General features: G+C 36.3%; 53 protein-coding genes (1 of these 53 running past the window's edge). 47 read left to right on the top strand and 6 right to left on the bottom strand.

The features are described 5' to 3' along the window. Both BJ095_RS12550 and BJ095_RS12545 read left to right on the top strand, forming a co-directional pair. On the top strand, nt 1-150 hold the 3' portion of the coding sequence (locus BJ095_RS12550) for an ATP-binding protein (RefSeq protein ID WP_107933591.1). 534 nt of this gene lie to the left of the window's left edge; the window shows 150 of its 684 coding nt (coding positions 535-684); its start codon lies off the left edge, out of view; the stop codon is at nt 148-150. Between the two features lie 939 nt (nt 151-1089). Continuing rightward, nucleotides 1090-2088, top strand: coding sequence for a replication-relaxation family protein (locus BJ095_RS12545; protein WP_146223217.1), 999 nt, complete (start codon nt 1090-1092; stop codon nt 2086-2088). Between the two features lie 363 nt (nt 2089-2451). Here BJ095_RS12545 and BJ095_RS12540 read toward each other — a convergent pair whose 3' ends face one another. Beyond that, nucleotides 2452-2820: a helix-turn-helix domain-containing protein gene (locus tag BJ095_RS12540; protein WP_107933587.1), complete on the bottom strand. Its 369-nt coding sequence runs from the start codon at nt 2818-2820 to the stop codon at nt 2452-2454. A 124-nt stretch (nt 2821-2944) separates the two neighbouring features. Between BJ095_RS12540 and BJ095_RS12535 the strand changes: the two genes are divergently transcribed. From BJ095_RS12535 to BJ095_RS12515, 5 genes are all read left to right on the top strand, one after another. Further along, nucleotides 2945-3241 (top strand): hypothetical protein, encoded by a 297-nt coding sequence (locus BJ095_RS12535; protein ID WP_107933585.1) that lies wholly within the window; start codon nt 2945-2947, stop codon nt 3239-3241. A 10-nt stretch (nt 3242-3251) separates the two neighbouring features. Beyond that, a complete protein-coding gene (locus BJ095_RS12530; RefSeq protein ID WP_107933583.1) occupies nt 3252-3518 on the top strand; it encodes a hypothetical protein in 267 nt (88 codons plus the stop codon). 66 nt (nt 3519-3584) lie between these two features. Further along, nucleotides 3585-3917 (top strand): hypothetical protein, encoded by a 333-nt coding sequence (locus BJ095_RS12525; protein WP_235867660.1) that lies wholly within the window; start codon nt 3585-3587, stop codon nt 3915-3917. Between the two features lie 182 nt (nt 3918-4099). Then, entirely contained in the window at nt 4100-5704 is a 1605-nt protein-coding gene (locus tag BJ095_RS12520) for a hypothetical protein (RefSeq protein ID WP_235867659.1), read from the top strand. A gap of 57 nt (nt 5705-5761) precedes the next feature. Next, a complete protein-coding gene (locus BJ095_RS12515) occupies nt 5762-5971 on the top strand; it encodes a hypothetical protein (RefSeq protein WP_235867658.1) in 210 nt (69 codons plus the stop codon). A 1029-nt stretch (nt 5972-7000) separates the two neighbouring features. Here BJ095_RS12515 and BJ095_RS12510 read toward each other — a convergent pair. Further along, nucleotides 7001-9976 (bottom strand): AAA domain-containing protein, encoded by a 2976-nt coding sequence (locus BJ095_RS12510; protein ID WP_107933580.1) that lies wholly within the window; start codon nt 9974-9976, stop codon nt 7001-7003. A 433-nt stretch (nt 9977-10409) separates the two neighbouring features. On the opposite strand from BJ095_RS12510, the gene BJ095_RS12500 reads away from it, so the two are divergent. The 19 genes from BJ095_RS12500 (at nt 10410) to BJ095_RS12410 (ending at nt 32704) form a co-directional block, all read left to right on the top strand. After that, a complete protein-coding gene (locus BJ095_RS12500) occupies nt 10410-11447 on the top strand; it encodes a phospholipase D family protein (protein ID WP_107933576.1) in 1038 nt (345 codons plus the stop codon). Nucleotides 11448-11589: 142 nt separating this feature from the next. Continuing rightward, complete coding sequence (locus BJ095_RS12495; protein ID WP_107933574.1) at nt 11590-12363, top strand: hypothetical protein; 774 nt, start codon at nt 11590-11592, stop codon at nt 12361-12363. A gap of 220 nt (nt 12364-12583) precedes the next feature. Then, nucleotides 12584-13249, top strand: a complete 666-nt coding sequence (locus BJ095_RS12490) for a hypothetical protein (protein WP_107933572.1) — start codon at nt 12584-12586, stop codon at nt 13247-13249. A gap of 25 nt (nt 13250-13274) precedes the next feature. Then, nucleotides 13275-13673, top strand: a complete 399-nt coding sequence (locus BJ095_RS12485) for a hypothetical protein (RefSeq protein WP_107933571.1) — start codon at nt 13275-13277, stop codon at nt 13671-13673. A 22-nt stretch (nt 13674-13695) separates the two neighbouring features. After that, a complete protein-coding gene (locus BJ095_RS12480) occupies nt 13696-14067 on the top strand; it encodes a protein-export chaperone SecB (RefSeq protein WP_107933569.1) in 372 nt (123 codons plus the stop codon). 1477 nt (nt 14068-15544) lie between these two features. After that, entirely contained in the window at nt 15545-16465 is a 921-nt protein-coding gene (locus tag BJ095_RS12475) for a sugar-binding transcriptional regulator (RefSeq protein ID WP_181418062.1), read from the top strand. Then, nucleotides 16452-17486: a galactitol-1-phosphate 5-dehydrogenase gene (locus BJ095_RS12470; protein WP_181418061.1), complete on the top strand. Its 1035-nt coding sequence runs from the start codon at nt 16452-16454 to the stop codon at nt 17484-17486. Before BJ095_RS12475 ends, BJ095_RS12470 begins: the two co-directional genes overlap by 14 nt. Nucleotides 17487-17490: 4 nt before the next feature. Then, complete coding sequence (locus BJ095_RS12465) at nt 17491-19032, top strand: FGGY-family carbohydrate kinase (protein ID WP_107933564.1); 1542 nt, start codon at nt 17491-17493, stop codon at nt 19030-19032. After that, a complete protein-coding gene (locus tag BJ095_RS12460) occupies nt 19016-20500 on the top strand; it encodes a sugar ABC transporter ATP-binding protein (RefSeq protein ID WP_107933562.1) in 1485 nt (494 codons plus the stop codon). The genes BJ095_RS12465 and BJ095_RS12460 overlap by 17 nt, the downstream gene beginning before the upstream one ends. Before the next feature lie 23 nt (nt 20501-20523). Next, on the top strand, nt 20524-21504 hold the full coding sequence (locus tag BJ095_RS12455; protein ID WP_235867657.1) for an ABC transporter permease: 981 nt from the start codon (nt 20524-20526) through the stop codon (nt 21502-21504). 11 nt (nt 21505-21515) lie between these two features. Continuing rightward, nucleotides 21516-22508: a substrate-binding domain-containing protein gene (locus BJ095_RS12450; RefSeq protein ID WP_107933560.1), complete on the top strand. Its 993-nt coding sequence runs from the start codon at nt 21516-21518 to the stop codon at nt 22506-22508. Further along, on the top strand, nt 22492-23211 hold the full coding sequence (deoC, locus tag BJ095_RS12445) for a deoxyribose-phosphate aldolase (RefSeq protein ID WP_328588998.1): 720 nt from the start codon (nt 22492-22494) through the stop codon (nt 23209-23211). The genes BJ095_RS12450 and deoC overlap by 17 nt, the downstream gene beginning before the upstream one ends. A 996-nt stretch (nt 23212-24207) precedes the next feature. Further along, nucleotides 24208-25596, top strand: a complete 1389-nt coding sequence (locus tag BJ095_RS12440) for an FAD-binding oxidoreductase (RefSeq protein ID WP_107933556.1) — start codon at nt 24208-24210, stop codon at nt 25594-25596. Between the two features lie 412 nt (nt 25597-26008). Then, the gene (locus BJ095_RS12435; RefSeq protein WP_107933554.1) at nt 26009-27652 is read left to right on the top strand and encodes a helix-turn-helix domain-containing protein; all 1644 of its coding nucleotides are present in this window, start codon (nt 26009-26011) and stop codon (nt 27650-27652) included. Between the two features lie 82 nt (nt 27653-27734). Continuing rightward, nucleotides 27735-29186 (top strand): aldehyde dehydrogenase family protein, encoded by a 1452-nt coding sequence (locus BJ095_RS12430; RefSeq protein WP_107933552.1) that lies wholly within the window; start codon nt 27735-27737, stop codon nt 29184-29186. 14 nt (nt 29187-29200) lie between these two features. After that, a complete protein-coding gene (locus tag BJ095_RS12425) occupies nt 29201-30082 on the top strand; it encodes an NAD(P)-dependent oxidoreductase (protein WP_107933550.1) in 882 nt (293 codons plus the stop codon). Between the two features lie 42 nt (nt 30083-30124). After that, nucleotides 30125-31318, top strand: coding sequence for a M20 family metallopeptidase (locus BJ095_RS12420; RefSeq protein WP_107933548.1), 1194 nt, complete (start codon nt 30125-30127; stop codon nt 31316-31318). Between the two features lie 36 nt (nt 31319-31354). Beyond that, complete coding sequence (locus BJ095_RS12415) at nt 31355-32245, top strand: DUF3100 domain-containing protein (protein WP_107933546.1); 891 nt, start codon at nt 31355-31357, stop codon at nt 32243-32245. A gap of 3 nt (nt 32246-32248) precedes the next feature. Beyond that, complete coding sequence (locus BJ095_RS12410; RefSeq protein ID WP_107933544.1) at nt 32249-32704, top strand: hypothetical protein; 456 nt, start codon at nt 32249-32251, stop codon at nt 32702-32704. Between the two features lie 144 nt (nt 32705-32848). Here BJ095_RS12410 and bioB read toward each other — a convergent pair whose 3' ends face one another. Then, a complete protein-coding gene (bioB, locus tag BJ095_RS12405) occupies nt 32849-33844 on the bottom strand; it encodes a biotin synthase BioB (protein WP_107933543.1) in 996 nt (331 codons plus the stop codon). A gap of 3 nt (nt 33845-33847) precedes the next feature. Continuing rightward, a complete protein-coding gene (locus BJ095_RS12400; protein ID WP_408056962.1) occupies nt 33848-34462 on the bottom strand; it encodes a biotin transporter BioY in 615 nt (204 codons plus the stop codon). Between the two features lie 325 nt (nt 34463-34787). Here BJ095_RS12400 and BJ095_RS12395 point away from each other — a divergent pair, with 325 nt between their 5' ends. From BJ095_RS12395 to BJ095_RS12380, 4 genes are all read left to right on the top strand, one after another. Continuing rightward, complete coding sequence (locus BJ095_RS12395; protein WP_107933541.1) at nt 34788-36197, top strand: OmpA family protein; 1410 nt, start codon at nt 34788-34790, stop codon at nt 36195-36197. 209 nt (nt 36198-36406) lie between these two features. Continuing rightward, on the top strand, nt 36407-37468 hold the full coding sequence (locus BJ095_RS12390; protein ID WP_107933539.1) for an iron-siderophore ABC transporter substrate-binding protein: 1062 nt from the start codon (nt 36407-36409) through the stop codon (nt 37466-37468). A gap of 238 nt (nt 37469-37706) precedes the next feature. Continuing rightward, nucleotides 37707-38162: a hypothetical protein gene (locus BJ095_RS12385; RefSeq protein WP_107933538.1), complete on the top strand. Its 456-nt coding sequence runs from the start codon at nt 37707-37709 to the stop codon at nt 38160-38162. Beyond that, nucleotides 38155-38742 carry an excalibur calcium-binding domain-containing protein gene (locus BJ095_RS12380; protein WP_107933536.1) on the top strand — a complete coding sequence of 196 codons (588 nt, stop codon included), beginning with the start codon at nt 38155-38157 and terminating at the stop codon, nt 38740-38742. The genes BJ095_RS12385 and BJ095_RS12380 overlap by 8 nt, the downstream gene beginning before the upstream one ends. Nucleotides 38743-38862: 120 nt before the next feature. Here BJ095_RS12380 and BJ095_RS12375 read toward each other — a convergent pair whose 3' ends face one another. Beyond that, the gene (locus BJ095_RS12375; RefSeq protein ID WP_107933534.1) at nt 38863-39624 is read right to left on the bottom strand and encodes an IclR family transcriptional regulator; all 762 of its coding nucleotides are present in this window, start codon (nt 39622-39624) and stop codon (nt 38863-38865) included. Nucleotides 39625-39861: 237 nt separating this feature from the next. Here BJ095_RS12375 and kduI point away from each other — a divergent pair, with 237 nt between their 5' ends. The 14 genes from kduI (at nt 39862) to BJ095_RS12305 (ending at nt 52805) form a co-directional block, all read left to right on the top strand. Next, nucleotides 39862-40692 carry a 5-dehydro-4-deoxy-D-glucuronate isomerase gene (kduI, locus tag BJ095_RS12370; RefSeq protein WP_107933532.1) on the top strand — a complete coding sequence of 277 codons (831 nt, stop codon included), beginning with the start codon at nt 39862-39864 and terminating at the stop codon, nt 40690-40692. Nucleotides 40693-40713: 21 nt separating this feature from the next. Then, nucleotides 40714-41670 (top strand): C-terminal binding protein, encoded by a 957-nt coding sequence (locus BJ095_RS12365; protein ID WP_107933531.1) that lies wholly within the window; start codon nt 40714-40716, stop codon nt 41668-41670. Between the two features lie 28 nt (nt 41671-41698). After that, on the top strand, nt 41699-42733 hold the full coding sequence (locus BJ095_RS12360; protein ID WP_107933529.1) for a TRAP transporter substrate-binding protein: 1035 nt from the start codon (nt 41699-41701) through the stop codon (nt 42731-42733). A gap of 14 nt (nt 42734-42747) precedes the next feature. Further along, nucleotides 42748-43233, top strand: coding sequence for a TRAP transporter small permease (locus BJ095_RS12355; protein ID WP_107933527.1), 486 nt, complete (start codon nt 42748-42750; stop codon nt 43231-43233). A gap of 23 nt (nt 43234-43256) precedes the next feature. Further along, a complete protein-coding gene (locus tag BJ095_RS12350; RefSeq protein ID WP_107933525.1) occupies nt 43257-44564 on the top strand; it encodes a TRAP transporter large permease in 1308 nt (435 codons plus the stop codon). A 91-nt stretch (nt 44565-44655) separates the two neighbouring features. Continuing rightward, a complete protein-coding gene (locus BJ095_RS12345) occupies nt 44656-45657 on the top strand; it encodes a zinc-dependent alcohol dehydrogenase (protein ID WP_107933523.1) in 1002 nt (333 codons plus the stop codon). A gap of 10 nt (nt 45658-45667) precedes the next feature. After that, a complete protein-coding gene (locus tag BJ095_RS12340) occupies nt 45668-46423 on the top strand; it encodes an SDR family NAD(P)-dependent oxidoreductase (RefSeq protein ID WP_107933521.1) in 756 nt (251 codons plus the stop codon). 65 nt (nt 46424-46488) lie between these two features. Further along, nucleotides 46489-47253 carry a 2-dehydro-3-deoxy-D-gluconate 5-dehydrogenase KduD gene (gene kduD, locus BJ095_RS12335; RefSeq protein ID WP_107933519.1) on the top strand — a complete coding sequence of 255 codons (765 nt, stop codon included), beginning with the start codon at nt 46489-46491 and terminating at the stop codon, nt 47251-47253. A 24-nt stretch (nt 47254-47277) separates the two neighbouring features. After that, the gene (locus tag BJ095_RS12330) at nt 47278-48225 is read left to right on the top strand and encodes a sugar kinase (protein ID WP_107933518.1); all 948 of its coding nucleotides are present in this window, start codon (nt 47278-47280) and stop codon (nt 48223-48225) included. A gap of 12 nt (nt 48226-48237) precedes the next feature. After that, complete coding sequence (locus tag BJ095_RS12325; RefSeq protein ID WP_107933516.1) at nt 48238-48852, top strand: bifunctional 4-hydroxy-2-oxoglutarate aldolase/2-dehydro-3-deoxy-phosphogluconate aldolase; 615 nt, start codon at nt 48238-48240, stop codon at nt 48850-48852. A 366-nt stretch (nt 48853-49218) separates the two neighbouring features. Beyond that, on the top strand, nt 49219-50526 hold the full coding sequence (locus BJ095_RS12320) for an aspartate aminotransferase family protein (protein ID WP_107933514.1): 1308 nt from the start codon (nt 49219-49221) through the stop codon (nt 50524-50526). Between the two features lie 26 nt (nt 50527-50552). After that, entirely contained in the window at nt 50553-51368 is an 816-nt protein-coding gene (locus BJ095_RS12315; RefSeq protein ID WP_107933512.1) for an ABC transporter substrate-binding protein, read from the top strand. A 71-nt stretch (nt 51369-51439) separates the two neighbouring features. Continuing rightward, nucleotides 51440-52096: an amino acid ABC transporter permease gene (locus BJ095_RS12310; RefSeq protein ID WP_107933510.1), complete on the top strand. Its 657-nt coding sequence runs from the start codon at nt 51440-51442 to the stop codon at nt 52094-52096. Next, a complete protein-coding gene (locus tag BJ095_RS12305; protein ID WP_107933509.1) occupies nt 52089-52805 on the top strand; it encodes an amino acid ABC transporter ATP-binding protein in 717 nt (238 codons plus the stop codon). The genes BJ095_RS12310 and BJ095_RS12305 overlap by 8 nt, the downstream gene beginning before the upstream one ends. A 102-nt stretch (nt 52806-52907) precedes the next feature. Here BJ095_RS12305 and BJ095_RS12300 read toward each other — a convergent pair whose 3' ends face one another. Beyond that, on the bottom strand, nt 52908-53615 hold the full coding sequence (locus BJ095_RS12300; RefSeq protein WP_107933507.1) for a response regulator transcription factor: 708 nt from the start codon (nt 53613-53615) through the stop codon (nt 52908-52910). Nucleotides 53616-53870: 255 nt separating this feature from the next. Between BJ095_RS12300 and BJ095_RS12295 the strand changes: the two genes are divergently transcribed. The 3 genes from BJ095_RS12295 to BJ095_RS12285 all read left to right on the top strand — a co-directional run bounded on the left by BJ095_RS12295 (nt 53871) and on the right by BJ095_RS12285 (nt 57552). After that, on the top strand, nt 53871-55496 hold the full coding sequence (locus tag BJ095_RS12295; RefSeq protein ID WP_107933505.1) for a flavin-containing monooxygenase: 1626 nt from the start codon (nt 53871-53873) through the stop codon (nt 55494-55496). 78 nt (nt 55497-55574) lie between these two features. Further along, on the top strand, nt 55575-56531 hold the full coding sequence (locus BJ095_RS12290; protein WP_107933503.1) for an alpha/beta hydrolase: 957 nt from the start codon (nt 55575-55577) through the stop codon (nt 56529-56531). Between the two features lie 196 nt (nt 56532-56727). Further along, a complete protein-coding gene (locus tag BJ095_RS12285; protein ID WP_107933501.1) occupies nt 56728-57552 on the top strand; it encodes an aldo/keto reductase in 825 nt (274 codons plus the stop codon). Nucleotides 57553-57671: the final 119 nt, after the last annotated feature.

Raw genomic sequence — 57671 nt, 5'->3', positions numbered from 1 at the left:
GAGGAATTGTCGGGTAAATATCCGGCAGGAAGAATTCAGAGCAGAATCGAAAAAATAACTTTTCCTCTAGCAATGCCGGAGGAAAGCGTTCGTTCTATTTTAGCAGCAGAAGAGAATGAAGGCGTGTTTAAAAAAATATTCGGTGTTTAGATAAAAAGCAATGAACAAGATCAATCTGGTTAGGTTGATCTTATTTTTTACAGAGATACGAATATGGGGATTTTAGTTTAAATCGTTGTAACAATGAGAGCAACCGTAAATTAAATAAGAAAGCCAATTCTTGAGAGGAACTGATATTGGTAACCCATAATAGTGTCTATTTCATGTATTGGTTACCATGACTGGTTACCTTTATTGAGTACCATAACCATAAATGATAGTTTATTAAGATTTAAGTGGCATATAAATGGATTATTTTTTGAATTCTAGCTAGGACTTATGTTTGAAAATGATTTGGTAACGAATGATGGTAACTATATAAAATGCCATTATATCAACGATTTGCGATATATTTATTCACAGTATCTTTATCTGGTAACCATTGAATGTTACTAATAGCCGTGATAAACACTTTTCTTGATGGCAATTCCGGATACGGGAACAATCAATATAGTTCAAAGTACTTCGTTTTTATGATTTTAAATTATCGCCATATAAACACAATTCAATAGCTCTATATTAGAGTTTTCGAGCATTTAATTGGACATTCTTAACCATGATGTAGCCCTTCAGTTTTATTATGGTATTTTACTAGAAATATAGAGAATCCCCGATATAATGCTTAATGAAAAGTAGTTAGTTAAATCCATTTGGAGCTTTGCTCTACTGAATTATCTATATATACCAAGCTGATATGGTTTCCTATCTAATTTTATGAGGTCGATTTTAATCTAAGTAATATATTTTAATTGATCCGAAATAATAGGCTTTCAAATAGAGGAAACTCTATTACTATCGAAAAGGCTGTTACTCAGGTTTATTTATTCCGTGGTAATAGACTCTAACAGCAATAACTATAGAAGAGGTTAGGTGCTAATTGTTTTCTCACAGAAATTTTTAAAACTAAAATGGAAGGGAGTTTGTAAAAGATTGGACGATGTTAGTGTAATTAAAGGGAAAGGGAGATACCGGCTGGAAGTTAAAACTTCTGAAATCTTATTATTAGAATATCTAGAACGTCATCGATTGCTTACGATGGCACAACTATATAAGTATTTTACTCAGTTCTTGGGAGAAGAGATTAAAGAATACTCATTTAAAAATCGATTAAGAAGACTGGAGGAATTTAAATTAGTTCGTTCTTCTAGTTTTGCAGAAGGTTTCGATGGGGAACGTTTTAAGTGTTTTTCAATTGGTACTGGTGGAATCAATTTATTAATTGAAAATGGACTTTTGTATGAAGATTACAATAAGAATCAAATATATCAACTATTAGAAAAGAAGAATAAACTTCATTTCTTATATACGCAAGAGGTAGTTCTGAGTATTATGTGTACCACTAAACAAAGATTATCATTGCCGCAATATAACTATTACAGTCAAACTAAATTATATAGCTCGTTATCACCGTCTCATGTTCCTTATGAAATGTGGATTGAGAAGGCAAGTAAGCCCGTAGCTATGTTTAACAAGGGAGCAGCACACGCTAGAGTAGCACAATTTGTTAATAACAATCAACATTATAAAAAAAGCACTGGTGATTGGGTAACAATAATTCGCCCGGACTGGATATTAAAGAGGGAAATAGATAATCTAGGACAAAAAACAAGATATCTAAACATCGAATTAGATACCGGTACGGAGCCATTGGAACAACTAGAGGATAAGGTTTGGAGATACTGTATACTGGCTGAGCAGGATTCAGACAGTAAACACGGAGTTCTATTTGTTCTTCCTGACGAAAGCTTTTCCAAAAGGACTAAATATGGCGATAGAAGTCAGCGCATATCAAACATCCGTAACAAGATATTTAATGATCCTTTAATGGCTGATAGGCTTAGACGAGTAAAATTATCAGTAGGTGTGGTATCGTTAAAAAATGCTGGGGCTGTTGCAACTAATTTTTTGGTGCCGGAATTATTTAAATAATAGTAGACTATTAAGCAAAGATGCAGATCTAAAATTTCTAAAAACTTGATTATAGATGTTTTAGTAAATTTATCCCCCTTTAGAGGGGGAAATCATTTGATTTTGGAAATACAAATGTGATTATTCTAACAATCTTCAGTACAAAAGTAACTAAAGCATTTGGAAAAACGAATATAGGAGAATCAGGGAATGAATAAATATGGAGATACCCTAAATTCCTTAAAGTCGAGTAACGATGAGAGAATAAGTTTAATCTCGACATGAAATAAGTTGACTTGTAAAACGAAAAGACCTAAATCATGGATAGAGAAAAAATCCATGACTTAGGTCTTTTTAGTTAAATTATCTACTTACAGGATGATACTATTCCTTGCTACTGGAAAATAAAAAAATATACAAAGCTCTTTTTTGTTCAAATGTCATCTTTGAAACTATTTCTCCGATTTTACGTTCAATTTCTTTGTTTGCATCCACAGATCCCTCGAAATCTAAAGCTGAGGAAGTTTGGTGATATATACTATCCCTTTCAAGTATTTGAAAAAATTGACTCCTAGAAATCCCAAATTCATGACATATAGCTTCCAATAGTGAAAACGATACCTCTTGTCTTCCTGATTCAATCTTAGATAAGGAAGGCTGGGATATTTTAATTTTTTTTGCAAAGTCAACCATTGTCATATTGTTCTTTTTTCTAAGTTCCTTGATTAGTCTTCCAATTAATAAATCACTCATATTTCAACCCTCTATATATCATTATTAGTAATCGTATCGTTATTGCATTTTACAATCAATATATATCATGATATATTCTAATTAAGAATTTATTCATATAAAGAATAATTAGAGGTGATATTTAATGATTGATGGATTTCAAAAAGTAGTGAACAAGTTAATTGAAGAAAGGCTTGAACAGATTATTACAAGTGAAGAGTATGTTATGTATTCAGAACTGCTGCATAGGGATTTGGATGAGAAGCTTTCCCAATTTGGAAAGTTTGACGATGAGGCAAAAAGAATCGAATTCATCGACGACATTAAAGGAAACATCTTTGATCAAGTACATATCCAAACAAAATTAGCATATAGGACAGCTTTTAATGATGCCCTTGTATTTGCAATAAATACCTTGGTCAATCCACAGAAAATGTTTTAGGAGGGGGCGTGTGGAATATTCGAAGCAATTAGGATTTATTCAAGTCGAGCTACATAGAATTACCAAAATAAATGAAGATCCCCGTGCAGATATATCTGAAAAGCTTCTAACAGATTTAATAACTCTTCTGGCAAAGTATGAAATTGTGACTGACCATTTTATTTTTGATTTTTCCAGCAGTGAGAAATGTGAGCAGCGAGATATTTTGCACTTAGCTTTGATAAAAGCAGGAATGCGAATCGAAAAGGAAAATCAACTGTTACAAGAAAATGTGTAATAGAAAATTAAGTGTCTTTTAAAATCAACCAGTAAAAGCGAGTGCAAAGTATATAATTCTTTAATAATGAAAATGAAATACAACATGAAGGGGACAAGCTATATGCAAATATATTCAGGGAAATTAGTAATTGATCTGGCAACAATTGTTGAAAGCGATGAAGAAAAAGTCATGAAAATTAATGCACATGAAGCATTATCTTCAGAATTGATGCAGGAACTGAGAGTGATACTGGGGGCTGCTGGGTATTTGGCTGGAAGTGTAGGAGCAACGCTGGAGAAAGTGGAAGATGTCAACACGAACGATTATTCAATGATTAAATCATATGTAAAGCAATCCAAGAAAGATGTACATCGAGTATATAACAAAGCTAACAGAGCAACTTTTAGAATTGAGTAATAGGAATTAATAATAATCTAAATGATTTATGGGCTATGCATGCAATTCTGGTAATGCAACTATGAGGTTATCTTACTAATATCGAGATAACCTTTTTATTTCGATGATATTAAAACATATCAATAAATGTGAGAGAAGAATTCAATTCAATTGTATCTATAAGAGAAGGGATGTGGTTTTGAGTGGGGACATATATTCGCCTATCGGTGCTTCCTGAAGAGATTTCACAAGAAGATTGGAAAAGTGTTTACAAAGAAACAGTGATATTAATGCAAGCTTATGATTTTGCAGAATTAAAAGAAAAAAATTTATTTGACACTCAGATCCCTGTATATGTTAAATCCAAAGAACACGAAGAGCCTTCTCGATATTGGGAAACATGTGGAGATTTAGGCAGTAAGAAATTTGCAGAAACTTTCATCCTTTACTCAGATATTAAAATGTATAGGGATGCTGCACCATCTACTTATAATGAAACAGATATTTTAATGAATAGCGAAAGCTCAGTTGTCGTTTTTGATTCTAAGACTCAAGGATACCCTTACCATCTTAATATATTAGCCATTGCTATGCTTATTGAGAGTCGTTTTCCCAAGTTTGCTAGTGTAAGTGGAGATATAGATTATCTGCAGTGTATAAAAGCAAAAGAATGGGCAGACACTCATCTCTCAACCCCAATAAAGTTACCGTTACGTGTTGATCCACAGCAGTTGCTTAAACGATTTTTTCCTAAAAGTGAACGTGAAAAGATAGAATTGATTGAAAGATGGACAATTGCAGATCAGGAAAAAATTATGGAGATAGTTTATAAGAACTCTGATAAAGAAACTTTCCATAATTGGATTAAGGAAAAATTAGTTAAGTACTCTTCCCCAACACAGATTGGAGCTGTTAAGCTCTTGGTCTATTATTTGAATTTAGTTAAGGAACCAGATAGTTTGTTTTTTATGGCTTGCAAGGAAGAAGGGGGACCGAAGTACAACCCTGAAGAAATGTTAAGGGCAATTGCTCTTACTTGGGTAAGTATTCCACCAGAAAAATATGATTTTTTAAAATCCTTTCGTAAAATTGAAGGTCATCCAACTATTGTTGAAAGAAAATTTGGAATGATGGTAATGGATATCAAGTTTCCGGGACGTGAAATTAGAACCTATATCCCTTTAACCGAGGTTGTGGAAAAGTTAACCTCTTATTTTCCAGATTGGGAGAAAAAAGCGAGACTTCTATTACAACAGGAAAATAGTAGGATAGAAGAAGAACTTCTGGAATTCTATAAGAGTATTGCTCCTATGTTGGCTCTAAATAACAAGAAGGAAAGCGAAGGCAGTTATTTGGATAATGAGGATGCTTTTCTTTATTTTGATAATCATTCGGTTTTGCTGACCGAAAAGCAGGATTTCCATTTAAAAACAGTAGCATTTAGCATTGAAAAATTTTTAAGGAAAAACCCAGAGATTAAAGAAGGACTTTATAGCTATGAAATTGAATCGATGAAGCTAATACTCGGAGAGATGCTTACTGAAAAGTTTCAGATGTATCTTACAGAAGATGCTTGGCTAAGGCTTGAAGGAGTTCTAGAAGAAGAGTTTATTATAACGCTACTTGCAAAGCTAATACTCGATGACTTTTATAATTTTAAAAGAAAAACTGACAACTATAAGCTGTTAAGGGGCATGTTTGAAAACAAGCTAATTACTGAAAAAATAACAAATTACAGGAACGACCCCGAAGTAATAACATATATTCAGGAAATGATTGATAAGGAAAAGAATACTAATAGAGATTGAGGGATGCAAATGAAGCTTCTTATGTGCCTTGAATGTAATGATATATTTAATCTAGACATGTCAGAAAAGAGTTGCAGATGTGGAAGAAGTAAAGGGAAATATATAAATCATCAGCTTGCTGAATATACGGGAAAGTCTGCGGTACCTCTTGGCTTTTCTAACCCATCAATTATACAAGCAATTAAAGATCAACCGAATGAAGGAATGGGTAAGGAGTTTACTGCTTTTATTATCCCTAAGAACTGTGAGACTTTTTTTAGAAAGTGATGTGTAGGGATGTGCAAGAAGGTAGTTAATATTAATCAGTGGCCTAGAAGTATAGATCAAAGTAAATCAATGAATACAATTATGGAAGAGCGAAGAAGGATTAGGGAAGAAAAAATAAATGAGTTTCTGAAGCGAGCTGATGGGCTCCTTGATTTAGTCAAAAAGGGTATCTAGCGAATTAATGGCCTTTGGTATGGTGTGTACTATCGAAACATACAAGAAAAATTAAATTCATTAGATAGAGATAGTTCAATAGGTGGTTAAGGGCATTTTAGTATTACTAGCATTAAAGCACTTTAAATGAACTAAAACAGACAGAAAATTTGTATTCTGTCTGTTTTTTAATGATTTTAAATCTAAAAGATAAAGTTATTTATCAAAATGGTAAAAAGTTATTTAAAGAAGTTTGCTTTTAGAAATTCCTTGTGATGAAAACATCTAGAGAAAAATATTCACTTCACTAAATAACTATTTTATGAACTGAACCTTTACAATGAATAAACAGGCGGCTCTGTTAATAGATTAATGTCTTGTTGAATAAAATAGTCATAGATTTGGACAAAAAAGTGTGAAATACTGCATTATCAAGAGTAGCAGCCAGCACAGCGCACCAAAAGGGAGAATCTTGGGTGGAAAAGTAAACTTCAACTACAATTTATGAGACTTCTAAGAGAAGTAGCCAAAGACGATATTTGTGTATAAGAACGATGGCAAAATTACCATTATCAGACTTTGATAAGCCTTATTGATAAATACCGGTTAATTGGATTGCCAATTATAGAAGAAGTTAATATTCTTGTTAAGTCAGTTTGGTTGAAAAAGTAAAAAATTTTTTTAGAGCAGGATTGCTAAGGTTGTAATTTGCATTTATTGAGATCGTAGCATAGGTAAACTCATTTTCTTCATTTACAAAAAGCAACCATATTTAGGAAACATATGGTTGCCTTTATACAACTAAATTTTAAAACTTGAATATCATCATCATAAAAAATACTTCATACTTCATTTAAGATAGGGGAGGTTTTGCTGTTATAACGTATTTATTAGCTTTTTTAAAATGATTTGATAGTTTGGGTATTCGCCTAATAGCTGCCGGTCTCCAATAATATAGAATTCTTCCTTCGCACGTGTGACGGCTACATTTAAAATGTTTGGCTGCTTACATGCCCATTCCGCTGCTGTTTTTTTTGTATTATCCGTGCCTGTAATAAAGAATACAATTTCTGCTTCTCTTCCTTGGAATGTATGAACAGTACCAATATTCTCCTTCAACCAATCTTGAAACCAATCATTAGCCTCTTTTGCAACTTTTATCAAAAGAGTTCTGTATGTCTCTGCAATCTCATCAGTACCATCATGTTTTAATTCACGGTTTAGCGCTTTTATTAATGTACCCCAACGATTTTTCTTTTCTTTTAGATAGTTTATTGTTTCATTTTTAACAGCTGTAAAAGGAGTAATAATGAAGACAGATGGTGATTTTAACTTTCCACTTTCGAATAACTTTAACTGTTCTTCAAATTCCTCTGAGCGTAGCTGTGGGTTGTAAGAAATATATTGGTTAAATAATGCTTGAAGCGAGAGAACAGAGAATTCAGTTGAGAGTTCTTGTGGCGCTGCCAAAAAGTGTTCATAAAACACATCTTTTAAGACTTTTTTTGGGTCATCTTTAGCAATATCCCACATCTTCATTAATAACAATTGTTGAATTTTTTGCTTCCAATATACTTCTAATTTTTGTTCAAGCTCTATGACTTGTTCTTTAACAAATTGTTGGGTTTCGACTTTTCCTTTAACATCATACCAATCACTTTTCCCTACCCCATCTTTTCCTAATACCATTTTCCCCCCGTAAGCTAATTCATTGGCCATTGAAAACATAGGTTCTAAACAACGACGATGAACCCAAAGCGGAATCCCAATCCACCGATTATCCTGCACAAATGTACCCTTACTATTGCTACGATCCGCTAACGATTGAACAGAACATTTTACACCTAGTAAGTCTTCATCAACACTATAAATTTTACGTAAATCTTGTAATATCGTATTATCTGATGTGACAACAGGTTCAATCTGTAATGGATCACCTACAACCATGGCCTTACGTGAGCGCCATAAAGCTCCCACCGCTTGCAATGGAACAGCTTGTCCAGCTTCATCAATCATTAAGTACGGAATAAAGTCCTTTTTAATACCACGATACATCGATGCAAAGCTTGCAAAAGTAGTGCTTACAACCGGGAAGAAACAGTGGATGGTATGCCACATTGTACGAAGTTTATCAATTGTTTCGTCATGATTTAAATCCAAGGTGTTTTTCTTTTCTAATAATGATAAAGCTGCACGTAATTTTTCCCCATGAATTAAAATAAAGTGATTTAAAACATGGATTGCCTTTATAAATAATTTGGAACGTTTAATGTTTAAATTATCAGTTTGAAATAATACACTTTGCTGACGCTTTTTATAATTTGTTGGTATCCAAAAAGCATCTGTTGATTGCTGCATTGTTTCATCTACTACTTTATGTCCTGTAATCATTCGTGCTACCGCATATTTTTCAGCTTCTACTTCATTTTTTAATTGAATAAACTCATCACAAATCTTTGCCCAATTTGCTTTTGCTTCATTTCGTTCATCTTTTGCTTTACCCCATTCAGCCATAGCACTTGATTTTCGATCTAGTAATTGTTGTGCTGCTTTTTTTATATTAGAACTGTTACCAAGCGCTACTGAAAACAGACCCCAGCTTTCCTGACCAATCATCTTATTTGCTGCATTTGGAGCAAATTGATATCTCGTTAATTCATTTAAGAATTGCTTATCGACTTTACTTTTTTGAGGTAATTCTTTTGATATATTTTCCACTGCACCATTATTGCTTGAAGTTACAACAACTGCATGTCGGGCGATCGTTGGTTCAATTTCATAAATATAACGCTCTGTCTCTTCATTTTCTTTATAAGGATTAGGTATTATCTCTTTGAAACTTGTTTGCTTAATCATGCCATTAACATTATCTCTAAAGCGGGTCATTGCATCTGCTTTTTTTACAACAATTTCTGCAAAGATATCTTGTAGCAGTGTTGTTTTGCCTGTACCGGGTGGACCATTTACCGAACTAATAGGGGTATCTGATGCGAAAAATTCATTTACGGCTACTTGTTGCATTAATGATAGTCGGTGCTCAACTGGCGATGGCCATCTTCCTAATGGCAATCGCTCTGGATGTAAAATGTGTTCGATGTATTCACGTTTTTCATTTATGTCTTGGGGATTAACGGCTTTTGTTAAAAATGTCTTTAAGGTACTATTTAAATCATTTTTTGCGCGCAGTAGATCCTCAGTAAAAAAGCTATTAAACTTCAAATTTTCTTCTTCATCATCTTGTTTTAAGATACATTCCAATACACGAATTTCCGACCTTGGCACCGTGCCAAAGAAATCCTCAAACTGCTTGTTGAACTCTTGCAACCATTGGTTATTGAATTGACCTCCATTAATCGCATTTGCTTGTGTGTTTAAAACGAGTTTATTTTCGTTATAAACTTGCATAAAATCAATATTTCCCAATCCATTCTGTTCTTCCATTAATTTAATATAGAGCTGTAAATAAGGAATAAACAGTGATTCATCAATGTACTTCCCATCTTCATTGAACTCTACATAATAACTAAAACAAATGGAAAAAGACGGATTAATTATTTCCTCCGTTACGTTATGTAAATCACGTTGAAATTGCGTTAATTCATGCTCGTAATATACACTGCCATAAAAGCCAAAGCGTTTCTGAATCTTTTCAGTTTTAAGCTCAAGTTGCTGCCATATGTTTGGTAGCTCCATTGTTGCTTCATCTTTAAACACTTTAAACTTTTGTACATATTGATTATTTTTTAAATATTTTTTTGCTATTCGTTCCTTTAAGTACTTCGTCTTAATATATCCCGGTGCCAACGTTTCCAAATGCCACCAAGATTCAATTGTTTTTTCAAGTTCACTCATCACAAATATCCTTTAGTTTTTTTAGTAATTATATTATATAAGGATTTAAAAATTTTGGAAATACAAAGAAGTATGATGAAGAAAAGTAAAAAAGGAGAAATGTTAGAAGATTTTAAAAAGCAAATTTTTAAGTCTGAACAAAGGAAAATAGCAAACGAAAAATGGACCACTACATCTCGCTTATATTTTGGGTTTTTTTACAGTCATCCCTCCACACATTTAGAGTACGGAAACAGTAAATGAATAGTAGAACAAAATTAAAAAGGCATTGGTAGGGATTAGTTTACCGGTGCCTTTTTGCCTCTTAAATAACTACGGTGAACCCCATCATAAGGGATCAATAATAGTACCATTCAATTTGGAATCCTTTATTGCCCTCAAATCCTGTATTTTATGGTAAAATTTACACACAAATGTTTGGAGGTAAGCAGCCTTGGAGATATTAACAAGTGATTTAGAGCAGCAATTGTTTGAAAATTTGAAACTGTGTCATGATAATATTGTTGTTATTAGTCCATTTTTGAGTCTAAATATTGCTGAGAAATTAGTAAATATTATTAAAAATAACCAAATAGATTGCACTATTATTACTAGATTTGAACGTAAAGCATTTATAGAAAAAGCTAGTAGTCTAGATGCATTAAAACTACTTCTCCAAAACGAAATAAAAGTTTTAGCTTTAAAAGATTTACATTCAAAAGCCTATATCATTGATAGTAAAAAATGTTTTGTCGGTTCGGCGAATTTTACGAATAAAGGGCTGAACAAAAATCACGAATTGCTATTATACTTTGACAAAAAAGATGATGTTGACAAAGTTATTTTTTATGCGAATGAATTAATAAAAAAAATTGAACAATCTGGTAACTGGCAAATCACAATGGATCAGATACATATGGAACAAGATATCTTACTAAGATATCAAAATAATCAAAGAGATAACGAAAAAATAAATTACACATGGGGATCTGAATTAAAATCAGAAAATGTTATCGATGAAGATTTAATTGTTTTATCAGTTCCCGCAGGGAGTACGATACACCTCATTGAAGAGTATTTAATTCATGCCCATCCAATTTCAAAAGGTTATAATTACTCACCTACAGGATACATAACATTTCGAAAGGCTAATGGAGGGGTTATGGAAAAAATATTTAGTATTAACAAAACGTTTCCTCTTGAAATGAACCAATGGAGAAGCGAAATTAAGAAGATGGAGATATCCGAAACCCTTAAAGAAAATCTTATTAACTATATTGTTAATCGTTATAGGGATTTTGAATTTGACAAGGCTCCTAAGTATAAATTTTATATTTTAAGTTTGTTATGTGATCTGCCCAATAATCCATATCCCCCTTCAAATAACGCTGGGGGATGGTTATACACTATGAAAGATTTAAGAGAAAGTCATGGATATGTATACACCAGTAAACAAATGAAAAAACTTAAAGCCCAAGGAGAAATAGAATAATATCAAATCCTTATTTAGAAATATAAGATGATATTGACCTACACATAATGGTTTATCATATTTCTTACATTAAAATAGGTATTCATTCAGAGTAAAGGATAAAATAAATCCTTAAAGTAGTGAATGTTTAAGAGGTGAAAATATGTCATTGCAACAAATGATTGATGATTATATTAGTCATTTAGGAATAGAAAAGAGAAGTATAAATATATTAGAAAATAAAGCTGTTGAAACATTTCTTAACAAGGAAGAAAATACACGATTACTCTTTAGTGAAGTTTCAAGCCTAATAAATAAAAATTTAAGTAAAAAGCTATTCTTTGAAACTACAAATGGAGGCTCTAAGGCATATACATTAGAGGATAATAGATTGAAAAAGATTTTTATAACACTTCGGGGAGATATTAAGGACGAAGAGGTCCAATCTGTGTTAATACATGAATTAGGTGAAGCAGATTACTTAGCTAGAAGATTACCAATTGTCGTTAATACTAGAGAAGATCAAGTAATGGGGAGATTGATTGAACTATTTAGTCATCCCCATTGTAGAAGATTATCTATGAGCTTTGGTTTAAGTGAAATAGAAGGTCTGTTTAGAAATAATGCAAATGAAATTTGTATTAACAACCATAATAACAATCCTGAAAAATATGATTACGGTTGGCAAAAATTATTAGGTGTTGTATGGTATTTGATTACCTATCCCGACTTATGGGAATTAAGGGATAGATTAGACCTATATTGTGAATATAAAGAAGTTGTAGATGAAATTATTGAAATTGTTTCTCTAACTGATACAATGGGAGAGTTAAAGTTAGTCGAAGAGGCAATGCAAAAGGTTTTAGAAATATTATATTCTATTGAAAATCAAGAATATAGACTCCCAAGTTATTGTAAAATTCAATCCAGAGCTTGAAAGATTGGTTAAGTGACTAAAAGTCTGTTAGAGGTTAAGATTAGAAGTAAATTAATTTATATCAACTAAATTATAGATTGAACAAATATAAAGACTACTATTATTAAAGCTTTGTTTGCTTTTATTTATATAAAATTCTCTATTATTAATGTAACTATTAAAAGGGTATTTTTTCTATTGTAACATTTATTGGTCAAAGCAAGGACGTGAGGGTTTAAAAGTGAAGTTGTTACATAATACTAAAAATAGTAATGCTACATCGATTATAAACAGTCAAACAATTCATGGAAGTATCTTTAATATAAAAGATTATTTAGAAGAATTTTTTGAAAAAGTTAGCGAAGCTAATGGTTCAGTTGAGTTACTTCATGAATATGATGATGGAAAGATATATGTCCCTTGGTTGGGCAGTGGCGTATATTGTTATTCTGAATTCGATATTCGGTTGGCTAAAGAATATAAAAAAAAGCAAGGTGACAGAACAGTAATAGCTATTGAAATTGACAGTAGTAAAATCGATGAAAATAATCTTCTTAATATCGATTCTCAAGAAAGCAGGAAAATACTCAAAGAATTCCTAGATCAAAGGTTAAAAGAAATTGCGTTTGATTATTTTGACAAAGGGAACGAACAATTAGGTGATAGCACTTTATTACTTAGAGAAATTTTAATTATTAGTTTTGATAATTATTATGTAGGATACCCTTTTGCAGCTGGAATTATTTTAGACTTATTCCTTAATTCTTCAGAAACACAATACAATATTGTTAAAGGGAGCTTTAGAAAAGGTGGGGGAAAAGGAAAGTTCAAAAATACAGTATGGATTGATACGTATTTTACAATTAAAGAAAACAATGTAATATCTTCTTTGAATAAAATTTGTTAAAATAAGGTTATAAGGAGTGATTTGGATGGATTCTAAAGAGTTTGAGAAGTTGAAAGGATTTTTTCAAAGTCATGTTGAGCACGGTCTAGTTGCTTCAAAAGATAATATTGATAAAATAATTAATCAAAATGCAACAATAAAAAAAAATATTCAAATTCTTAAAGCTGAATATAAACTATCTAGATTAATTAATGAAGAACTAAAAACTAACAATTTTCCTAGTGAGGTAGATACAATCTCTAAAGAATTAAAAGAAATAAAAAATTCATCTCATATAGTAGTAGGTACTACTACCATAAATAAATTCTTAGAGGTTGATTCTTCTTCAATTAAAGTAATATCAATGGATATTCAACCTAAAGAACTAGATTTTGGGTATGAAACGGAATTTCAAAAAACTAATGAATTGAGTAAATCAGCATAATGCGTGTAAGGGGTTTTAAAATATGAAGGATCCAGTAATAAAATTTAAAGGATACTCAATTCAACAAATGATTTATCAAAAAGTAGATTCAAAAGAAGGTAGTCCTTCTTCAAAATTAAATTTGAGTTGTGGAATTTCTGAAGATATGAAATTTGGAAAAATAATCATAACTGTTGAGTTTATAAATTCAGAAGTCCAAATACTACTCACAGTAGAAGGTTTATTTGATGTTAAAGGTGTGGAATCTAAAGAATCTATTGAAGAATTTCTAACCGTTAACGGTACTGCAATTGTATATCCATATGTTAGAAGTATAATGTCAATGGTTAGTTCTTTAGATTCGAACAATGCAATTATTTTACCTACAATAAATACAACTAATTTTATTGATTAAAAGTTGTTAAATCTAGGACAACTAATGATAGAATTTTGATTTAATCAACTATAGGAGTATAACTGAAGGATTTCTACGCCTACGCCTTTAAATTACTTATGAAAATGGGATAAGAGATTTTTTCTTGCTTTGCAAAGCAATGAATAATAAAATAATATAAAAAATAATAAAATACTTTCCTTAGAATAGTGTATAAAAGGATTATCTTTCTTTATATAATCCTTTCTTTTTTTGGTAACTTCGATCCCTATGTTTAAGTGAATAAAATTACTTTTTTATCTAAAAAGGCGAGAAACAACTTCCTCGTCTTTTTTTAAATAAGTAACCATGTTTCTTTTATTAATTACACACATAGTCAATTTTTCAATAGTTTTGCTAACTCAATAACATTAAATGACTTCAATAAAAGTGATAACATCCTTTTTTCAAGATGTATTTTGCACAAATTTTACTCAAGACATTATATAAACCGTATACACTTAATGTTTATCAAGATATCCAACCGACCACTAGTAACCAAGATTTAAAATCTCATAAATTTTGAAATATCTACACTTATTGGATTTTTAGTTAAATTGAATATCTTTGTGCAGTTGCTAAAAGTACAGTCAATTTTTACAAATTAATCGTTAGAAAAGATTGGGTGCAATTAACCTTACTAATAGTGGTGAAGCATATACAGGTTGGATTTAGAAATCTGTACTCTGCCATAATAGTATATCACCCCATAATTGGACAAATTGCATGTTGTTATTTACTCTCATACAACTAGTGGAATATCTTAAATATTAAAGAAGAGATACTTCAAAATTAAGAATTAATAGTATTGCAATAAAAATCTGTCTCCGTAAGCAAAATAAATAAACCTTATTAATTCCTTTGTAAGACCATTTTTTAACGTTCAAAAAAACCTTGTAAACGTTGATATAATAAGGTTTTAGGTTTTTTGATCAGTAACACCCGCCGTCTCCATACATAGAAATCATAAGACTTAAAATAGTGCTAAAACCCTTGTATATCAAGGGTTTTTTTGTACTGATTCATATAGTTTTAAAGAATAGTTTATTACTGGTTAGCTAAGAAATTGTACATTAATATTAAATAAAGATTTTCTATTTTTTTATCTATAACATCCAAATGTGCGCATTTCTAATTCTCTACGAAAATCCTCTCCCGTCCTCTGGCAGGTTTTAAGGGTCACTCTTCATGAAAGTCTAATTAACTTTTAATGCCGCATCTATATACTATATTTGTCTAAAATAAATAATTTTACAGTAAGTTGAATACATTAGCAACTAAATTTGGATTTTTGAAATTATTCTCAATTATTGAAAAATTGTGTGAAATAGGTCAGGGAATCTATATAATTGGAGCATGAACAAAATTTTAGTGAGTAAACATAATTTCACTAAAGTGAGTGAGGTGTGTCATGTATTCTCAGGAGGAAATGATAAGAGTTTCCAAAATGTATTATGAAATGCAGTATACCCAGAAAGAGATTTCAGAGAAATTGCCCTATTCACGTGCAACCATTAGTCGGATATTAGATACTGCCTATAAACAGGGGATTGTTGAAGTAAAAGTAAATTACCCGATTGATTTTGTACAAAGTATGGAAGAAAAGATCAAAGAAAAGTATGCATTGAAAAAGGTATTTGTACTGCCGGTATATGTTGATGACGAATTACTAATTTTAAACGATGTCGGTAGAGCTGCAGCGAAATATTTACATGAAATTTGCTGTGACAATACAATTCTGGGGATTTCGTGGGGAACAACATTAGCTCATGTTATTCCTCATCTAATTCCTAAAAAAGTGAATGATATGAAAATTGTACAATTAAATGGCGGTATAGCGAAAAATTCAATTTCTACTGGTGCTGCTCAAATTTTAGAAAAATTTTCGGAAACTTTTTCAACGGGTTACTACATGTTACCTGTTCCTACGATAGTTGACTCCGAAATGATTGCTCAAGTAATTACTTCGGATTCAAGTATAGAGGAAACAATTAATATCGGGAAAAAAAGTAATATTGCTATATTTGGAATTGGAAGCGTTCACTTTAATAATATCCTTTACAAAGGTGGCTTTTTCAAAGAGGGGGCTTATGAAGAGTTAATTTCTAAAAGGGCTGTTGGGGATATATGTTCAAGGTATTTTAAGGAAGATGGAACTTTAGCAGATGTGGAATTAAACAAACGGACGATAGGTTTGCAGCTAGAAGATCTACAGCAAAAAGAATACTCCATAGCTGTAGCTTCAGGCAAATCAAAAGCTGAGAGTGTCATAGGGGCATTAAATGGCGGTTATGTAAACGTTTTATTTATAGATGAAGTACTGGCAGCCGAGATTTTAAATGAAAACAACACAAGGGGGAAATACAGTGAAAGCGGTTAAATTATATGAGCCTGGAAATCTAAAAGTAGAGCAAGTAGATTCACCGTCTATTGATTCGGAAGAAGTATTGATTCAGGTTAAAGCGGTGGGGATTTGTGGATCGGATATTCCCAGAGCTTTAGTAAAAGGTGCCTATTATCAGGGATTAACACTTGGCCACGAATTTGCGGGAATCATTGTGGAATGTGGCCAAGATACTGAAGGCTGGAAAGTAGGAGATCGTGTAACAATCGCTCCGCTTGTTCCATGTATGGAATGTGACTATTGCAAAATTGGGAAATACGGACTTTGTGATAACTATAACTATTATGGTTCAAGAACTGACGGAGCCATGGCGAAATATATAAAAGTGCATAAAAATAATCTTTTAAAACTTCCAGATACTGTTTCATATGAGGCCGGTGCAATGGTTGACCCTGCGGCAAATGCAGTACATGGTCTTTGGAGAGGTGATTTAAAGCCTGGTGATACGGTTGTTGTAATTGGTCTTGGGGCAATTGGATTATTTGCAGTGCAGTATGCTCGTGAAATGGGCGCAGCGGAGGTCATTGCCATCGATGTATTTGAAGAAAAATTACAGGTAGCAAAACTTCTCGGGGCAGATCGAGTCATCAATTCAAAAGAAGCAGACCCGATTATAGAACTTGAAAGTACGAAGGTTAATTTGGTCTTAGATACTTCAGGCTCACCAACTGCACAAAATCAAGCTGTTTCGATGACAGGGAAACTGGGGAGTGTCGTATTTTTAGGGATTTCCAATAAAGAATTAACCTTGTCCGCAAAATCGGTTGATCGATTGCTTCGTTATGAAATCGGTATCCGTGGTTCATGGAATTCATTCTCGGACCCCTTCCCTGGAGAGGAATGGAGTTTCACTATTGAGTGCATGGCAAAGGGGAGAATTCAAACTGATCCGATTGTTTCACATCGTTTTAAAATTGATGAGACACCAGATGTTTTTGAAAAAATCAAAAATAAGGATATTGTTTTTAATAAAATTCTAATCTTCCCGGAGGAATAGAACTATGGTTCATAAACATCTATTAGGAATCGACTTAGGGACACAATCGGTGAAAATTGGGATTTATAACGGAAAAGGAAACCTTTTACTGAAGGAAAGTGTATCCTATCCAACCCATCATAACAATCGAAGTTTATCCGAGCAAAACGCTGAAGATTGGTGGAATGCGTTAATAAAGGCACTAAGGAGGGCAAACGACAATTTTGATTTATCCCTTATTGAAGGCATTTCTGTTTGTGCAACCTCTTCAACCGTATTGATGACGGATCAAAACTATCAACCTATTATTCCTGCTCAGTGCTGGATGGATCAACGTGCTGTGGCTGAAGAAGAAGAGATTAATAATAATGCAAGTTCTATTGTTAAAAATCGTCTACTGTATTCTGGTCAGAAGACTTCTATCGAATGGATGACAACAAAATCCTTATGGTTAAAAAATAACTATGATTTAACAGATAAGTTTATCCTCGAGCAATTAGATTGGATAAATTTTAAGCTTACTGGAGAAGTTGCTGCATCCCAGTGTAATGCAACCTGCAAATGGAATTATGTTAATCATCAAAATGGATTTTCAGAAGAGTTTTTTAACGAAATCGGTCTAGAGGGAATAACAAAACATTGGCCTAATCGAATATTGAAAGTAGGAGAACTGGTTGGGAAAATAACGGAAGCCGCAGCTGAAGAAATTGGTTTAAAGACCGGTACACCTGTATTTCAAGGTGGAATCGATGCACATATTGGCATGATTGGTTCCGGGTCTCTTGAACCAGGGCATTTAAGTATGATCATGGGAACGAGTTTTGTTCACTTGATGCATCACAAAGAGCCAATATTTAATGATGCTTTGTGGGGACCTTATGATTCACCATTAATCGAAAACCATTGGCTGCTTGAAGGTGGTCAACTATCATGCGGTTCTTTAATTTCTTGGTTCTTAAACGAATTCTATGAAGGTAGTACGGAAGTAGATAAAATTTATTTAGAACTCGATGAAAAAATCAAAGAAATTGATGCAGGAAGCGAAGGTCTGATTATATTAGACAGTTGGAAGGGAAATAGAACCCCCTATAAAAATCCTTATGCATCAGGAGCATTTATCGGCCTAACTTTATCACATTCGAAGTTTCATATTTATAGAGCGATTCTTGAGTCAATTGCATATGGCACGAAAAATGTCATTGAAACATTTAAATGTTCCTCCATTCCTGTAAAGAAAATAGTTGCTGGAGGGGGAGGAACTAAGAATGCTGCTTGGATGCAAATTATAAGTGATGTCACGGGACTCCCAATTTTTGTACCAAAGGATCAAGAAATCGGTACAAAAGGAACGGCAATCATTGCGGCCTATGGTATTGGATTATACTCTTCCATTAAAGAAGCATCTGATCAGATGGTAGAAATGCAACAAGTATTCGAGCCTGATGGAAAATATAAAGAAAAATATGATAACGGTTTCCAAACGTATCTGGAGCTAAATAAACTGCTATTTCCTATTATGAAAAAACTGAATAAAGGAAAGGAGGAGCTTCATGAGTTATGTACTTGAAATGAAAGAAATCACTAAGTCTTTTCCAGGGGTTAAAGCCTTACAAAACGTTAATTTTTCTGTGCTTCCAGGAGAAATCCACTGTTTGATCGGTGCAAATGGAGCAGGAAAATCAACCTTAATGAAAATCCTTTCTGGTGTGTATGAAATGGATGAAGGCTCTATATTGCTTTACGGGAAGGAAGTGAAGATTACTTCTCCTGCTGATAGTAAGGAAAATGGAATTGCCACAATTTATCAAGAGCTTTCATTAGTAGAAGAATTGAGTTTAGCCGAAAATATCTATCTAGGAAATTATCTCAATCCCAAGGGTGGCTTTATTAAGTGGAATGAATTAAATAACCAAGCAAAAGACTTATTCTCACTTCTAGGGCTTTCTCTTTCTCCTAACCTATTAGTAAAAGAGGTGAGTATGGGGTTAAAACAAATGACGGAAATTGCTAAGGCACTCTCGACTAACTGTAAAATTATTGTAATGGATGAACCATCGACAGCTCTTTCTGGTGAAGAAATTAATAAACTTTTTGATGTGATTAGATTACTAAAAAAACAAGGATATACAATCATTTATATTTCTCATAAGCTCGATGAATTGTACACGATTGGTGATCGAGTGACGGTTCTGCGTAATGGAAAATGGGTAGTTACAGAGGAATTGAAGAATGTCAGTCAATCGGAGCTAATTGAACATATAATTGGTCGGAAAATTGAAAAACAAACAAAGCAGTATAATTTGGAACAAAAAGAAGAATTTTTGAAAGTCAGTAACCTAACCAACAAGAATATAAAAAATGTTTCCTTTACTGTTGGCAAGGGAGAAACAATTGGTTTGTATGGTCTTGTAGGGTCAGGTCGAACTGAGTTGCTTCGAGCTATATATGGAGCTGATAAACTGATTGATGGGGAAATTTTTATAAATGGAATCAAAAAGAAAATTACTTCACCTAAAAATGCTGTAAATGAGGGAATGGGGCTTGTTCCGGAAAATAGAAAAACGGAAGGGATTATCGCTAACTTATCTATAGAAGCAAATGCTTTTCTTCCTTCTTTAAACAAATATTCGAAAAGTCGATTTTTACAGCAAACTAAAATTGGAGAAATGATGAAACAATCCATTGAAAAGCTAAAAATTAAAGCTCCTGACCCTAAAACAGAAATCCGCAATTTAAGTGGGGGAAATCAACAAAAAGTCATTATCTCCAAATGGTTAATCCACCAGTCTAAATTGTTGCTATTTGATGAACCTACACAAGGAATTGATGTAGGGTCAAAAGACGAAATTTACAAAATAATGAGAGACTTAGCAAGTCAAGGGACGAGTATTGTGGTGGCCTCATCTGAAATCGATGAACTGCTGGCTATCTGTGATCGGGTGCTAGTAATGTTCGAGGGAAGAGTTGTAAAAGAATTCTTATCTCCGGTAAGTCAAAAAAGTGAGATTCTAAATTCAGCTGTGTCTGGTTCTTAATAATGAACAAAGGGGTGAAAACTATGAGTATGAATTTAGATATGGAAGTGTTGGAAAAACCTAAAAAAAGTCAGTTCCAAGTAGGTACGTTTCTAAAGAAATATAATCTATTTCTTATATTTATAGTGTTCTTAATTATTGGAACATTATTGTCGGAGCATTTCTTAACATTCCAAAATATTTCGAATATCCTTCAACAATCAGCATTTGTGGGAATCGTGGCAATTGGGATGACATTTGTTATTCTTGTTGGAGGAATTGATCTTTCAGTAGGGGCTGTTCTGGGGCTTTCTGGAATGCTTGTGGCTTTATTGATTTCTAGTGGCGTGAATCCATTCATTGCCATCGTAATTACAATTGCAGCAGGAGGTTTCATGGGCTTTGTAAGTGGATTTATTTCTACTAAATTTAAAGTACCAGCTTTCATTGCTACACTTGCAATGATGGTTAGTGCAAGGGGATTAGCGTTATTGACAACAGATGGAGAACCAATCTATGATTTGCCGCCGGCGTTTACGGCTCTTGGCGAAAGTTTTGGGAATATCCCAATTCCCGCAATTATCTGGATTGTTCTGACAATTATTGCAGTAGTTATTTTAAAATTTACGACATTTGGCAGAAAACTGTATGCTGTTGGGGGGAATGAGGAATCTGCCCGTTTATCTGGGATTGCTGTTGAAAAATATTTAACTACTACTTATATATTAGCTGGGATAATGTCAGCCATAGCAGGAATATTAATGGCTTCATGGCTTACAGTAGGGCAACCGACAGCAGGTACAGGATTGGAATTGGATGCGATTGCTGCGGTAGTAATTGGCGGCACTAGTTTAACAGGGGGAAGAGGCGGAATAGGTGGAACATTCATCGGAGTTTTAATAATGAGTATGATTGTAAATATTTTTAATCTATTGGGTCTTTCTTCGTACTATCAGTCTATCTTTATGGGGGCAATTATTGTAACCGCTTTAATTATGAATCAATTAATAGCTAATAAAAAATAGGGGGGATTATCATGAAAAAGAGATTGAATATTTTTTCTGTTTTGACAATGATGGTATTGATTTTAGCTGCTTGTGGTGGTAACGAAGTGGGAACAAATACGTCTTCAGAGGGTAATGCTGAAGGTAAGTTGGTGATTGGATTTTCGCAACCAACATTAGAATCGCCTTTTTACACAGCACTTGTTGAAGGGGCAAAAGAAGAAGCCTCAAAACTTGGCGCGGAATTGATTGTTGTAGATGCTCAAAACGATATTGAAAAGCAAAATTCCGACATCCAATCATTAATTACTAAAGGAATTGATGTTCTTCTTATCAATCCAGTGAATCCGTCAGGTGTGGCGCCTTCTTTAAAAGCGGCAGAACAGGCGAATATTCCAGTAATAGCTGTTGACCGCAACACGAAACAAGAGGTTGCTTCTTATATCGGTCGCGACAATGAGGAAATGGGTAGAGAAGCGGGAAAGAAAGCAGTTGAATTGTTAGGTGGAGAAGGAAAAGCAACTGGAAAAATTATTGAAATTCAAGGTGATGCTGGCGGTACGGTAATGCAGGCGCGTCATGATGGGTTTCACGAGATTGTTGAAAAAGAATCAGGAATTGAAATTATAGAAGGACCGTATAGTAACTATATTCGTGCTGAGGCGGTGTCTGCAATGCAAGATTTACTGCAAGCACATTCTGACGTGAATCTTGTGTATGCGCATAATGATGACATGGCTTTAGGTGCAATACAGGTTCTTGAGAAATCAGGTAAATTACAAGATGTAAGTATTGTTGGTATTGATGGTCTAATGGAAGCAATAAAGCAAATCAAGGCAGGAAAATTTAAGGCAACTGTAATTAATGATCCGATTTCACTTGGTGTATTGTCTATTCAAACAGCTGTAAAAATTGGCAAGGGCGAAACTGTTGAAAAATATGTAGACGGTGGTACAGGATTAATAGATGAAACGAATGTAGATCAGTATTTAGATGAAACTAAGAAGTTTGCAGAAATTAAATAATGAGTGGAGTGAATTACATTATATGGCACTTGAAAAATTTATAGATCATACTTTACTAAAAGCTGATGCTTCTACAGCTGTAATAGAAAAGTTATGTAAAGAGGCTTCTGATAATCACTTCGCCACGGTTTGTATCAATCCTGTCTATGTGAAAAAGGCAAGCGAACTATTACAGGATACTGAAGTCAAAGTATGCACAGTAATCGGATTCCCATTAGGAGCAACTTTAACTAATGTGAAAATATTTGAGGCAAAACAGGCACTGCAAGACGGTGCTACAGAATTAGATTATGTAATCAATATAGGTGATATCAAAAATGGAGAATTTAATAATGTTAAAAAAGAAATGGCCTCTTTTATAGCATTAAAAGAAGATAATCCAAATTTAGTTATTAAAGTTATTCTTGAAACATGCTATTTAACTTCAAAAGAAGTAAGTAAAGTGTGCGAACTGGCGAAAGAGACAAAAATTGATTTCGTTAAAACATCTACAGGGTTTGGTCCAGGTGGAGCTACAGAAGATACGGTTTCGCTTATGAAAAAGATAGTAGGTGACGCGGTAGAAGTTAAAGCATCCGGAGGTATAAGAACGACTGCTGATGCCGAAAAATACATTAAGCTAGGTGCAACAAGGATTGGAACTAGTAATGGAGTTGCAATTGTAAATTTGACTGAGGAGACAGCCGCTAGTTCGTGGTATTGAGATTATTCATTAGATCCAAAATTTCTATTTTGTTAATACGCTTGAGATTTCAATAGCCAAACACGTGGTAGGGCTCTCTATGTTTTAAGAGTTTGTTCTTGAGTCGGGTCCACATCGATTGGGACTCGTACCAGCTAATCAGTTCTATTTCCTCCGTATGTTCAAAATTTATATAAACTTAAAAAGGCCATTCAGAATGAATCCAACATTCTGAATGGCTTTTCTCCGATAAGTTGAGAGGTGCCCTTAAACAATAGAGACTACCTTACAAGTCATAATCTCATCAACCGCAGATTCTTCATTAGAAATCCCAATAACTCCTCCGCTTTCAAACATTCTCTTAGTTAGCTTTTGTAGTCATGATGGTGCTTGGACAAAATCGTTTTGGATGTGGAGGCGTTCTGTGCTTCGATGTGCATCTTTTTCGAATTGTCCTATGTTCAGTACGGGTGCCTGAAGCTGCCTCATTTCTTAGAAGGGAATGCTGTATAAAGTTCCCCAAAAGAGTGCTCTTTTTATTTCCCTAACAATACACAAACATTAGGATAATGGAAATTAAACAAAGGCTAACATAGAATTTTTTAGCGTTCATAAATTCTGTCTATTAAAAAAGGTATTGGTTGAAAGTATGGAGAACTTTTAGTTTATTGTTGCTTTGCAATGTCCGCCATATTTCCGACCGGATTGGCGTGAAAATTTAGAACAGATCGTGGAATATACCAATACGGACAATCTCTTTGCTGAAGCCTTAAATCCAGATACGAAGGCATTCTTATCTTCTGTGCCGCACCTGAATCCTGGAAAGAAGCGTGAATGAATCAGATTGAAAGGGGAAACCCCTTCACTACTGAATTCCCCATCAGGATGTGTATTCTACCCGTGATGTCCTAGGCTACGGAAATTTGTAGCAATCCATACCTGTAAATATGGGAACGAAGCCAGGTCAATTTGTGAAGTGTCATTTATATTAAAACTAAATTCGTAGGAGGACTATAAATGAATCAAGTAAAAGGCGATTTAAAGTCTATCAATCTGGTTGAACGATTAAAAGAAATTTTGCCAGAGGATAGAATTACGACGAATGAAACGGTTCTTTTGAATCATAGCCAAGATGAATCCTTTCATCCGTCAAGTCTTCCAGATGTAGTCGTGTTTCCACAAGTGAAAGAAGAGGTAGTTGGAATTTTACGTTTTGCTAATGATCATAAAATTCCCGTGGTGCCCTTTGGTGCTGGATCAGGTTTGGAAGGTCAAACGATTCCAATCTGTGGTGGTATTACGATTGATTTTCAGGAAATGAACAAAATCATGGATATTAATCCAAGAGATTTATTGGTAGTCGTACAACCTGGTATCACTAGGCTACAGTTGAACGCGGAATTAGGAAAGCATGGATTGTTTTTCCCTGTTGACCCAGGAGCAGACGCTACTATAGGGGGGATGGCTTCGACAAATGCGAGCGGGACGACGACTGTTCGATATGGTGCCATGAAGGATAATGTTCGTGACCTTGAAGTTGTGCTAGCTGATGGAAGTGTTATTCATACGGGCAGTAAAGCGAAAAAATCTTCATCCGGCTATCGATTGACAGAGCTTTTCGTAGGATCGGAAGGGACTTTGGGTGCTTTCACTGAACTCACATTGCAGGTGTATGGAATCCCTGAAGTCACTGTTGCAGGACGAGCGGTTTTTTCATCCTTGCACAATGCAGTTCAAGCTGCAACTTCCCTCCTTCAAATTGGGGTCCCAATTGCAAGAATGGAACTGGTTGAAGCAATTACCATTAAAGGTATGAATAAAAGTTCAGGAACAAATTATACAGAAGATACTACATTGTTTTTGGAATTTCACGGTTCAAAGGGCAATGTTGATGGCGATCTTGATATCACAAAAGAATTATTTACCGGATTCGGCTGCTATCAATTTGATATTGAAACAGATTCGATTGGAAGAAAGAAACTTTGGGAAGTAAGGCATAATCACTTATATATTTTGAAACATGCGAATCCCGGCAAGAAAGTGTTGAATACGGATGTTTGTGTTCCGTTATCCGCTTTAGTAGAGGCCATTGAATTTAGCCGTAAGTGTATTGATGAAAATGGACTAGATGGCAGTATCATAGGTCATATTGGAGACGGCAACTTCCATGCTAGTATCGTTCTAGACCAAAATAATTTAGAAAAAGTGGATTCTGTAAACGAACAAATCGTGAAATTTGCTTTGTCGGTCGGGGGAACTTGTACTGGAGAGCATGGGGTAGGACTAGGAAAAATGAAGTATCAGCATGAGCAGCATGGAAAAGCGTTGGATGTCATGAAATCGATTAAAAAAGTGCTTGATCCAAGTAACATTTTAAACCCAGGTAAAATTTTCAGATTAGATTAAATGATACAGATGGTAGGGTTACTACGAAGTTGTAGACAGCAGGTGAAGGCCTCAATTTCTGGCCTAGAAGTTGTCTATTCCAAGGGTGCTTTTTCTATTTTCCCTCTATCAAGCTTGATTTGCTAATGTTATCTATTGATACACGGTGATTGAAAGAGAGCTGTAGTGGCTCTCTTTTTATATGGACACAATTCGACATAGAAAGAGTATTTGTATAGGTTGGAGAAGAAAAAGAAGAGGCATAGGTCTAGTCGTATTCAATTTTTAACCAGAATGAACTAGTTACACAACAATCTTACAATTAAAATACAGATTTATTAGAAAATTCATTTTGTTATGTTAAACTAATGGTAAATTTCTATCTATTGGAACAAGGTTAGAAAACTATTTGTTTACGATTGAGGTGATTCCCATGAATATTTGCCAGGAGAATGATTACTCTTTTCTCACACTCTCAAAAGCCAAAAAACTGTTAGAAATTAATAAGATGTTAACGCAGTCCTTACAATTAGAAGAGGTATTAAAAAATTTAATCACTGCAGCCAGTGAGTTGGTTACCGTGACAGATACGTTTATGATCTATTTGTATGATGAATTCACGGGGAAGCTCAAATTGTCGGAGGCAATTGGGGTGGAGATGGAACCACTAAAAAAGTTGGTCCTTTCACCGGGCGAATCGATTACGGGGAAAGTGTTTTTAGAAAAAAAGGCCAAGTTATTTAAATCGGAACAAGAGATTGATACTTATATGAGCAATATGTCGGAAAGAAACTATCAATATTATTTTGAGGGGGTCCGGCGGAAAAAAATCAAAAGTGCCTTTTGTGTGCCGATTATCTATCAGGATACTTGTCTTGGGGTCCTTATGGTAGATAACTTTGGTCAGGATGGGGTCTTTTCCCGTGCAGATTTGGAAGTCATCCAGATCATTGCCGACCAGAGTGCTATCGCGCTTGAACATTCTCGGGTTTATCATAACTTACTGCAAAAGAATGAAATGTTATCCAAAACGATTTCCATTCATAAGAAGTTTTATCAATACATCATAGAAGGAGAAGGGATTGGACGTATTCTTCAATTATTGGAAAGTTTGATAGGCTCTCAAGTCGTTCATCACGAAACCAATAGTTATCGTCAGAATAGCAATGATTATCCCCTTGTGCGTGGACATGAAATTCTAGGCGTGTTAGAGCTGGCGCGACCATTTGAAACTTTCCCTGAATTTGAACAATTAATTATTGAACATGCCTGTTCTGCCATCGCCCTTGAGTTGACGAAAGATAGTGCATTGCTTGAACAAGAATTTCAATTACGACATGAAATATTTAATCAGCTATTAAATGGTCTAACCAATTATGATCAAAAAAGGATCCTGCAATATTTACAGTGGAATGAAGTAAATGATCTTCAATGTATTATCATTGAGGGTTCGGTCAAAACATTGTGGGATCAAAATAAATTGAAAGATAAGCAGTGGCTATTACTTTCATTTGAAAATATGCTTAAAACTATTTGTGGGAATAGTTTTATTGTTACGAATACCTTTCAACTGATTGTCGTTCTTCCAGACATGAAGGAATATCAATTGCAACAAATCCTTCATGGGATTGAGGCGGTGACGGGGAAGGACAAAGAAGTACTCATTGGTATTGGAAGGAAAACAAGTATACCGCAATTATCCATTTCTTATAATGAAGCGATACAGTCCATAAATTATGCAAAAGTGACAAAGGCATCCCGTATTGTTGAGTATGCCAAACTCGGTATGGAACGGCTTTTTCATGAGATTGAACCACAACGAAAAGAGATTTTCATTCAGGATAAGCTTGGAAAACTATTAAAAACAGACTTCGTATTAGTCGAAACGTTACTATGTTTTATAAATAATAATAAAAACCATAAAGGTACAGCTAACGAGTTACATATTCATGGGAATACGTTGTATTATCGTCTAAAGAAAATGGAGGAAATTTTACAGATTGATTTGAATAATGAAAAAGAGTGGGTGGATATCGTTATCGCTACTCAATTATATGTGGCAAGTCACAAAGAGTAATTTCTATTTTTGTGACTTGCCACATTTATTTTTATAATTTTGAATATTAAAATTATTTAAAAGATTGTGAGGTGATCGTTGAATGACCGAAACATATTTCAATTACATTGATGGTGAATGGGTTCAAGCAAGTTCAGGCGAGGTGTATTCAAGCATTAATCCCGCAAATGCAGATAGTATACTAGGTTATTTTCAAAAATCCGACCAAAGAGATATTGAAGTAGCGGTAGAAGCGGCCGAGAAGGCTTTTAAAACATGGTCGAAGGTAGCAGTACCCGAGCGCGGTGAAGTATTGTTCAAACTCTTTAACTTATTGGAAGAACAAAAGGAAGAACTCGCTACAATTATCACAAAAGAAGTAGGAAAGACATATAAAAATTCTCTGGGTGAAGTTCAAAAAACCATCGAAGCGATGAAACAATTTAGTGGTGAAGCAACACGTTTAACTGGTGAAACCATCCCGTCAAATGATCCGGATATTTTTGGCTATACAGTGAGAGAGCCTTTAGGGGTTGTAAGTGTCATAGCTCCTTACAATTTTCCGCTGGGTATAGGTATCTGGAAAATAGCACCGGCAATTGTGGCAGGAAATACAGTAGTTTTTAAACCCTCTAGTAATACGTCACTAATCAGTATAAAAATCATGGAGCTGTTTGAAAAAGCAGGTGTACCCAAAGGTGTCATCAATATGGTGACAGGACCAGGTGGAGTAATAGGACAGGCAATTGGTAATCAGCCAAAGATTAAAGCTGTCTCATTTACCGGGTCTACAGAAGTAGGCTTGGCATTGGGAAGAGCAGTAACAAATCGTGGAGGGAAAATACAAGCGGAAATGGGTGGAAAGAATGCATCCATCATACTTGAGGATGCAGATTTGGATGAAACAATTAAAAATATAGTCATTAGCGGCTTTTATGATAATGGACAACGTTGTACTGGAACAAGTAGATTGATTGTCCCACGAGCTATTTCAAAAGAGGTGATTACTAGATTAGTAGAAGCAGCAAAATCACTAACCGTTGGAGATGGCTTTGATGAAAATGTCGATAATGGGCCAATCATTGATGAAAATCAATTGAATTTGTATTTAGAACATATCCACGATGCCATTCAAGATGAGGCTGTGCTCGAATGTGGTGGAAAACGATTGGTGGATAATGGTAAGGATAAAGGTTATTTCTTGGCACCGACTGTTTTTAGTCATGTTACCCCGGAAATGAGAATATTCCGGGAAGAAATTTTTGCACCGGTGATTGCAGTTATAGAAGTAGATTCCTATGAAGAAGCGCTGGAAGTAGCAAATGATAGTGAATTTGGCTTATCTTCTACAATTTATACGAAGGATTTAGCGAAGGCCATGCACTTTGTGAAACATATAGAAACGGGTGTTACACATGTGAATATTCCTTCGAACTATTTTGAAAATCAATATCCATTCGGAGGGAAAAAAGCTTCGAGTTTAGGCCCGCGTGAACAGGGCTCTACAGCATTGGAATTCTGGACCGAATATAAGACGGTTTACATTAAGGTATAGAAGGGGGGCTTTGCATGGGAAAGGTCGGTGTCATTGGCTGCGGTTTAATGGGAAGTGGAATCGCCAAAAATCTTTTAAAGAATAACTACGAAGTCATGGTTTACGACATTAATGAGGATGCAGTTAAAAATTTGGTAAACCAAGGAGCAGTCGTTGCTTCAAAACCTGAGGAATTAGCGAGTCAGGTGGATTATCTCATTTTATCGTTAACATCCCCTGAGCTAGTGAAAGAGATTGTCATAGACGAGGATAGGGGAGTTCTTTACCGAATGAACCAAGGCAAATTCATTCTGGATATGAGCACAAATGATGTGAATCTCACAAGGCAGATACATGAAATGGCTCAAACCAGAGGTGTTGAATTTTACGATTGTCCTTTAAGTGGTGGACCAGATGGTGCAAATAATGGAACGCTTACCATCATGATTGGGGGAAATGAGGAGAGGTTCGACGAAATCCTCCCCGTCCTACAAGTAATAGGAAAGCATATTGAATATTTAGGTGAGAGTGGTGCTGGCCAAACGGTAAAGCTTTGTCACAATATGGTGGTTGCGGGCGTTATTTCACTACTGAGTGAAGCATTTTTAACAGGCGAAAAAGCAGGAGTTTCGAAAGAGAAGCTTGCTTCAATCTTGCAAAAAGGTAGTGGACACACTCGAGCTATGGATGTTTTCGGTGTCAATATCCTGGATCAGTCATTTGAAAATGTGAAATTTTCGTTAGCCAATATGACTAAAGATATTCACTTATACCGAAATCTTGCTGAAGATCATCAAACAACTACTTTCGTCAGTGATATGACTAATCAGCTTTTTTCTTTAGGTAGAAACAAAGGAAAAGGGAATTTGGATTCATCTGCCGTCTACGAAGTACTTGTAGAAATGATGCAGAAATGACTAATTCATAGAAACACCTATTCATAAAAGGAGGAAAATAGCATGCAAAATTTGTTTGATGGTTTAGATGGGATTTATGAGGAGATTGTTGGGATACGTCGTCATTTACATGAGTATCCAGAGCTGTCGTTTCATGAGGTGAAAACTGCTGAGTACATTGCTGATTTTCATAAAAAGCTCGGGCATGAGACGAGAACGGGCGTTGGTGGGAATGGCGTTGTTGCTTATTTAAAGGGCGAGCAGCCGGGTCCTACAGTCGCATTGCGTGCAGATTTTGATGCGCTGCCGATTGTTGAGCAAACGGACGTGCCTTTTAAGTCTAAAAACGATGGTGTCATGCATGCTTGTGGTCATGATGGACATACGGCAACATTATTGGGGCTGGCAAAAGTGCTAAATCAAATGAAGTCTGACCTGCAAGGAACTGTTGTATTTATTCATCAGCATGCAGAAGAATTACCTCCTGGCGGTGCAATTTCGATGATTGAGGATGGTTGTTTAGATGGGGTGGATGTGATTTTTGGTACCCATTTACAGGCAGAATCGCCATTGGGTGAAGTGGGGTATCGTGCGGGTGCCCTTCAAGCAGCACCTGATGTGTTTACGATTCGCATACAAGGTCGTGGAGGTCACGGGGCATATCCACAGCAAACGATCGATAGTATTGCGGTAGGTAGTCAGCTTATTAATAGTTTAAACCAGATTGTCAGTCGAAAAATAGATCCGTTAGATTCAGCAGTGTTATCAGTTACATCCTTTGTCGCAGAAAATCCATATAATGTGATTGCTGACCATGCAGAGATGCTTGGAACTGTTAGAACCTTTAAAGAAGAGACTCGCGTATTTATGGAAGAAGAGATGGAGAGAGTTGTGAAAGGAATATGTGAAACGGCTAGAGCAGGTTTTGAATTCAAGTATACTCGTGGCTATCCAACGCTCGTCAACCATGAAGAAGAGACTGAATTTGTAGCTGAAATCGCAAAGAAAATTCCTGGTGTCACTGCTGTTAATGAAACGGAGCCTGTTATGGGTGGGGAGGATTACTCGTACTACCTACAAAAAGTAAAAGGAACTTTCTTCTTTACAGGTGCGAGAAACCCTGAGTGGGAAGTATCGTATCCACACCATCATCCGAAATTCGATATTGATGAGAGAGCACTCTTAATCGCAGCAAAAATTCTTGGACAAGCAACTTTGGAATATATGCAGGTACACGCCAAACAAGTACAAGTATAGGAATTATTAATATTCTCATTTAAAGGGGGAAAGTGTATGGAGGGAAAAGCATTAGGTTTATGGAAAGATTGGCGATTACATGCTGTTGTACTAGCCATTGTGATTGTGACTGAACTTATTGGACAGCATAGTATAAGTATTGGCGCTGGAATCATTTTATTACTTCCTATGCTTTATGCCGTTATCATTGGGATTTCTATCTACTTCACTCCCATTGTTACAAAAAAACAGTCAGAAAATGCTGAAACACTGGTTTATATTACACTTACTCTATTAATAGCCAAGTTTGGCGTTCAGGCCGGACCTGCATTACCTCAATTAATCGCGGCAGGGCCCGCTTTAATTCTTCAGGAGCTTGGAAATTTAGGTACGATTTTAATAGCACTTCCTATTGCAGTTCTATTAGGACTTAAAAGGGAGAGTATTGGGATGACCCACTCAATTGGACGAGAAGCAAATTTGGCATTAATTACGGATAAGTTCGGACTTTCCTCTCCAGAAGGACGTGGCGTCATGTCCATGTATATTTTCGGTACTGTATTTGGGTCAATCTTTATAGGACTAGCTTCAGGATTTTTAGCAACTACATTACCGCTTCACCCCTATTCGTTTGCAATGGCAACTGGGATCGGTAGTGGCAGTATGACAGCTGCTGCGTTGGGACCGTTAGTTGCTGCATTCCCTGATATGGCTGATACCATCACAGCCTTTTCAGGTGCTAGTAACCTATTAACATCTGTAACTGGTTTATATGCAAGTATACTTATTGGGCTACCTTTAACAGAGAAATTTTATAAAGTGTTGACGAAACGAAGAGAGAAAAATAGTGCAGAAAATATGATGGCGTCAAAGCTTGATGCCGAATCAAACGTAGGTGTGATAACAGAGAAAGTTACTGATGATACAAAATCTAAGGTGGTGAAATAATCTATGCTAAAAAATATTCAAGAATGGATCCTCTTGTTTATCATTGTATCCGTTATGGTGGCTGTCGGAAACTGGATTGGTTATGAAGTAATGCCACTGGAAGCACTGCCGGGGATATTGGCTTTGGTCGGAATCAGTTTAGTTGGATTAATCCTTCATAGAGTGAACCCCTATAAAGGAATTCCAAGTATTGCCTATATTGGTATACTAGCATTTATCGTAACCATTCCAGGAGTGCCTGGAGCAGAACAAATTGTTGAGTGGACATCCAAAGTAAATCTTTTAGCCATTGCAACGCCAATCCTAGCTTATGCAGGGATTTCAATCGGTCGTTCATGGGCTGACTTTGCTAAATTAGGTTGGAAAACCATCATTGTAGGAATGTTCGTGTTACTAGGAACATACCTCGGCTCGGCAGTAATAGCAGAGATTCTTTTACGTATGCAGGGGATTATCTAAGATTGTGTTCATAAAAACGATATAGAAGAGGGAACCAGTTGGAAAATCGGATAACCGATATTTCAACTGGTTTTTTGTTTAAACAGAACAAAGTATCGGAGTAAATTTCTAGTGTTTGCTTATGGAATCTATAGTTGATCAAAATTACGCTCTGCTTAGTTCTTCCTGTTTCTCAGCTAATTCAATCTCAAAACCAAGATCTTCTAGCATTCGATAGTCGATGTTTTCTTCTTGACCAGCTGTCGTTAGATAATCGCCAACAAATATGCTATTGGCTGGGTATAAGGCAAGAGGTTGTAATGTCCCTAGATTCACTTCACGACCACCTGCGACACGAATTTCCTTAGTTGGGTTTATATAGCGGAATAACGCGAGAACTTTTAAGGAATACCTTGGATTTAATTCTTTTGTTCCCTCAAGCTTTGTCCCATCTATAGCATTAAGGAAGTTAATTGGAATCGAATCTGCATCAAGGGCTCTTAATGCCCGGGCAATATGAACAACATCATCCTTCGTTTCTTTCATGCCGATAATCGCTCCGGAACAAGGAGACAGACCGTGTTTCTTTACAATCTCAATTGTATTGATTCGATCATCATATGTGTGCGTTGTTGTTATATAGTCATGATGACGCTGGGAGGTGTTAACGTTATGATTATAGCGATCGACACCTGCTTGTTTTAACTGTTCTGCTTGCTCTTCTTTTAGCAAACCGAGGCAAGCGCAAACTTTTAAACCATATTTTTCTTTAATTTCACTAACTGCTTCGCTTACTACTTTGACATCTTTGCGGGTTGGGCCGCGTCCACTGGCTACGATACAAAAGGTGCCAATTTTGTTTTCAAAAGCACGTTTGGCACCTTCCAGTATTTCCTCTTTAGTAATGAATGGATATTTTTCAATGGGAGCCGTTGATTTGGATGATTGGGAACAATACCCGCAATCTTCCGGACAATATCCACTTTTTGCATTCAGTATCATATTCAACTTCACTTTTTTACCATAATAGTGCTTCCGAATTTGAAAAGCGCCATGTAGCAACGGAAGTAGTTCATCGTCATTAACCGTTAAAATAGCCAGTGCTTCATGATCACTTAGCTCTTTTCCATTTATCACATCTTGAGCAAGCTGAGTCCACATAAGTTAATCCTCCAATTTGGTTGATGATTTAATAGGTAAAATTTTTAGAATCCTTTGAAGTCGGAATGCCAGAAAAGCTGCAAAAATCGCTAAAATGATATCTTTTGGAAGTGGTATCAGCATCCAGCCCCAAACAAGCTGATAGGAAAGTTCAGGTGGTGCGTCTGCCCAAAGATTATATGACAGATACATCCAATTCGTTCCAGCAATATAAATAACCAGCATTGAAAAAAGTGCGGCTACAATGTAGTGCTTTAGAGTTTGGAACGTTTCAACAATTTTTCCCGTCAGATAGGCAGCAAAAATAAACGTTAAAATAAAACCAAATGTGGGGGATAGAATACTATCGAAGCCACCACTAAACTTAGCGAAAACGGGTGCCCCCGCCAAGCCGATTAACATGTATACTGTGCAAGCAATGGCACCATTTCTACTACCCAACACAAGTCCTGCTAGCACAGCAAAAAATGTCTGTAATGTAATCGGTACTCCACCGACAATAAAGAATGGAGCAAATGACGTAATGTTCGCTCCAATCATCATTAATGTAGCGAACATGCCACAGTACACTAAATCTACTACGTTTGTTTTTGAAAGTGTCTTTTGCACAGTACTCACAAATTACCTACCTCCATCTTTTATGTTAACTATAATTATAATTAGGTTAACATAAATATATATTAATTCTATTTTTTTGTCAATCTTCCATTTAATAGGAGTGTTTAGTGAAATAGTAGAATATGATTTTGTCTAAGAGAGAAACTTGAGAATGTATATAGTAAATAAGTATGTAATAGATTTCTAAAATGTACCCTATTAGGTAGACAACTAAAAAAACTCTCTAAAATTAGAGATATATTTCCTAGGACCATACACATATTCCAATATTTTCTAAAATAACTTACCGTAGTATAGAGAGAATTGGAAATTGAGGAGGGGGACTATGGAGAAGAAAACAGGCTGGTTGTTGCTTATAGTGACCACGATGTTTCTCTTAGTGGGCTGTGAGAGTAAAGAGGATACGCAGACAGTAGAAGCTGAAAATAATGATGAACAGACAAGTCAAGTAGATAAAGAACAAGAAGTAGATTCAGAAGAGAAAGCGGATGAGCAATTTCCTACTGACATTCAATTAGGCGGGGAAGTGGTAGCCGAAAATGGAAAGCTTGTTGTTAAAGGGACAAGTAATTTGATGGAGGGGACTATCGTCGGGATTGACTGGCTAGATCGTGCTTTTTCCATTCGAAATCCGGTTTGTCTTCTTTGTGATAAGAGTACAGAGGTTGATGAGAATGGAGATTTTACCTTTGAAATCCCTTCAGATTTAACGAGCTTTGGACATATTTTAGTCACGATTGACGTGCTTCTTGGTGGCTGGGGGCAGCCGGATGAGATTGAGGCTGTTTATGGTGAAGATGGCGAGAACCTAGAAGGTCCCTTTGTTCAAAAGCATGAGATAATAGATGAGGAATACCAAAAAATCTCTGCTTCGATTCTTGTGCTACCTACCATCGAACAAACGGTGTATCCTATTGAAACACCAAAAAGGGAAAAGGTTCCTGATGATTATGGTAGTGCAGAGGTATGGATTGAAACTGAATTAACGAACGATCACCGCTATTTCTATGTAAAAGGGAAATCTAACCTTTTAGAGGGTACTGAGCTGGTTGCTTCCTACTTCTCTTCTGAAGAGGCTGCTGTTGCACAAAACTGGATAAGCTCGAGTACGAATGTTGTGAATGATGGTACGTTTTTGATTCAGATTCCATATAACACGATTACAGAAGCAGGCTATATTGTTATTAATTCGAAGCCAAAAAGCAGGCATTTACTCGAAATGAGAATGAACGAGGCTTACGGAGAAACCTTTGAAAAGATGACTGGTGAACCGGTGATTCCAAACGAAGAAGGTGGCAATATGATTGAGGTCATCCTTTATCCGGAACCACCAATTGTTGAAGCGCCAGAGGATACAAGTGTTACCACAGATGGTGAAGAAACAAAAATTCAATTACCTGATGACATTTTATTTGACCACGATCAAAGCGATTTAAAGCCTGATGCACAAAAAACTTTGGATGAGTTGATTCAAAATTTAGAGACATTAAAAGCAGACACAGTTATGGAAATTAATGGTCATACTGATAATGCAGGTGATGACCAATATAATATGGAGCTATCGGAAAAACGAGCAAAAGCAGTCGTGGCTTACTTATTACAAAGTGGAAAAGTTGGTCATATCAAAATCAGTACAGCTGGCTATGGCGAAACAATGCCAATAGCCCAAAATAATTCTGAAGACGGAAAAGCAAAAAATCGTCGTGTAGAAATTGTTATTAATCCAAAAGAATAGCAGGGAAGTAAGGAAGGAAGGAAGGAAGCCAAGCAAAGTAAAGCTGCTGGCTTCCTTTTTTCATGCAGAAAAAATACAGTACACCAGCGCAATCTATTACTCTAAATAATTACCATTAAAATAATATATTGACAACTTCTGCCGTAGGTTATATATTATCAATGATAATGATAATCGTTATCAACTAAACTTTAGGAGTGTCATTCAAAATGAATTCAAAACGAAATTTTTCATTTTTAACCTTGTTATTAATCTCGATTCTTTCCCTTGCACTTGTGGGCTGTTCTGCTAAGGAATCTAGTACAGAGGATAGCAAATCAACAGATTCAGAAGCAACAAAAGCAGAAGGATCAGCGACAGAATATCCAATTGTTATTAAGCATGCTTTAGGGGAAACGGTTATTGAGAAAAAGCCAGAACGTGTGGCGACAATTGCATGGGCAAACCATGATGTGGCTCTTGCTCTTGGTGTTGTGCCTGTAGGTTTCTCTGCAGCGAACTATGGTATCCAGGATGAAAGTGGGATGCTGCCTTGGACTGCTGAAAAATTAAAGGAGCTTGGTGAAGAAAATCCTAACGTTTATCAGGATACAGATGGTTTAGATTTTGAGGCTATTGCTGAGTCAGATCCAGATGTTATTCTTGCTGCATACTCTGGTATAACGCAGGAGGATTATGATATGTTAACGCAAATTGCTCCAGTCGTACCTTATCAGGAAACACCTTGGGTTACTTCTTGGCGTGACCAGGTTACGTTTAACTCACTGGGCATGGGCATGGCAGAGGAAGGAAAACAGCTTATTGCTGATACAGAAAAGCTAATTCAGGATAAGGCAAATGAGCATCCAGAAATTAAAGGGAAAAAGGCTGTATTTGCAATGTTCAACGCAGCTGACCTATCTAAGTTTTACGTTTATACAGAAGGAGATCCACGTGGTGAATTCCTGCATGATTTAGGAATGGCGTATCCAGAAGGCATTAAAGATCAAATTACGGATCCAAATAGCTTCTATATCGAGCTAAGTGCCGAAAATGCAGATGCTCTTAATGATGTAGAAATGTTCATCATCTATGGAGATGAAAGTACATTAACAGCACTTCAGGCAGATTCACTTCTTGGAAAAGTACCAGCAATTCAAAACGGCTCAGTTGTACTGATTGAAGATAATACACCATTAGCAGCAGCTGGTAATCCAAATCCATTATCAATTCAATATACAATTGATGAATATTTAACTTTAATCTCAGGCGTGGCGAAAGATTTGAAATAATTGTTTAGTAAGTAACGACAATGAGAAGAAAATTGCACGGCTAAGTTAGTATTTGCGAAATTAGACATATTAATAATCCAAATCCGTCAGTTAATTTAATTGACGGATTTTTGTACGTCTAAGTTTCTTTGCTTATTGTTGAATACTCAAATTATTTCCGTCCATAATAAATAACTCCTATAAAATCATTTTTCAAAACGCTTTATAAATAAGCAACAGTTAGGAGGCCCAAAATCAAATGTGGAACCGTCAATCCTGGATGCACATCTATCTACCAATTATTCTTGGTGGGCTAATTTACACGTTGTTTCGAGTGGATACTTTATTGATATTTAAGGTGTACAAGCTATTTCAAATCGATTCAATAATTCATCAAATTAGAGCAATTTCTGTGAACTTGGACATTCCTAGCTTTGTGAAGTACAGCCTGCCGGATGGGTTATGGGTGTATGCATTTACTTATTTTCTTGTCTCAATGTGGAGATTTGATGAAGATTCAGGAAAAGTGAAGTATTTGATAATGGGCATTCCTTTGTTGCTAGGTGGAGGAGCTGAGATTCTTCAGCTATTTATACATCAGATGGGGACATTTGATGTACAGGATTTACTTATCAGCTTATTGGCTTTTGCAGCTGCTTACATAGCGGCTAAACCGTTGAAAGCTCGTATTGAAGGAGAGATAGAATATGGTTGAAAAATGGAGAAGAATGAGCAAAAAGAAAAAGTGGACGATATTAGGAATTATCATTTTTATCATCTTAGCGTTTAGTAGCTGTAATGCCTTTGGAGATGATGAAAACGAAATCGATACAGAGGAACAAGAGCAATTAGATGCAGAAAAAGAAACGGAAGAAGAAAGACTAAAAGCCGAGGAAGAAGAAAAGTTAAAGGCTGAAGAGGAAGAAAAGCGGAGAGCTGAAGAAGAGGCACAAAGACAGGCAGAGGAAGAAGAGCAAAGAAAAGCCGCCGAAGCTGAGGCACAGAGAAAGGCTGAGGAAGAAGAAACTCAGCGAAAAGCCGCTGAAGCTGAGGCCCAAAGAAAAGCCACCGAAGCCGAAACCCAGAAAAAAGCTGCTGAGGCAGAAGCACAAAGTAAGGCTGCAGCTGAGGCAGAAGCTCAACGAAAAGCACAGCAAAACCAACAAAGCACATCCCAGTCCTTCCAAAACTGTACCGAAATGCGCAAAGTCTATCCAAATGGTGTAAACAGTTCCCATCCAGCATATGAAAGTAAACACGACCGCGATGATGATGGAATGGCGTGTGAGAGGTAAGAAGAGAGAAGAGAGCTATGAAGGCTCTCTTTTTCTATATCGAAAAAGCAAAAAACTGCTCTCTTATCGTAAAAGGTAAGAAGCAGTTTTTATTCTAAATTCTTATATAATCTAAAGTTTTTATTGACCATAACCAAGTTGGGAGGAGATAGCTCTTGATGTATTTAATATTTTTTCTGCTAATTCCGTCTCAATTCTTTCCATTGTTACGCGAGTACTTGGACCAGAAATACTGAAACTTCCAATGATCTTGCCTGTAAAATCATAAATAGGGGCTGCAATACAGCGAATGCCATCTTCGTTTTCTATATTATCAAGTGAATATCCGACTTCTTTAATTTTAGAAATTTCTTGAAGTAAGTCGTTGGGAGTTAAAATGGTGTAATCCGTGCGTTTAGTAAAATGTATTCTTGTGATGATATCACGCAGAGTGTTTTCGTCTTTACCAGATAACATCATTTTCCCAACACCTGTACAATACATAGGTGCACGGCTTCCGATACGAGAATACATTCGTATTGTTTGGTTACTCTCGATTTTGTCTATGTAAATAACCTCTTCATTTTCTTCGATACATAAATGCACTGTTTCGTTGATTTCATTTACTAATTGTTGTAGTAAGGGCTTTGCTACAGTTATTAAACTTGAATTGCTTAATATATTGCGAGTTAAGTATAACGTACGATAGCTCAGGTAGTATCGGTCTGTTTCTGCATCTTTTCTAACATATTGTAGCTCAATCAATGTAGACAATAATCGATGGACTGTACTTTTGGACAAGCTCGTTTCCGAAGCTAATTTTGTAATTTGCATGCCGTTAGGATGCTCAGATAAATGCTCTAATATGAAAAAAGCACGTTCAATAGATTGTACGGTTGCCATTTTATTTCTCCACCATTTCTAAAAAATTCTATGCCTTTAACAATCATATTCGAAAAACTATCGATTTGTAAATGATACATCAAAAAGTTAATAATTGTTATTATTATTCACAGAATAATCATTTTCTTCTTGTAATTGAAAATTTTAACGAATATAATTATTATAAATTGGAACTGTGTTCTGCATTGTGGAACGATATTATTTCTGATAGCGCTTTCTTAATAAGGGGGAAAAATAATGAAAATCGTTTATGCACATCACCCTGAAGATGTGAAGCATTACACTACTGAAAAATTAAGAGAAGAATTTTTAATGGAAAAATTGTTTGTTGAAAATGAAGGGACATTAAATTACAGCCACGTAGATCGAATTATTTACGGAGGGATTTATCCAATCGACCAAAAGGTAACTTTAGATGCTGGCAAAGAGCTAGCAGCAAAGTACTTCTTAGAACGACGTGAGATGGGTGTTATTAATGTAGGTGGCCCTGGACGTATAATCTGTGATGGAGACATTTACGAGATTGGTAATAAGGAAGCTTTATATATTGGCAGAGGAACTGAGGAGCTATATTTTGAATCGGTTGATTCTAGTAATCCAGCAAAATTCTATATAAATTGCTGTCCAGCTCATGCTAAATATCCAACAGTAAAGATTGATCAAGAAAAGGCCATCAAACGTCCTATGGGTGCTGATACGAACATGAATAAACGCGTGATTAATCAGTACATTCATCCGGATGTATTAGAAACTTGCCAGCTAAGCATGGGAATGACTGTGTTGGAAGAAGGCAGTGGCTGGAATACAATGCCTTGTCATACACATGAACGTCGAATGGAAGTATATTTCTATTTTGATATGGATGAGGATACACGAGTATTCCACTTAATGGGGCAGCCAAGCGAAACTCGCCATATTGTAATGGCAAACGAGCAGGCAGTGTTATCTCCAAGTTGGTCGATTCACTCTGGAATTGGCACGAAAAGCTACACATTCATCTGGGGAATGTGTGGAGAAAATTTAGATTTTGATGATATGGACCATGTTGCTATGAAGGATTTGAAATAAACTCAAAATAGGTGATGCTAAATGAAAGTGATTATTTCCGACTGTGATCATCAGGATATTGAGATTGAAAGAAAGATTTTTAGTGAAAATAATATTTTCCTAGAATTACAACAAAATCTAACAGAAGAAGATGTAATTCATAATTGCCAGGAAGCATCTGTAATCATTAATCAGTATGCACCTTTTACTGAAAAGGTGCTTTCTCAGCTACCTCATTTAAAATTGGTCGTTCGCTATGGTGTAGGAGTAAATAATATTGATTTAGCAGCAGCAACGAAATATGGAGTACAGATTTGTAATGTACCGGATTATGGAACACATGAAGTTGCTGACCATGCTTTAGCACTAATGTTAACGCTTACAAGGAAAATTACAAAAATGACTCAATTGGTTAAAGAGGGAGTATGGGACTATCAAGAGAGTATCCCAATCTATCGTCATAACGAACAAGTGGTAGGGATTGTTGGTGCAGGACGTATTGGTTCAGTCTTTGCGAGAAAGGTTCATGCATTAGGTTGTAAAGTAATTGCCTATGATATTTCAGCAAAGTCTAAGAAACATGATTCTACCTTATCGTTTATTGAGTTTGTAGATTTTGAGCAGCTTATTACACAGGCAGATATTGTTTCAATTCACTGTCCCTCAGATCAAGCCCATCATTTATTTGATGAAAGCGTATTCGCAAAAATGAAGTCGACGAGCTATCTCATCAATGTATCAAGAGGGGGCATTGTTGATGAAGCTGCGCTATATGAAGCACTGGCTTCTAAAGAAATTGCAGGTGCTGCATTGGACGTAACGGAAAAGGAACCGATAAGTTCAACTTCACCGTTGCTAGCGCTAGAACAATTTATATGTACACCGCATATGGCTTGGTATTCAGAGCAAGCAGCTCAAGAGCTAAAGAGAAAAGTTGCTGAAGAAGCAGTGAGATATGTGAAGCATGAAAAGCTTCACTATCCTGTAAATAAAATTTAATTATTACTCATATTTGGAGGGGACCAAAATGAAAAAGTCATTCAAACAGTTAATGTTATTAGGGGTTATGGGATTAGTTTTAGCTATATTAGTAGCTTGTGGCGGGGATGAAAAAATTCCAGCTTCAGGTGAAGCGTCTTCAAGCGGTGAAACACAGGTTTTAAAAGTGGCATTTAACCAACCAGAAAATCATCCACAATATAAAGCGATGGAAGAGTTTGGTGAAAAATTTAAAGAGCTTACAGATGGAGCATATGAAATCGATATCTTCCCAAATGAATTATTAGGGGCACAACGTGAAACAGTTGAACTAGTTCAAACTGGAACAATTCAAATGTCGATTGTAGCAGGAAGCTTACTAGAAAACTTCAATGAGGATTTCGCAGTATTTAACTTACCTTATGTTTTTGAATCAGCAGAACATCAAATGTCTGTATTGAGTGATGAAGAAATCGTAGGGGATTTATATTCTTCTCTTAAAGACCAAGGTTTATATGTAGCTGGTGCATTCCATTCAGGTGTGCGTAATGTATACAACAGTAAAAAACCTATTAATACTCCTGAAGATTTAAAAGGATTAAAGATTCGTATTATCGAGTCGGATACAAATATTAAAATGATGGAACAAATGGGCGGTACTGGTACACCAATGGGCCAAGGTGAAGTATATACAGCGATTCAATCAGGTGTAATTGATGGTGGAGAAAATAACGAGCTTATCTTTGCTAACCTTAAACACGCAGAAATCTCACCGTATTATTCATATACAAATCACTTAATGCTACCCGACTTTTTACTTATCAACTCACAGCTATTTGATGGTATGAGTGAAGAGCATCAACAAATCTTTAAAGATGAGTTAGCAAAGGCTATTGACCACGAGGTTGAGATGTGGGATGAGGATGCAAAAAAAGCAATTGCTGATGCTGAAGCAGCTGGAGCAACTTTCAACGAAGTGGATGTAGATTTATTCCGTAAAGCTACAGAACCGGTTGTTCAAGAGAAGTTAACTTCTGAAAATGCTAAGAAATTATATGAAAAAGTTCGTGAAGCAGCAAAATAATTGGTGGTGATTTCATGGAGACAATAAAAAAAGTGCTTGATAAGATTTTATCAACTATATGCGTCGTGTTATTCGGCGCATTAGTTCTCCTTGTTACGTGGCAGGTATTTACACGTTTTGTATTGAATAATCCAAGTGCTTTCTCAGAGGAATTAGCGAAATATTGTTTTGTTTGGCTAGTGCTATTTGGAGCTGCCTTTGTATTTGGAGAAAATGGACATATGCGTATTGAATTCATTCAAGAAGCATTCCCGAAAAAATTAAAAATGGTTACACAAATCTTTATAGAGCTAAGTATTATTTTCTTCTCTGCTCTTGTTTTACTTTCTGGTGGGATGACGATTACAAAATTAGCATGGACTCAATTATCAGCGGCGTTACAAATACCAGTCGGTTACTTATATGCAGCGATGCCGATATGCGGAGTATTTATTATTTTCTATTGCATTTACAACATCTATACAATTGCGAAAAATAAAAAACCATTGGAAGCTGTGTAATAACAAGAGAGGAGCAAAAAGCGATGATATCTGCAGGGATAGCAGCTTTAATTTTATTTGCAGGGGTAGCATTCTTTTTAATAATTGGTGCTCCAATTAGTATTAGTGTGGGGATCGCGTCGATGCTAGCTATGTTTTCGATTTTAGATCCTCAAAATGCTCTTCAGGCTTCAGCACAACGAATGTTTACAGGGATGAATTCCTTTGCATTATTAGCAATTCCTTTCTTTATATTAGCTGGAGTTATTATGAATAATGGTGGAATTGCTATGCGTCTGGTGAACTGTGCCAAGGTATTATCAGGACGTATGCCTGGATCTTTAGCACAAACCAATATTTTAGCTAATATGATGTTTGGTTCGATTTCAGGATCTGCTGTTGCTGCAGCAGCTGCTGTTGGTTCAACAATGGCTCCAATGCAGGAAAAGGAAGGGTATGATCGTACTTTTAGTGCGGCCGTAAATATTGCATCAGCCCCAACAGGAATGCTGATTCCACCGAGTAATACACTAATTGTTTTTTCCCTAGTAAGTGGAGGAACGTCGATTGCAGCACTATTTATGGCAGGATATGTTCCGGGAATCTTATGGGGAATTGCATGTATGATTATGGCGTTTTTCATAGCAAAAAGAAAAGGCTATAAATCAAATGAAAGAGTTCCATTTAAATTAGCGTTAAAAGTTTTTATAGATGCGATTCCAAGTCTATTTTTAATCATCATTGTAATTGGTGGTATCATTATGGGCGTATTTACAGCAACAGAGGGTTCAGCGATAGCTGTTGTTTATGCCTTGTTGCTTTCGTTTATATATAAAACGATTAAAGTTAAAGATTTGCCTAAAATATTGATGGATTCAACTCGCACAACAGCGATCGTAATTTTCTTAATTGGCGTTTCAACAATTATGTCTTGGGTGATGTCGTTTACAGGCATTCCAAAGTTAATAGCTGATTTATTATTAGGATTTACAGATAACATGATTATTATTTTAATCATCATGAATATCGTGCTTTTAATAGTAGGTACATTTATGGACCCTACACCAGCGATATTAATCTTCACACCAATTTTCTTCCCAATTGTTACACAGTTTGGAATGGATCCAGTACACTTCGGAATCATGGTTGTTTTCAATTTAAGTATTGGTACGATCACTCCACCTGTAGGACCAGTTTTATTTATCGGTGCACGTGTAGCGAAATTGAAAATTGAACAAGTAATTCGACCATTAATACCGTTTTTTGCAGTAACGGTTGTAGTTCTATTATTAGTTACATATATACCACAACTTTCATTATGGTTACCGCAATTACTAGGCCTTATTAAATAACAATTGAAAAGGCGTCCGAAGGTATTATAAGAGGTACTTTTGGTCGCTTTTCTAATCTCGTTAAGGAAACCGATGTAAAGGAGGAAAATACGTGAAAGCAATTATTTATACAGCTCCAAATACTGTTGAATGTAAAGAAGTAGAGAAACCACAGGTACCTAAAGGCTACGTCTTATTAAAAAATGCTTATGCAGGGATTTGTGGAACTGATTTAAATATTTTTGCAGGCACACATCCACGAGCACAAGCTCCTCTTATTCTAGGACACGAATTTTCAGCAACAATAGAAAGTGAACACCCTAAATTCCCAATTGGTACAAATGTGACAGTTAACCCTTTAATAAGCTGTGGAACTTGTATCCCTTGCAGCACCGGACAATCTCACGTGTGTGACGATTTAAAATTAGTAGGGATTGATGTTGATGGCGGTATGGCAGAATATGTAGCCGTTGAGGCAGATAAAGTCATTCCATTACCAGAGGATGTTTCCTTAAAACTTGGCGCACTTTCTGAACCAATTGCTGTTGCAGTACATGCTGTAAGGACAGCAAAATTTCTTGTTGGGGATCGTGCTGTTGTGTATGGTGCCGGAACAATCGGCTTGTGTGTAGCTTTAACATTACGAGCATATGGAGCGTCAGAGGTAATCGTTATTGAAGCGAATGAATTGCGACTTCAAAAGGCACAAGAATTAGGGTTTACTACATTCAATTCTATGAAAGATGACGTAGTTCAAGAGCTAGCTAAAATGACAGGAAATACTGGAATTGACTATGTATTTGACTGTGCAGGTCATCCCTCAGTTTTAAAACAAGTAACAGAAATCGTGAAGGTCCAGGGAACGATTGTAATTGTTGCTGCCTATAAAAAGCCAACTGAGATGAATTTAATCCAGGGGATGTTCAAGGAGCTATCGATTCAATTTGTCAGAGTCTATACAAAACGGGATATAGAGTTAGCACTAGATTTAATAACAAAGGTTCCTCAGTTTGCTGAGATTATAACCCATGTATTAAGTTCGGAACAAGCATCAGAAGGCTTTGAATTATTAACAACACCAACAAATGCGATTAAAGTTTTATACGCATTTTAGGAGGAAACGCATGAACCATTTATTTGACTTGACTGGTAAAAATGCTGTAGTAACTGGCGGAAGCCGTGGATTAGGTAAGGATATCGCTCTTGGTTTAGCTGAGGCAGGAGCTAATGTAGCCATTATTTCAAGAACGGAAAGTCCAGAGACTGTAAAAGAGCTAGAAAGCTTTGGTGTAAAAGCTGTATCAATTGCTTTTGATATCAGCGATCTAGCTTTGCATAAAGAGCTTCTATCTATAATAGAAGAAAAGCTAGGTAAGATTGATATTTTAGTGAATAATGCTGGGGTTCAAAAACGACATCCAGCTGTTGAATTTCCTCAAGAGGATTGGAATTATGTGATGAATGTCAATGCAAATGCTGTCTTTAGTTTATGCCAAACATTCGGAAAACCTATGCTAGAACGCGGGTACGGAAAAATCATCAATGTCGCATCCTTACTCTCATTTCAAGGAGGGCTTACTGTTCCTGCCTATGCTGCAAGTAAGGGAGCAGTTATGCAATTCACTAAATCTCTAGCAAATGAATGGGCCTCAAAAGGCATCAATGTCAATTGTGTAGCGCCTGGTTATATGGCAACAGATATGAATGAAGCACTTATTCAAGATGAAGTAAGAAGTCGACAAATAATGGAACGTATTCCTGCAGGTCGCTGGGGAACAGGTAAAGATATGCAAGGGGCTGTAGTCTTTTTAGCATCAGGTGCCTCCGATTATGTTCATGGTTTTACAATGGCCATCGATGGCGGCTGGTTAGGTAGATAATAAGCGTCCAATAATTTAAGAAATCAAGAATAGTTGAATTTCCAATAGAAATGGAGAGAAGAAGCATGAGTTTTCAATTAGACTATTTTTCACTAAAAGGAAAAACTGCACTTGTAACAGGTGCCCGTACTGGGATTGGGCAAGCAATTTCTGTGGGACTAGCAGCAGCTGGAGCTCACTTAATATTAGTTGGGCATCAGGATAATATGCAAGAAACACAAGACAAAATTACTGAACTACAAGGAACTTACGAAACATTTTTAATAGATCTAAGTGATGTTGAAAATTTACAATCGAATCTTCAACCAATTTTAGATAAATATACAATTGATATTTTAGTGAATAATGCAGGGATTATCTACCGTGAACCAGCAGCGGCTCATAATGTTCAAGAATGGAATCGAGTAATGGATGTGAACATCAACTCCGTATTTACTCTATGTCAAACCATTGGTAAACAAATGGTTGAAAAAGAATCAGGCAAAATTATTAATATTGCTTCTTTGTTATCGTTTCAAGGTGGCATAAATGTTCCTAGTTATACGACAAGTAAGCATGCAATTGCAGGCTTAACAAAAGCATTAGCAAATGAATGGGCTGCTTTTGGTGTCCAAGTGAATGCAATTGCACCTGGTTATATTTCTACAAATAATACAGAGGCATTACGTAATAATGAGGAAAGAAATAAATCAATTTTAGAACGTATTCCGGCTGGACGTTGGGGCCAAGCAGATGATTTAGCAGGCACAGCTGTATTTTTAGCATCTCGTGCATCTGACTATGTTTCAGGGCATGTATTAGTAGTAGATGGAGGCTGGATGGGCCGATAAATCGAATTGAGTGAGGTTAATGATATGGATATTATTACAATTGGAGATGGCATGATTACATTTGACCCTTCAGTGAAAGGTCCACTCCGTTATGTTGATGGATTTAAACGTAAAATTGGTGGAGCGGAATTGAATGTAATGATTGGCTGTGCACGATTGGGCTTGCAGGCTGGTTGGATTAGTCGGCTAGGGAAAGATGAGTTTGGCAGACATATACTCAACACTGTTCGAGGTGAGGGTATTGATGTTTCGGAGGTAAAGCTGATCGAGGGCTATCCAACATCCTTGAACTTTAAGGAAGTACATGCTTCAGGGGATAGCAAAACATTTTACTATCGCCACAAATCACCGACAGAAACATTTAATAGTAATGATTTGCCGATTGATTATATAAAAAGAGCGAAAATTTTACATGTTACTGGCGTATTTCCAGCTATTTTAGAGCAAAATCGTCAGGTCATTTTAGAGGCGATTAAAATTGCAAAGGACAATGGCGTAAAGGTCTCCTTAGATCCAAATATTCGTTTGAAGCTTTGGTCAAAGGAAGAAGCAAGACAGACATTACAATCCTATTTGCCCTATGTCGATTTCTTATTGACTGGCCGAGAGGAATTAGAAATCTTATTTGATACTGAAGATGAGGAGCGGTTTATTAAAGAGCTTCAAAAATATGATTTCAGTCAGGTAATCATGAAGGACGGAGCAGTTGGATCATCATTTTTGGAGAATAATAGATTTGTAAATGTCCCAGGCTTTCCTGTGAAAAAGGTTGTCGATACAGTAGGTGCTGGAGACGGCTTTGATGCTGCCTTTCTTTATGGGGTCATTCAGGATTGGCCAGTGGAAAAATCGATTCAATTAGCAAATGCAGTCGGTGCGATGGTAGTCCAAGTAGAGGGAGATAACGAAGGATTGCCTTATTTAGAAGATGTAGAGGTGTTTTTAGGAGCACGCGAAAATATCGAACGATAGGGAGTTACAGCTATGTATGATAAATTACAAGGCATTCAGTTAATACCAGTTTTACGAAAAGTTCCTTATCACCTATGTCAGGACCTAGTGAAAGCATTAAGTGATGGCGGAATAAAAGCAGTCGAAATTACAATGGATTCTGAAAATGCGATTGAAATGATTCATGAGGTAAAAACACAAAATGAAAACCTTTTAGTCGGTGCAGGGACAGTCTTAACAGTACAGGACTGTGAAAAAGCTATCGAGGCAGGAGCTGAATTCATCGTATCGCCATCATTGAATGTAGATGTAGTAAATTTATGTGTTGAAAAGGGGATTCCTGTTATTCCAGGAGTATTTACCCCAACTGAAATGCAAACGGCCTACAGTGCAGGCGCAAAGATCATTAAGCTTTTCCCAGCATCTTCCTTAGGGACAAAGTTTATAAAGGATGTTAAAGGTCCGTTAAGTCATATTCAAATCATGACAACTGGTGGTATCAACCTAGAAACTGCAAGCACCTACTTAGTAGCAGGTGCAGATATTGTCGGTGCAGGAAGTGACCTTATAAAAAAGGAATGGCTGCAAACTGGAAATTGGGAAGCAATCACAAACGAAGCGATTGCCTGGATAAAGAGCTTAGATTAAGCAAAGATAATTAATTAGATGAAACTCTATTTATCAATTATAGTAAACGGTAACACTTTAATAGAAAAAAACTATAAAGGATATTGCTCAGGAGCTAGCAGCTTGGGCAATATTTTTTTCATATAATGACCTAAAAGAACAATGACATAATATAGAAGGAATCCATACAAAAGGAGAAAAACAGCACGGATTTAGCGAGGGTTTGTTAAAGAATTGGACATAATTTTGTGGGAACAAAGGGTGGTATCCTAAAAATACAATTGCATAATTATACGCTGAGTAGTAATATATATAAATGTTGAAACTTTTGCAATATATAGATAGAATGCTATCTTATAAATTATACAACTTAGAAAGAAGGAAAATATCTTGAATAACTGGCTTGATTTATATGATGAGATGGGAAATTATCTAGCACCAAGTATGGCGAAGGATCATCCGAATATTCCAGTTGTTAAAGAAGAGGGTTGCTATTACTATGGTGCAGATGGAAAACAGTATTTGGATTTTACATCTGGTATTGCTGTAACCAACACTGGTCATCGCCATCCCAAAATAGTTCAAAGTATTAAAGATGCTGCCGACCAGCTTGTCCATGGTCCTTCAGGTGTCATTATGTACGAGTCCATTTTAAGACTATCTGAAGAGCTGGGGAAGGTGCTACCGGGAGATTTAGATTGCTTTTTCTTTGCAAATAGTGGAACTGAAGCGATTGAAGGTGCATTAAAGCTTGCGAAGTTTGTAACAAAACGCCCATATGTTGTGTCATTCACGGGGTGTTTCCATGGCCGCTCTATGGGAGCTTTAGGAGTTACCACTTCTAAGAGTAAATATAGAAAATTCCTGCAGCCATCACATTTATCTTATCAAATCCCATATGCAGATAGTAAGGACTGCCCAGTGGGAGTTGACCCAGAGGTTTACTGTGTAGAACAGCTTGAAAAGGATTTTAAACGTCTGTTCCAGCATCAGGTGACACCTGAGGAAGTAGCGTGTGTCATTATGGAGCCTGTTCTTGGTGAGGGTGGTTACATTATTCCTCCAAAAGCCTGGGTGAAGAGGGTACGTGAAATTTGTGATGAGCATGGCATTCTATTGATCTTTGACGAGGTTCAAACAGGCTTTGGTCGAACTGGGGAATGGTTTGCTGCACAATATTTTGGGGTAACGCCAGATATAATGGCAATCGCTAAAGGAATTGCTTCGGGTCTGCCGCTAAGTGCGACTGTTGCTTCAAGGGAATTAATGCAAAAATGGCCTTTAGGCATGCATGGGACGACATTTGGAGGAAATCCAATTGCTTGCTCAGTTGCCCTAACAACCTTAGAAATATTCCATGAAGAAAACCTTGTGGAAAATTCAAAAGTAGTAGGGACCTATGCAACGGAACAGCTTTTGAAGCTGAAAGAGAAATACCCAGTCATCAGCGATGTACGTTCTGCCGGTTTAATGATTGGCATTGAAATTTCCAATCCGAAAACAGGTGAACTTGATGGACAAGCTGTGATGAAAATTCTCGATTATGCATTAGAAGAAGGGGTTTTGTTCTACCTATGTGGAAATTTAGGGGAGGTCATTCGTATGATTCCTCCACTGACTATTACAAAAAAACAAATAGATGATGGATTAACAATGCTTGAAAAAGCAATTCAAAGATATATGGAAGAACAATAGGGAAATAGAGAAGGAGAGTCAAACTCATGAAAAACAAAGTATTTTTATTGATGCTAGGATTAGTAATCGGTATTTTAGCAGCCTGTGGTACAGCTGAAAATGAAACATCAACAAATGGTTCAGGTTCTGCGCCGGATTCAAGCACTGATGCAACAACTGAAGAAACAAAAGTATTAACTGTAGGAACATCTGCTGACTATGCTCCATTTGAGTTTGTAGACACAAAGGTAAGTGAGGATATCATCGGATTTGATATTGACTTAGCAAACTTAATCGCTGAACGTTTAGGCTACGAATTGAAATTTACTAATAGTGATTTCAACAGTTTGATTCCTGGGTTACAGGCGAAAAAATATGACCTGGTCATCTCTGGTATGACACCGACTGAAGAGCGTGACGAGGTAGTAGATTTTTCAACGCCTTACTATGAAACAGAGCAATATATGGTTTCCATGAAAGAAAGCAATATCACTTCTATGGAAGATTTAAAAGGCAAGAAGGTCGGAGCTCAAGTATCATCTATCCAAGAGGACTTAGCAAAGGAATTTGGTGAAGAACACGGGTTTACAGTTGAAAGCCGTGACTTGATTCCTCAGCTTATCCAAGAAATGAAAAATGGACGTCTTGATGCTGCCGTAATTGAAAATATCGTATCAGATAATTATTTAAGTCAAAATGATGATTTAGCTGCATTTACTATTAAAGTAGAAGAGCCAGATTACAAGGCTGTTGTATTCCAAGAAGGAAGCACTTTAAAGGCTGAATTCGATGGAGTTATTCAAGAGCTTATTGATGAAGGAAAAATCGAAGAGCTTAAGAAAAAATGGTTTGTAGTTGAATAAATTATTTAGCGTCATTCAGTTTAACTGGATGACGTGTTTATATTATGACAATTTTGAAAGGAGGGCTTGCGATGTTTGATTTTAGTCGTGTAACACCCTCTATTCCTTACATCTTAGAAGGGATAGGCATTACATTACAAATCGTTATTTTTGCAGCAATTATTGGACTTGTACTTGGTATATTATTAGCACTATGCAAAATCGGAACGTTTAAGCCTTTAAAATGGTTTGCGAACTTTTATACATCAATCTTCCGAGGAACACCGCTTGTTCTTCAATTATTGCTGATCTACTATGCTATGCCGCAAATTCTTGGCTTTAATATCGAGCCAATACCAGCTGCTATTATAGGTTTTGGTTTAAATTCTGCTGCCTATGTTTCAGAAATTATTCGTGCAGGGATTAATGCAGTGGATAAGGGTCAACAAGAAGCGGCAAAAGCACTTGGTGTGCCTTATAGCAAGATGATGAAGGATATCATACTGCCACAGGCCATCAAAAATATATTGCCATCACTTATGAATGAGTTCATTACACTAAATAAGGAATCTGCAATTGTTACGGTAATTGGTGCTTTAGATATTATGCGTCGAGCGTACATAGTAGGCGGCGAAACATTCCGTTATCTTGAGCCGTTGCTAATTGCAGGGGGAATCTATTATGTCATGACTCTTGTATTAACCTTCCTTGGACAAATGATAGAAAAGAGGATGAGACGCAGTGATTAAAGTTGAGAATTTACACAAAACATATGGCAAAAACGAAGTGCTAAAGGGAATCTCTACTGAAATAAAAGAAAAAGAAGTCATTGCTGTTATTGGTCCATCTGGATCGGGCAAATCTACTTTTCTCCGTTGCATTAATAGATTAGAGGATCCAACAAGTGGGCAAATCTCAGTTGGCGGTACCATTATTACTGAAAAAAATGTGATGAAGGTACGTGAAAATTTAGGAATGGTCTTTCAGCATTTTTACTTATACCCACATAAAACAGTACTGGAAAATTTAATCTATGCACCGATCAAGGTGAAGGGCATTTCAAAGGATGAAGCGATAAAGTCAGCAGAAGAGCTATTAAATAAGGTTGGGCTATTTGAAAAACGCAACGAATATCCAAATCGTTTATCTGGCGGACAAAAGCAGCGTGTAGCTATTGCGCGTGCTTTGGCAATGAATCCATCCGTAATGCTGTTTGATGAGCCAACTTCTGCACTTGACCCTGAAATGGTAAAAGAGGTTCTGGCTGTTATGAAAAACTTGGCTGAATCTGGGATGACCATGATTATTGTGACGCACGAAATGGGCTTCGCAAAAGAAGTGGCCGATCGTATCCTTTTCCTTGAAGGTGGTCAGCTTGTAGAGGATGCTACTCCAAAAGAATTCTTCTCTGCACCTAAATCACAACGTGCCAAAGAGTTTTTGGAGAAGGTACTATAAAATTAGAGATAGCAACAACATTACAAATCCGTCTGTTAGTAAATTTATTAACGGACGGATTTTTTCTATGGCTAGGAACTGAATAATCAAAATGGATGTCCATCATAGGTTTTGTCCGAGATAGATTGACACTGCATGGGTACGATTCTTCGCCCCTAATTTCACCAGCACGGATTTAATGTACTGTTTAACAGTTGCCTCACTTAACGATAGGAGGTTTGTAAGTTCTTTAGTTGATAAACCATTTGCAAGCGCTCTCAAAACTTGGTTTTCGCGAGGACTTAATTTGGGATGAGCGATTGTTTGTGGTTGGATAAATAGCTCACCGATTAAACGACCAAAAAGGGTGAATTGCTCTAGCTCATTGTCTTTGAAGTAATTGAACTTTTTTATAAACTCGCAACATATATAGGCAATGGTCATATTATTTACAACAATGGGAATAACGAGTAAGGCTTTCAATGGCACACTGCGATGATAACGACTTGACATGAGAGTGATAATTTCTCTTCCTTCATGAAAAGTCGTTTTACGTTTTTCAACGGCATTTTTGACAATCGGCAAAGAGCGAAGATCATCTCGAATATAAGAAAGGGATTGAAGCTGTCCATCTTGTAAGCCTGCAATGCCTTCACCTACATAACCGATGGGACTGTAACGGAAAAACGAAATGGCATCACAAAAGGCTAGTTCATCTAATACATGGAGAATATGACATATTTTCTCTTCCTGTGTGTGTAAGTGAACACAATTTGATAGTTTCTCTTCTAATGCCCAAGTAGAAATTTGCATAGCAATCACTCCTTTCATTATATATATGTCTCTCCTAATCTAAAAAGTAGTAATAGTTTCAAAATATTATCCGATTTATAATATTCGAACTAGCTAAAAGAAGGAATGTTTTGGAGAAGCAATGGTTGGTAAGATAAAGTGGCATACGAAAGTAGCAATGTCTGTGGATGAAAGGGTGCAGAAGAATGTAAGCGTTTTATCACCAATAAGCAATCAGTTGCCATTTTGGAAAAAGGTACCTACAAATCTTTCTAACATATAAGGGGGAATATTATGGGAGAAAAGAAATATGATGCAGTCGTTATTGGGGCTGGCTTTGCAGGGCTATATATGTTGCATAGGCTACGAGAGCGCGGTTTATCGGTAAAAGTTATTGAAGCTGCTGACGGTGTTGGTGGAGTATGGTATTGGAGCCGCTATCCGGGGGCGAAGTGTGACTCTGATTCTATCTATTATAACTTTACATTCTCTGAAGAACTTTATAAAAAATGGCGCTGGAAGGATCGCTATGCCTCACAGCCGGAGATTTTAGAGTACTTAAACTTTGTCGCTGATGAACTAAAGCTACGCCCAGATATTCAATTTAAAACGCGCGTTACTAAAGCAAGCTTTAATAATGATAGAAAGCAATGGGAGATTGCAACTGATACAGACGAAACCTTCGTTGCTAAATATTTTATCAGTGGGGTTGGGTGTTTATCTACTACGAATATACCACCTTTTGAGGGGACGGAAAGCTTCAAAGGCGAACAGTATCATACAGGGCGTTGGCCGCATGAAAAAGTCGACCTGACAGGTAAAAGGGTAGTCATTATCGGAAATGGTTCAAGTGGTATACAAGCCATGCCGGAGATTGCAAAAGAAGCAAAGGAGCTTACCTTGTTAATGCGTACGCCTCACTATGTGGCTGAAGCTCGTAACAAGAGATTAACAAAAGAAGAACAGGATCAGGCGATTGTAAACTACGAAGACATTCGTGATTCATTTACAACGACAACTGGCGGTATTCGTATGTTCACAACAGGAAAATCGGCTACAGAATTTGATGCAGCCGGCCAAAAGGAAGCCCTGGATTATGTTTGGGAATCGGGCGGTCTTGCGTTAGGTTCTGTTTATACGGATACAGGAGTGAATAAAGAAACTAACTTCGTGGTATCTCAATATGTGCGCGATAAAATCGATGAAATTATCGAGGATGCAGAAAAAGCACAATTACTGCATCCAGATTATTATATTACGACCAAACGATTAATTATCGGGACGAACTTCTATGAGATATTTAATGAGGATCATGTGAATATAATCTCTTTAAAAGAGAATCCGATTGAAAGTATTGCTGAAAATGGCGTGAAATTACGTGAAGGCACAATCGAGTGCGATGTGATTATTTTCGCCACAGGGTATGAAGCGATGACAGGCTCTCTTTTGAAAATGGATATTCAAGGAAGGGACGGCCAATCGATTCAAGAGAAATGGGGAGAGGGACAAGATGTAAAAACCTATCTTGGGTTGACGATGGAAAACTTCCCGAATTTCTTTATGATTACTGGCCCACAAAGCCCTTCTGTATTAACGAATATGCCAGCTGCAATTGAGCAGCATGTGGACTGGATTGACCATTGTATCGAGTATTTAGAAACGAATGAATTGCAAACCATTGAAGCGCAAAAAGTGTCCGAGGTTAAATGGGGAAAAGAATGTGATGACTTAGCGAACTCGACACTATTCCCTCATACAAATTCTTGGTATACAGGAGCGAACATTGATGGAGTGCAACGCGGATTTGTGATTTATGTAGGCGGCTTAAATAATTACAAAGTCATTTGTGATAAAGTGGCTGACAACAATTACGAAGGATTTTCATTTGAAAAAGCACAGGCAAATGTGGTGCTTCAATAATAATGACATATTTTGAAAACACTTTAATAACACTTTAATAACTTGAAATGAATGAATATTCTAAGGGGGAATTTGTTAATGAAAAATCGTGTAAATCCTGAGCTTGTTGATATTTTAGATTTATTTCCACCACTAGATTTAGATCAATATGAAGCTGCACGTGCTGCCGCGGCACAAGCACCATTAGCACCACAAGATCCTTACATCACGATTACGAACAAAATCATTGAAGGACCTGATGGCAATGATTTACGCCTTCGAATCTATGAGCCTGTATCAAAAACGGAAGAGTTAGCTGGTCTTTTATGGATTCATGGAGGCGGTTATGTATTAGGTTCCCCTGAGGAAAATGATGGGTTATGTCAACAATTTGTAAATGAAGCTGGCTGCGTTGTGGTTTCTGTGGATTATCGCTTAGTACCGGAGCATCCTTATCCAGCGCCAATAGAAGATTGCTATACAGCTCTTAAATGGTTGGCAGATAACGCAGAGAGCTTAGGGGTAGATGCTAAAAGAGTTGGAATTGCGGGATTAAGTGCAGGTGGCGGCTTAACAGCAAGCTTGGCATTACTGGCAAGAGACAGAAAAGGACCAGAAATCTGCTTCCAAATGCCGTTATACCCAATGATCGATGACCGAAATAATACACCATCGAGTTTCGAAATTACAGGTAATTATATTTGGAACCATGATTTAAACGAAAAAGGCTGGGCTGCCTATCTAAATGGCGAAAATGGCAAAGAAAATGTGCCAATCTATGCAGCACCTGCACGAGCAAAAGTAGAAGAGCTTCAGAACTTACCTTATACGTATACATGTGTAGGTCAGCTAGATCCGTTCCGCGATGAAACGCTAGCATATGTGACTAAATTAGCTCAAGCTGGTGTGGATGTGGAGTTCCATTTATATCCTGGAGGTTTCCATGCTTATGAAATTGTCAATCCAGAAGCTGAAATTAGTAAACGTACAAATCAGGAATATGTCAATGCTGTAAAACATGCATTGAACCGTACAAGTTCGGTAAAATCAAAATAATTTCGTGAAGAGGGTTGCCTTAAATTGGGTAGCCCTTTTTTCTATGGGGAACCCTATCAGTCCAACCGTCCATCTTTCAAATGAAAAATTCCCTATGAATATAGTGAATATTCTTTGAATTTTCCCCCGAATTTCGGTAAAGTTTAAGAGTAATTCCTTCTATACTCGAAATAATAGATTAAAGGGGAAATGTAGAATGACAATTTCTAAAACAATTACTCTAGCAAATGGTGTAGAGATGCCGCGGATTGGTTATGGTACATTCCGTATGAAGGACCATGAGCTTGCTTACCAAGGTACAATTGATGCGTTAAATGCAGGCTACCGTGCGATTGATACTGCTGCAATTTATGAAAATGAAGAAGCAGTAGGTAGAGCCATTAAGGAATCAGGCATTGCACGTGAGGATTTATTTATCACTACAAAGGTTTGGAATACTGATCAAGGCTATGACAATACATTAAAAGCTTTTGAAACTTCCTTGAAGAAATTAGATTTAGAATATGTGGACCTATACTTAGTCCATTGGCCAAAGCCAACATTAGTGGATACTTATAAAGCAATTGAACGCTTATATGAAGAAAAGCTAATCCGTGTTCCCGGGGTTTCAAATTTCCATGAGCATCACTTCGAGCAATTATTTGCGGAGACGACTATTAAACCAATGGTGAACCAAGTAGAGTGTCATCCGTCTTTATCGCAGGATAGCTTGCGTGAGTTCTGTGCAAAGGAAAATATCGTCATCACAGCATGGGCTCCACTTGGTACTGGTATTGTGTTTACACATCCAGTAGTGAAGAAGCTAGCTGCGAAGTATGAAAAAACTCCAGCACAAATCGTTTTACGTTGGCAATTAGAGATAGGCAATATCGTTATTCCAAAATCTTCGACACCAGAGCGTATTGCAGATAACCTAAATATCTTTGACTTCAGCTTACAAAACGATGAGATTGCAGCGATTACCGCTTTAAACACTGATCACCGTACGTCACTAAATCCAGATGATGGCTATAATCTTTAATTAGGAACAGGGCACTTTCTCTTGTAAAATGTACCCTATAAGATGGACACTTTAAAAAAAGTCCTTCTTGTAGGGTACTTTTGTTTATAATGAGAAAAAAGATGTTGGAGCGGAATTAG

This window comes from Ureibacillus chungkukjangi (genome assembly GCF_003217295.1).
GTDB lineage: Bacteria > Bacillota > Bacilli > Bacillales_A > Planococcaceae > Ureibacillus > Ureibacillus chungkukjangi.
Note: the sequence above shows the minus strand (reverse complement) of the source record. Positions and strands in the feature narration are given on the sequence as shown.

Excerpts from the sequence above, each read along its gene's own strand:
- BJ095_RS12540 (WP_107933587.1), bottom strand. The coding sequence starts at position 2,820 with ATGAGTGATTTATTAATTGGAAGACTAATCAAGGAACTTAGAAAAAAG.
- BJ095_RS12535 (WP_107933585.1), top strand. The coding sequence starts at position 2,945 with ATGATTGATGGATTTCAAAAAGTAGTGAACAAGTTAATTGAAGAAAGG.
- BJ095_RS12525 (WP_235867660.1), top strand. The coding sequence starts at position 3,585 with ATGAAAATGAAATACAACATGAAGGGGACAAGCTATATGCAAATATAT.
- BJ095_RS12515 (WP_235867658.1), top strand. The coding sequence starts at position 5,762 with ATGTCAGAAAAGAGTTGCAGATGTGGAAGAAGTAAAGGGAAATATATA.
- BJ095_RS12510 (WP_107933580.1), bottom strand. The coding sequence starts at position 9,976 with ATGAGTGAACTTGAAAAAACAATTGAATCTTGGTGGCATTTGGAAACG.
- BJ095_RS12495 (WP_107933574.1), top strand. The coding sequence starts at position 11,590 with ATGTCATTGCAACAAATGATTGATGATTATATTAGTCATTTAGGAATA.
- BJ095_RS12485 (WP_107933571.1), top strand. The coding sequence starts at position 13,275 with ATGGATTCTAAAGAGTTTGAGAAGTTGAAAGGATTTTTTCAAAGTCAT.
- BJ095_RS12480 (WP_107933569.1), top strand. The coding sequence starts at position 13,696 with ATGAAGGATCCAGTAATAAAATTTAAAGGATACTCAATTCAACAAATG.
- BJ095_RS12475 (WP_181418062.1), top strand. The coding sequence starts at position 15,545 with ATGCAGTATACCCAGAAAGAGATTTCAGAGAAATTGCCCTATTCACGT.
- BJ095_RS12465 (WP_107933564.1), top strand. The coding sequence starts at position 17,491 with ATGGTTCATAAACATCTATTAGGAATCGACTTAGGGACACAATCGGTG.
- BJ095_RS12460 (WP_107933562.1), top strand. The coding sequence starts at position 19,016 with ATGAGTTATGTACTTGAAATGAAAGAAATCACTAAGTCTTTTCCAGGG.
- BJ095_RS12455 (WP_235867657.1), top strand. The coding sequence starts at position 20,524 with ATGAGTATGAATTTAGATATGGAAGTGTTGGAAAAACCTAAAAAAAGT.
- BJ095_RS12450 (WP_107933560.1), top strand. The coding sequence starts at position 21,516 with ATGAAAAAGAGATTGAATATTTTTTCTGTTTTGACAATGATGGTATTG.
- BJ095_RS12440 (WP_107933556.1), top strand. The coding sequence starts at position 24,208 with ATGAATCAAGTAAAAGGCGATTTAAAGTCTATCAATCTGGTTGAACGA.
- BJ095_RS12435 (WP_107933554.1), top strand. The coding sequence starts at position 26,009 with ATGAATATTTGCCAGGAGAATGATTACTCTTTTCTCACACTCTCAAAA.
- BJ095_RS12430 (WP_107933552.1), top strand. The coding sequence starts at position 27,735 with ATGACCGAAACATATTTCAATTACATTGATGGTGAATGGGTTCAAGCA.
- BJ095_RS12425 (WP_107933550.1), top strand. The coding sequence starts at position 29,201 with ATGGGAAAGGTCGGTGTCATTGGCTGCGGTTTAATGGGAAGTGGAATC.
- BJ095_RS12420 (WP_107933548.1), top strand. The coding sequence starts at position 30,125 with ATGCAAAATTTGTTTGATGGTTTAGATGGGATTTATGAGGAGATTGTT.
- BJ095_RS12415 (WP_107933546.1), top strand. The coding sequence starts at position 31,355 with ATGGAGGGAAAAGCATTAGGTTTATGGAAAGATTGGCGATTACATGCT.
- BJ095_RS12410 (WP_107933544.1), top strand. The coding sequence starts at position 32,249 with ATGCTAAAAAATATTCAAGAATGGATCCTCTTGTTTATCATTGTATCC.
- bioB (WP_107933543.1), bottom strand. The coding sequence starts at position 33,844 with ATGTGGACTCAGCTTGCTCAAGATGTGATAAATGGAAAAGAGCTAAGT.
- BJ095_RS12395 (WP_107933541.1), top strand. The coding sequence starts at position 34,788 with ATGGAGAAGAAAACAGGCTGGTTGTTGCTTATAGTGACCACGATGTTT.
- BJ095_RS12390 (WP_107933539.1), top strand. The coding sequence starts at position 36,407 with ATGAATTCAAAACGAAATTTTTCATTTTTAACCTTGTTATTAATCTCG.
- BJ095_RS12385 (WP_107933538.1), top strand. The coding sequence starts at position 37,707 with ATGTGGAACCGTCAATCCTGGATGCACATCTATCTACCAATTATTCTT.
- BJ095_RS12380 (WP_107933536.1), top strand. The coding sequence starts at position 38,155 with ATGGTTGAAAAATGGAGAAGAATGAGCAAAAAGAAAAAGTGGACGATA.
- BJ095_RS12375 (WP_107933534.1), bottom strand. The coding sequence starts at position 39,624 with ATGGCAACCGTACAATCTATTGAACGTGCTTTTTTCATATTAGAGCAT.
- kduI (WP_107933532.1), top strand. The coding sequence starts at position 39,862 with ATGAAAATCGTTTATGCACATCACCCTGAAGATGTGAAGCATTACACT.
- BJ095_RS12365 (WP_107933531.1), top strand. The coding sequence starts at position 40,714 with ATGAAAGTGATTATTTCCGACTGTGATCATCAGGATATTGAGATTGAA.
- BJ095_RS12360 (WP_107933529.1), top strand. The coding sequence starts at position 41,699 with ATGAAAAAGTCATTCAAACAGTTAATGTTATTAGGGGTTATGGGATTA.
- BJ095_RS12355 (WP_107933527.1), top strand. The coding sequence starts at position 42,748 with ATGGAGACAATAAAAAAAGTGCTTGATAAGATTTTATCAACTATATGC.
- BJ095_RS12350 (WP_107933525.1), top strand. The coding sequence starts at position 43,257 with ATGATATCTGCAGGGATAGCAGCTTTAATTTTATTTGCAGGGGTAGCA.
- BJ095_RS12340 (WP_107933521.1), top strand. The coding sequence starts at position 45,668 with ATGAACCATTTATTTGACTTGACTGGTAAAAATGCTGTAGTAACTGGC.
- kduD (WP_107933519.1), top strand. The coding sequence starts at position 46,489 with ATGAGTTTTCAATTAGACTATTTTTCACTAAAAGGAAAAACTGCACTT.
- BJ095_RS12330 (WP_107933518.1), top strand. The coding sequence starts at position 47,278 with ATGGATATTATTACAATTGGAGATGGCATGATTACATTTGACCCTTCA.
- BJ095_RS12325 (WP_107933516.1), top strand. The coding sequence starts at position 48,238 with ATGTATGATAAATTACAAGGCATTCAGTTAATACCAGTTTTACGAAAA.
- BJ095_RS12315 (WP_107933512.1), top strand. The coding sequence starts at position 50,553 with ATGAAAAACAAAGTATTTTTATTGATGCTAGGATTAGTAATCGGTATT.
- BJ095_RS12310 (WP_107933510.1), top strand. The coding sequence starts at position 51,440 with ATGTTTGATTTTAGTCGTGTAACACCCTCTATTCCTTACATCTTAGAA.
- BJ095_RS12300 (WP_107933507.1), bottom strand. The coding sequence starts at position 53,615 with ATGAAAGGAGTGATTGCTATGCAAATTTCTACTTGGGCATTAGAAGAG.
- BJ095_RS12295 (WP_107933505.1), top strand. The coding sequence starts at position 53,871 with ATGGGAGAAAAGAAATATGATGCAGTCGTTATTGGGGCTGGCTTTGCA.
- BJ095_RS12290 (WP_107933503.1), top strand. The coding sequence starts at position 55,575 with ATGAAAAATCGTGTAAATCCTGAGCTTGTTGATATTTTAGATTTATTT.
- BJ095_RS12285 (WP_107933501.1), top strand. The coding sequence starts at position 56,728 with ATGACAATTTCTAAAACAATTACTCTAGCAAATGGTGTAGAGATGCCG.